We start from the raw sequence: 57,671 nt of genomic DNA on the forward strand, positions 1-57,671 counted from the left end.
AAAAACTCATTGGCCGGCACATTATCTGGCAAGATGTAATCGCCATGTGCTTTTAGAATAGCCGGGAATATAATACAGTGGAAAACAATGTTATCCTTACCAATAAAATGAACCAGCTTAGTGTCTTTATCTTTCCAATATGGCGTCCAATCAATGCCCTTTTCGACAGCCCATTCGCGGGTTGCAGAAATGTAACCAATTGGTGCATCGAACCAAACATAAAGCACCTTACCATCGGCACCTTTTACTGGCACTTTTATTCCCCAGTCAAGGTCTCTGGTCATGGCACGTGGCTGCAAGCCACCATCTATCCACGACTTGCACTGTCCCCAAACATTAGACTTCCAATCGTTTTTATGACCTTCAACAATCCATTGGTTCAACCACTTTTCATAATCCTGAAGTGGCAAATACCAATGCTTGGTTTCCTTCAACACTGGGGCATTTCCACTCAAAGTCGACTTAGGGTTAATGAGATCCGTGGCGTTTAATGAAGTACCACAGTTTTCGCACTGGTCGCCATACGCTGCAGGGTGGCTACATTTTGGGCAAGTTCCGGTAATGTACCTATCGGCCAAAAACTGCTTCGCTTCTTCGTCATAATACTGCTCGCTGGTGCGCTCTTCAAACTTACCATCGTTGTACAGCGTTTTGAAAAACTCTTGAGCGGTTTCATGATGAATTTCATTCGATGTTCTTGAGTAGATATCGAATGAAATGCCCAACTGACCAAAACTTTCTTTGATCATACCGTGATATTTATCGACAATATCTTGTGGTTGAATACCCTCTTTGCGAGCACGCATGGTAATGGCCATTCCGTGCTCATCGGAACCACAAATAAATGCTACATCCTCTCCTTTCGAGCGCAGGTAGCGCACATAAATATCGGCCGGCACATATACACCTGCCAAATGCCCGATGTGTACCGGACCGTTGGCATAAGGTAAAGCTGCCGTAACAGTATGTCTTTTAAAATCTGTCTTAGTCATGGCTGCAAATTTAGCCGTTAGATTGTAGACTTAAAGCATCAGGTAGAGAATTTGAGTCTCCGTTGGTCTATTTCAATTGTGAATCTTCGAACCAAATCATCATCTTGTCGTACTTTGCAGAGGGAGAGACAAATTATTCAAACAAAAAATCTTAACTATGACAGCTAAAGAAGCACTAGAGCTATTGAAAGAAGGTAACGCGCGCTACGTTGCCGGAACACCAGAACACCCAAATACTAGCGTTGCTAGAAGAAATGACTTAACCAATGGCCAAAGCCCATTTGCCATTGTTTTGAGCTGTGCAGACTCTCGCGTAGCACCTGAACTTTTGTTCGATCGCGGACTTGGTGAATTGTTCGTGATTCGCGTTGCCGGCAACGTAATTGACGACCACGCAATTGGAAGTATCGAATATGCCGTAGCACACCTTAATACTAAGCTTATTGTAGTACTTGGCCACGAAAGTTGTGGCGCTGTAGGTGCTAGCTTAAGTGGTGAAGATCCAGGAGCTCACATTGGTTCTATTACCTCTAAAATTCAGCCAGCCGTAGCTAAAGCCAAAACGCAGGAAGGCGACCTATTAACTAATGCAGTAAAGGAAAATGCCAAAATGGTAGGTGAAGCACTCGCAGCTTCAGAGCCAATACTTGCTACAGCCGAAGGGCTTGAGGTAGTTTCTGGCTACTACAAACTGAGTACTGGAGAAGTAGACTTCTTATAAAGGAAACCGAATAAACATATGACTGAAGCCCGAGCTAAAAACTTGGGCTTTTTTTATTACAATTTTGGGAACGCCCAATCCTGCCAAACACAAGCAATTAGCCCTTATATCAAATAAGCCACACTTTTTAACCAATCCCCTTTTATTTACATAAAATATTATGCAATTTAAAGTACATCAGTTTTTAAGGTAGAAAAACAAAAACACCTTAAAACATGATTAGCCCATTTTTACCAGATGGGCGAAACCAAAGCAGTTGGCACTATACTTTACTTCCGTTTGCGCTGGTACGGAAGTATTAGCATAATCCAATACTGATCCTTCGGGAGGGAGAAAAAGAAGAGGGGTAATTTTACGGTATTCGATTGCAGTATGAAAATTGGCAAGACCACAACAGTGAATGTTGCGCCTTATGAAAAGGTGGCCCTAGTGGCAGTAGTCGTTATCAGCGTGCTGGTAATGATTGGCTGGTTTCTAGACATTGAACCTATGCTGAGCCTTATTCCGAACGGCTCTACCATGAAGTTCAATACAGCCCTGCTATTCTTTCTAACAGCCACTTCCATATTCGCTAAAATCAAAGACAAGCCCCTCATTGCTAAACTCTTAGCCTCTGCAGTAGTCCTTTTTGCACTGCTTAGTGTAGTGCAAGACATCTTTCGACACTTAGACTTTTTCATAGATAACCTATTTGTTTACGATTCTTACAGTGATAAGAACCCTGGTAGAATGTCGCCAGCATCGGCACTTTCATTTATTGCCACCAATCTTTGTCTATTATTCAGAAACACCAAGTTATCCAAAGGGATTTACCTGCAAGACATACTGATCTCAACAGTATTGTTTATCACCATTTTAGACCTAACCACTCACCTTTTAGGTATACCATTAACTAACAAAGAGTTTTTCCTGAGCACTATGGCCGTGCACACAGCGCTGCTATTTCTTGTGCTCAACATAGTACTATTAACGAGCAGCCCAGACCTCAACATATCCAAACTTATATTTGGCGAAAACCTGGGTAGCTCTTTAATGCGCCAAATGATTCCGTTTATTTTCATTTCGCATTTCCTATTGAGCTTGCTTTGGTTTCAGCTTTCCAAAGCCTCCCTTATTACCGATGATTTTGCCATATCAGGACACACATCGAGTGTTATCCTAATCACACTTATTTATGTAACATTCATTGCTTCAAAGTATAACCGTGCCGATAGACAGCAAATATTGCTGAACGAAAAAATTGCCCTCACCAATAGCCAGTTAAAGCAGTTTCAATTTGCCTTAAATGAGAGCTCAATCGTGGCAATAACTGACCAACGCGGAATCATAAAGTATGTAAATCAAAAGTTCTGCGAAATTTCCGGATACAAAAAGCACGAACTGGTAGGCAAGACACACAAAATTGTGAACTCCGGATATCACGAAAAACACTTTTTTAAAACGCTTTGGAAAACAATAAATGAAGGAAAAGTTTGGCAAGGCGATATTAAGAACCGAAAAAAAGACGGTAATTATTATTGGGTTTTAACAGTAATAATCCCCTTTAAAGACGAAAACGGCAACATTTACCAGCACCTATCCATTAGGCAAGATATTACCAAAAGAAAAGCTGTAGAAGAACGACTAAAAAAACAGAACAAAGACCTTAAGAATAAGAATGAAGAGATCGAGCAGTTCGCATACATTGCTTCTCACGACCTACAAGAGCCGTTAAGAACACTTGTGAATTTCACCAACCTCTTTGAAAAGCGGCTTTCAGGAGAATTATCAGATGAAGGTACAAAATACCTTGGCTTTATAAACAATGCGGCCACTCGAATGAGCACACTTATAGCAGCACTGCTCGATTACTCACGCGCTGGCTCTGCCAAGGACTATACGCTTGTAGATAACAATGAAATTATAAATACGATAGTAGAAGATCTCAGCAAAAAAATTAGCGAGACCAAAGCGCAAATTAAAGTAGCTGAATTACCCACTATTATGGCGCCAGAGCTTAGCATGCGCGTGCTTTGGCAAAACCTTATTTCCAATGCGCTCAAGTTTTCGAGAGAAAACGTCCCTCCTATTATCAACATCGATTATAAGCAACTTGGCGATAAAATTGAATTTACAATTGAAGACAATGGAATAGGAATTCCGGAGCATTCAATCAATAAAGTATTTAAAATATTCCAAAGACTTCATCCGGATAAAAAGTACCAAGGCCATGGGCTTGGCTTGGCGCTTTGCAAAAAGGTTATAGACCAACTGGATGGAAACATTTGGATTACAAAACCAGAACACGAAGGTACCAAGCTTCACTTTTCCCTTAATCAAAAAACCAATGAAGAAACTAGATTGTATTTTACTGGTGGATGACAATGACGCTGACAATTATTATCATCAAATGATAATTGAAGAAGTAGGTTGTGCTGAAGCTATTCTTGCACTCGAAAATGCATTTGACGCACTCGATTACATAAAAAGTGTGGATGAAAGCGTGGAGCAAGCAACTCCTAACATCATATTTTTAGATATCAATATGCCAGGAATGAACGGCTGGGAGTTTCTTGATGAGTACGAGAAGCTTAGCAAAGAACAAAAGGCGAATGTAATGGTCATAATGCTTTCCACATCTCAAAACCCAGACGATAAAATTAAAGCCAAAGCAAAATACGGTATACTAGAGTTTGTGAATAAACCACTTACCGAAGAAACACTTAAGAAATTGATTAAAAAGCACTTTCCTGACGTGTTAGAATAATTGTAAACCTATAAGACCAAGAACTCATTTAATATGAGCAACGCTAAAATAAACACGCACACATTGGTCCATATAAAAGGCTTACCAAGTTTCAACTTCTTTATTGCCTAAAACTTGGCATTGGCTATATTAGCCCACACAAAAGCACGGGGTGCCTTTAAGGCTGAGACAATACCCGAAACCTGATTTGGATAATGCCAACGTAGGGATGCTTAACCAGAGTTCTACTGCTGTTTCGCTCGGAGCATTATCTCAGGTGTTTTTGTACAAACTGAGACATTATGGAAGTAGAAAAACAAGACAAGCTCAATACTGTACTTATACCAGAAAAACAGGCCAACTGGCAAGGGAGGCCGGAATGGTTTTTTAATCGCGCGCATACCGATACCTACGAGCTTTGGTACGAAGGCCGATACAAACGCGCAGAGGTTTGGCAAAAGAAAGTAATGGAGCAATTGGTGAGCAAAGACCCACGCATAAAAACCCTGCTCGAATTTGGCTGCGGCACTACGAGATTTACCCGCTGGTGGAAAGAAATTGGCATTGAAGCAACCGGTGGCGACATTTCCCCACTTATGCTCTCGCAAGCCATTCATCTATTCGATGGTGATTTGGTAAATGCCGACTCACACCATATGCCCTTTAAGGACAATACTTTCGATGCCTTAGCCTTCATTACCACATTTGAGTACTACAAGGATCCTGTGCAGGTAATTCGAGAAGCAGCTAGAGTTGCACGCTGTGGCATTGCCATGGGTATGATGAACCGAAATTCACCAAAAGTAGCCCGCAGAAGAGTGCAGCAAGTGTTTGGCAAAAATCCTTTTTATGTAACCGCCACATTCTACACGCCTGCCAAGCTTATGGCCATTATTGATAAAGCGTTAAAAGGAAGAGACTACACTGTAGAATGGACTTGCACGGGTCTACCAAAATGGTTCCCGGTGCAGCAATGGAATGTACCCGTGGGCGATTTCTTTGGGCTTTATGTTCAATTAAATGACTAATACCATGAGTGAAAAACTAGGTAAAATAGAACACGATCTATTCAAACAGTTTATCAGCCAAAACTGCGGGTTTTCGCGACAAGAAGTTAGTACCGGACCAGACTTTGGTGTAGATGTATCAGTAGTTGACCTACCCGGAAACTGGGGCATGGCCATGACTAGCGACCCACTTTCCTTAATTCCATCTTTGGGTTTGCAAGAGTCGGCATGGCTTTCTGTACAACTAATGGCCAACGACATGGCCACAACGGGTTTTGCGCCTACGTATGGCCAGTTTGTACTCAATCTTCCGGCTTCGTTTTCCAAGGCTGACTTTAAAATTTATTGGGAACATATTCACCAATACTGCGCTAACATCGGCATAGCCATTACTGGTGGGCATACTGGTTTTATTGAAGGCCAAAACTCTACCATTGCAGGTGGCGGCACATTCACCACAATAGCGCCCAAAGAGTTGATTTTGGTATCGAAAATGGCGAAACCGGGTGATGCAATTCTGGTGACCAAGCAGTGTGCTATGTCTTCAGCAGCCATTTTAGCCATGAGCTTTCCCGAAACGGTGAGCAACAAGGCTGGAAAAGAAGTACAACAAAAAGCGGCTGAAGCTTTCTTTCAAACCTCATCGTTAGAAGACGCCATACATGCAGTTGGTAGCCACAATTCCAAAGAGGTAACCGCCATGCACGATGTAACCGAAGGCGGTGTGCTGGGCGCCATTTACGAAATGGCCATTGCATCTGGCAACGGAGCAATTGTTTACAATGAAAAACTCCCGAAAAACGAGATTCAAAGTAAGGTTTGCAAAGTGTTTGACCTGGACCCAAGGTTTTGCATTGGGGCCGGGTCAATGATTATTACTTGTAAGCCAGAAGCTAGCCAAGCGGTGATCAATCGATTGGCGAAAGAGCAGATTGCCTGTGCCGAAGTAGGACGAATGACAAGTGCGGATGAAGGCATAAAACTACAAGAAGCAGACAAAACCGTAGACCTCCCCTACTTTGAAGAAGATCCTTATTGGGCGGCATTTTTCAATGCATTTAAACAAGGGCTGAAATGAAAAAGTCACCGATAAAAGCTGGAGTATATCTGGTGATTGACCCTTCAATGGAACTGAACGTACTTTTAGAAAAGCTAGAATCTGCATTAAAAGCTGGGCTTTCGGCCGTGCAGATTTGGGATAACTTTAAGCGTAGTGACATAGCAGAAATCATATCGGCTATAGTCAAGCTTTGCCAGCAACACCAAACACCAGTTCTTATTAACAATCAATGGGAGTTTCTGAATGACTATGGTTTAGACGGAGTTCATTTCGATGAAGTTCCGGACGAAAAAGTCATTCAACAAATAGGTGAAAAAGCCCTTTTGGGCCTTACAACAAACAACAACTTAGCTACCATTAAGTGGGCGGCAGAAAATGCCTTCGATTACATTTCATTCTGTTCGATGTTTCCATCACCTACCGCAAACAGCTGTGATTTAGTCGATTTTGAATCAGTGCAAAAGGCACGTTCAATATTCAACGGACCCATCTTCTTGGCCGGAGGTATTCGCCCCGAAAACTTAAACCAATTACAACAACTAGAATTTGATGGCGTAGCCGTGGTATCGGGCATTATGAGTGCCGAAAATCCCAATGCAGCTATTAAAAACTATCAACAAAAATTAAGAACATTATGAGACCAGCAACCATAAACAAACTCTGCTGCCCTTTTGATAAAGCCGACCTAAACTTAACCACTACCAGCACCGAAGTTGATGGCAATGTGCTAGAAGGTTTTTTCACTTGTAGCAGCTGCAACCGCGTTTACCCAATTGTTCGCGGTGTCCCCATTATGAACCCAGATGAGTACCGAGAGTTCAAGTTAGAGCAACCTATTTTGGAGAAGTACGCCAAGCAACTAAATGGCGCTGTATCTGAAGATTTCCGACTTATCCCTAACACAGAAAAGTCCTTAGAGTAGTTTTACTTAGCCAGTTTTTAAGTGATGCTGGCAATTAGCCGCATCATTTAAAAGCTGGTATTAGCTTATGCATCACCAAAAACGATCAGCAGGTTTGTCAGATTTACTATTCTTTTTATGTTCGCAGGCTAATGCAAACTACCTATGAAAAAATTAATATTACTTATTGTTATTACCATAACAACATCAGGCTGTTCAAACAGCGATGCCCCGTTTGAGCAATACCCTCAAACACACGACATCACATTTGATGTGTCATCATCCGAAAGCAGACAATCTTCCATCGATTTTCAAATTTTAGGAGGAGACATTGAAAAAGAATTCCATTCATTTAGTGATGACCATTTGCCCCTATCGAGAATCTACAGAAACCAAAAGGTAAATTATCAGACGGGCTTATTGATTACTTATAGAGATGTTTCTAATGTGCAAGTTGGCGTAGACTTTGAGCCATACACAGTAACATTAACCATTCGCGTAGACTCAGAAATTGTGGCTACAAATGAATTTATAGTGGATGAATCTGGTTTAGTTGATTACGTTGAATACAAGTTTTTGTAGCGCGTAATTAGAACCATGAAACAAATACCTGTAGTCTCACTTCCGCAAAGCACAAACGAGCCCATTTTATCCGGGAACTTTAACATTAGAAGGCTACAGGATTTTATTGGAGACCAAGGCATGTCATCTGAGCCTCACCGGCACAGCTTCTACTTTATTTTGGTAATAGAAAAAGGCGAAGGAGATCACGAAATCGACTTTACTCATTATCAATTGGCGCATCGCTGCGTATTTATTTTGCGTCCGGGGCAAGTGCACCAACTAAGCGTAAAGGCCGAAACCCGCGGTTTTTTAATGCAGTTCAATGCCGATTTCTATCAACCGAAAAATGGAAAAGTAGCTCAGTTTTTTCGCAGGGCTAGCCACAAAAGCTTTTGCCAATTGCCCGAAGAAACCTTTTCGAGAATTAACTCTACCCTCAACACGATCTTTAGAGAGGCAAAGGAGCAGCAGCAAGGTCATCTAGAAGCCATTAATGCCCTGCTCGACACTTTCTTTATAGAGTTGATTAGAAATGCTAGCGAAAACCGACCGAGTACTGATAAATACGAGCAAGAACGCTTAGAGGAACTTCAAGAACTTTTAGACAAGCATATAGCCACAGAAAAGCAAGTAAGTTATTACACCGGGGCGCTCAACCTTTCTGCCTTTCAACTGAATTCTATCACCAAAAAAGTATTAGGAAAAACCGCTTCGGAACTAATAAATGAGCAAGTAGTTTTAGAGGCGCGCAGGCAACTTTTAGGCACATCAAACCAAGTAAGTCAAATCGCCTTTTCACTAGGCTATGACGACCCATCCTACTTTATTCGTTTCTACAAAAAACATACAGGGCTAACGCCAGAAGCCTACAGAAAAAAGTTCAGCTAAGCACAGCTACACTTCATTTTTGTCCTATCCGCAACCAGGCAACCCACACTAATTTTGCTTCAACAAAGAGTTAATCTTTATGAAGTTAAAAACAAAAGCCAAGCTCTTGGCATCCCTTAAAATCTGGCTGGTTATTTATCCATCCATTACCGCATTTCTCTACTTTTTAGGCGGACCAATTGCTCATTTACCACTCTACCTAAGAACCCTACTGCTCACCGCAACGCTTGTACCCTGGGTAGTTTTTGTAGGTGTACCAACCGTTGAGGCAATTTTAGATCGAATTCCCATTAACAAGAACAAAAAACAACAGATATGAAAACTCAATACGAAGTAATAATAATCGGAGGCAGTTATGCTGGGCTATCCGCTGCCATGGCACTAGGCCGATCGCTCAGAAATGTGCTGGTTATCGATAGCGGAAAGCCGTGTAACCGCCAAACGCCCCATTCGCACAACTTTTTAACGCAAGACGGCAAAGCACCTGCTGAAATTGCTTCAATAGCCAAAGCGCAAGTGGCTAAGTACCAAACTGTAGATTTTTTTGATGACCTTGCTATATCAGGCACAAGAACAGCAGCCGGCTTCACCATAAAGGTTGACAGCGGTGATACTTTTTCAGCACCAAAATTAGTCTTCGCAACAGGCATCAAAGACATCATGCCAAACATTAAAGGTTTCGCTGAATGCTGGGGTATTTCGGTGGTTCATTGCCCCTACTGCCATGGGTATGAAGTTAAAGGCCAAACCACCGGTATTTTGGCAAATGGAGATACTGCCAAGCATCTAGCCCCTCTTGTTGGCAATCTTACAGATAAACTGACCATTTACACCAACGGAAAACCTGAATTTAGTATAGAAGACCTTGAGCAATTAGAAAAACACAACATTGATATAAATGCCAAAGTGGTCAGGGAGGTAGAACACCAAAATGGGCGCATGAATAAACTGATTTTTAAGGATGGTTCTTCGGCCAAATTAGATGCAATTTATGCACGTTTACCCTTTGCACAGCATTCCGACATTCCGGAAGAATTGGGATGTGAGATTAACGACCAAGGTTACATTGCGGTAAACGCCTTTCAACAAACCAACATTGACGGCATTTATGCCTGCGGAGATAGTGCTTCCCCGTTGAGGGCCGTAGCCAATGCTGTTTACTCTGGGAATTTAGTGGGCGCTATGGTCAACAGAGAACTGTGCGAGGCGGCCTTTTAAAGCTTGTTTAAGGCCTTCATTAGTTATCCAGTGCATCAGTACGGGGTTTCTGCTTATGGTTCATAAGTTGGCTACACGAGAGCCCCTTTACACCGTCTTTCTGAGGAAAATCATAAGCCGTCAAGGCGAATGAATGACCGAAAGAATCTACATCGGTATTGCACCTTCGCTAGTTAATCTGGAATCAGTGAGTGGATAAACTTTGACAAACTGGATCAAGAAGCTTATTGCTTATTCATAGTGATATCAGATTCACCATCCAAAAGTTTGTCAAAGTTATCGCGGTTAACAGCTTACATACTGATTCCAACAATAATGAGGTCAATATCTCCACACCAATCTTGTCCCGTAGGGACTTCATATAGGTTGCAAAAAGCATTCGGGAATTCTAATTTGTGCCTTTGGGTACAAAACCAATAAAACATACCGCTCCAATGGAGCTTACTGAGGCGGACGTTATCATTGGGTTATGACATTCGGCTCCGATGGAGCCATGTGGTCGCCCCCTTTTCTCCTCGACCGTAGCGGAGAGGCCTAACAAGCAGTGTAGTTATTAGTAAAACAATTAATGGCTCGTAGTGGGTTAGCGTAAGAAACAATCACTCCGCGTCATGCAGAACCTGTTTCAGCGTCCTCACCAAAGCAACATCTGGTTAATTATTCGTAGATCAAGGTCTTCAATTTTCAGCTCACTAGACTTTGCATAAATAGTTCGGAAAAAATTATGCACTTTTTAAATTAACCTGTTGTTTCAGTCTGGTAAACAACAAATCCCCATGTACCAAACCCTCAAAACCTTAGACTTTTTCACCGAAGCCGAATTACAAGAAGCCATGGAGGCAGCTACTTTCCATGTTATTCCTAAAGGCCAAATTCATATTAATCAAGGAGAAGTTTGCAAAGATGTACTCTTCATCAAAAAAGGCCTAATGCGCTCATTCTATTACAATTCTGAAAGCGAAGAAGTAACCTACTGCTTCAGTTTTGAAAACGCATTTTTCACCGCCTACTCCTCATGGATTCAACAAAAACCTTCACCTGAGAATATTCAGGCGATTACCGATACAGAGGTTTACATTATTAAACGCCATGATGTATTGAGACTTCAGGAAAACAGCATTAATTGGCAAAAGTTCTTTAGAACACAGGCCGAAGGTGCTTACATAAGCCTCGAAAATAGGATAATGATTTTGCAGCGCGAAAGTGCCGAAAAGCGATATGAGGATTTGCTTGAAAGACACCCAGAGTATCTTCAGCAAATTCCGCTCAACTACCTGGCTTCTTACCTTGGTATTACGCAACGCCATTTAAGTAGAATAAGACAAAACTTGGCCAACCTAAAACCTACTGTCATTTAATTTCGAGCGAATTACTTATTGGACAAATGTCCTTTCTGACCCAAGGCTCAGCGTCTTTCTTTGCAGCAAAACTCAAGAAAGATGAAAAACATATTAGTAATTAATGGTCACCCAAACCCCGAAAGTTTTAACTACGCGCTATCGAGGGCATATGCACAAGGGGCGCTAGAAAGTGGCGTAGAAGTCAGTTTTATCAACCTTGCCGAGCTCACATTCGATCCAAACCTTAAATACGGCTATTCGCAGCCGACCCCATTAGAGCCAGATTTGGTCGATGCCATTGAAAAAATTAAGGCGGCCGACCATTTGGTTTGGTTCTACCCTATGTGGTGGTATGGAACACCCGCAATACTTAAAGGCTTTATCGATCGTACTTTTCTTCCTGGCATCACATACAAAACAGTTCCTGGTAAACCATTGCCGCAAAAGTTGCTCAAGGGTAAAACCGCAAGGGTCGTTATTACCGCAGACACCCCTAGCTGGTACAATTGGCTTTTTATGGGCAGACCTGCTATTCATCAATTTAAAAGAGGAGTACTTCACTTTTGTGGTGTAAGGCCGGTAAAGGTTACATACCTAGCTACCATAAAAGGTGCTTCACCAGAAAAACTCAACGGTTATTTAAACAAAGTTAAAAGCCTTGGGAGAAAGCTAGCCTAGTGCGTTAGAGGAAGCTGTTATCAGTAAAGCATGTCGCTCCTCTGGAGCTTTCTGAGACGGATGTTATCATTAGGCTATGACATTCGGCTCCGATGGAGCCATATGCTCGACCTCCGCCCTTTTTCTCCTCAACCGTAGCGGAGAGGCCTACCAAGTGGTCTAGTTATATGTAGACCTGTTCATGGTTCATAGTGGGTTAGAGCAAAAACAACCACTCTGCGTCATGCTGAACTTGTTTCAGCATCTCTATATGCCTTGCACCTAGCCTAGTTAGCAGTGCATCAGGAAACAGTAAGTAAACTTTGACAAACTGGATCAAGAGGCTTATTGCCTATTCATAATGACATCAGTTTAACTATCTAAAAGTTTGTCAAAGTTATGCTCACCCAACCAATTTTGTCCCGTAGGGACTGCATATAGATAGCAAAAAGTACTCGGGAATTCTAACTTGTGCCTTTAGGTACAAAACCAATAACCAAACATGCCGCTCCTTTGGAGCTTAATGAAGCTAGTGCACTTTTATGCTATTACATTTCGTCCCTATGGGACTTGTGAATTACACCAATCGCTAACCTATATACCGATTGCAAATCGATCTTTCGTATATCCTCTTTACAAACGATTATGAAGAACTTCCTGCGCCAGCTTTGGTGTCCTCACCAAAGCGACTTCAGCAGTAATAAAACTTTGACAAACTGATTTAACAGACTAACTACTTATCCATCTGTATTGTCGCATTCTCTAGCCTAAAGTTTGTCAAAGCGGTGATTCCATTTCAATAAAAAACCCCGACACTTTCATGTCGGGGTTTGTAAGCTGTTAAGTACAAATAATTACTTCACCACGCTAATGGTGTAATTGCCTTCTATGCCGTTAGAGGTGTTGGTGCCATTGGCGCTGCTGCCTCCTGCATGGCTAAAGGTGAAGGTAAACCTGTTGGCGTTGAGCAACGAGATTGTCACCTCTTTGCCATCGTCAACCTTAATGGTTCTTGCTTCTTCATCACCCCACTGCCAAGTGCCACTTGCATTGAACAAGTCGGCTCCATTTGTGGTGGTGTAGCCGCCATCGGTAAAGGATAAAGTAAAGCCTGGGTAGTTGGCACTAACATCTGTGCCATCTACTTCTATTCGGCCTGCTCCGTTACCCAAGTCCCAGTTGCCACCTAGTATCTCAAAGGCTCTTTCTCTGGCGTTTGGTGCAGAGGGCACGTCATCATCTTTACACGATGACAGTACCACTACAAATGCTAATATGATCAGTATGCTTATGCGTTTCATCTTCGATTATCTTTTAATCATTACTTTTTTGTTCACTACCGAATTACCGTTACTAAAGCGGACAATGTACACACCACTCTCGTAGCTACTCACATCCACCTGCAGTTTACTTTCGGTCACAGCCGCTCTATTGAACATTGGCTGGCCAGTAGTGCTGTAAATGTTCACATCTACCGGAAGACCGTACAACTCTGTCAGGTCGAGTGTTACCACTGTGCTTGCCGGGTTCGGATAAATATTGATTGTTGCTTCATCCATCAGCTGGTCATCAATGTCGGTAACAATTACACCCGATCCAGATACGTTCATGGTTACTGGAGCGCCACCTTCATAATCGAAAGTGATTGTACCTGCATAAGCCCTGGCTTCTTCTGGAGTAAACACCAAGCTGATCTCTCTGCTTCCGCCTACACCTAGTACAAACGAACCTGGCTGTACACTAAAGCCTGCAGCTGCTTCTGATACCCTGATCTCTACAGGTACCTCTCCATTATTCTCTACAAACCATGTTTTGGTTGTTGAGAAGCCTAGAATGGTCTCTTCGAACATTTCTTCACCTGTAACGGTGATGGAAGCTTCAAGCACGTTGTCTACCGTAATGGTTAATACTTGTTCGAACGTTCCACCGAAACCATCATCTGTTTTTACTCTAATGCTATAGCTGTCCTTGGTTTCAAAGTCGAAGGCTTCGGCAGTTAATAACTGATCGCCATTGATGCTAAAGCTCGCATTGTCCGTATCGCCTGTACCTGCTACTAAAGTGTAAGTATGGCTATCGCCAGCATCTTGGTCGGTTGTAGTGAATGTACCTACTAGCGATCCAATGGTACTGTTTTCCTCAATACTCGAGCTGCTTAAGCCAATGGCTGTTGGCAGGTAATTGGTTGTATAAACATCACCGCTTGCTGCTGTGCTGAAGGCGTTTGTTGCTGCATCAATAATTGAAGCATCTGCTTTAGCCGACAAACCAACAGTTCCCTGACCTGAGATACCATTTACATTCACCGTATAGGTTTTAGCATCTACCGCGGTTACCGAGTTGATACTTGCCGTTGCCGTACCGGTAACCACTGTTTCAAAGTCAGCGACATCTACTCCAATCACATCTTCAGAGAAGGTTACTGTGAAGTTAGCATCGGTATCTGCTGTGTTCAGTTGATCGGCTTCTGCCCTTGCAATGCTACTTACAGCTGGCGCTGTGCCATCGAAAGTTGTGCTTATGGTATTTGCTGATGCTGCACTCGTATTGCCTGCTTGGTCATTCACTGTTCCTGCCGGTAGTGTTACGCTTACCGCTCCATCAGCCGATGGCGTTACAGTAGCTGTCCAAACCAAGCCAGCAGTAACTACTGAGAGGTCGGATGCCGTACCATTAGCAATGGTGAAATCGGTCAACTCAAGCCCTGTTACTTGCTCATCGTAAGCTACTGTTACGGTAAGTGCTTCATTTGTCAAGCTACCAGTGGCTGTACTCAATGTTGGAATAGCCCTGATTCCATCAACATTGATGGCTGCCGTGCTGGCGGTATTGTTAAGCGTTAAGATCGCATCGGTTCCAAACTCACCTACTATGGTAGCTCCGTTCAGGTCGATGGCTGAACCAACCGTGATACCGTCTGTATCTAGGTCACCTTCGGCAATGGTGTAAGTAAATGTAGCGATGTTGCTTTCGCTTACTGTTCCACTCAGTGTGGCTGCCTTCGTTTCTGTTCCAATTGTAATTGGTAGGCTTGGCGTACCTGTAATAGTTACAGGCAGCGTAAAGCTAGTCTCGAAAGTAAGCTTATCGCCTATCGCATACGTGTCTGCCGTAGGAACCGTTGTAGCGGTTACTACTGGAGCTGCAATTGTTGTAAACGTCCAAGCTGTTTTGTTTGTAGCACCTGAATAGCTATTACCAGCATCGTCTGTAATTGCTCCTATTTCAATAGAAACATAGAACTCTGTGCTTGGTGGCAACAATAGGTTTGTTGGAGCTATGGTTACTTCAGATCCATTCACCACAACATTAGTACTTGTCACGTCTATAGTTTCCAATACCTCGTCATTGCTGCTCTGTGCAATGGTGATGTTCCCCATTCCTTTGTAAACATTTTCTCCAAAGTCCATGCTTAGCTTGGCATCTGGTAGAACGTCAATAGCATCATCGGCAGGTGACAAGGTAGCTTCCATGGTCTGGTCGATTGTTGTTTGAGCAGTTACAGCTGTTCCTACATTGCTTGAGGCATCGGTCAATGTTAATGACAAGGTCAGTGTTCCATCGTTCAGTCCTGAAAGGTCTGCTAATGTCACCTGATCTGTGGCTGTAGCAATTGTTCCTGATCCTGTAACATTGGTTCCGCCATTATCTGAGCTCACCGTATAGTTATACGTTGTTCCAATCTCTGCGCCTGCAAAGGTGAAGGTGGTTGTAGCTGTTTCGGCTGACCCTATCAAGGCATCATTCAGTGTAATTGAATAACCAACAGGTGCGGTATTATCATCTTCATCGGTAATGGTTATTGTAGCTCCATCGGTAATATCGATGTTGTTTTCATCTACCGTTCCTGCAGAGATGTTGCTCATGCTCACAGTAAGTGTCTCCGTAGATTCTTCAATATTATCATCCGTAGGAGTAATAGTGAAGGTTTGCTGCTCTCCTGCCAATCCTGAGAAGGTCAGCTTTTGGCTAATAAGCGCAGTGTAATCTGACGTTGAAAGCGCTGTTACATCGGCAGTATTCAATTCTACAAAGAAGCCTCCGTCTACTGCATTGTCTAGAGTAGCGGTTAGGGTAATGGCTCCATTAGCCTCTGCTCCACTTGCATCGGCAATGGTTACAGTTGCTCGATCAGTATTATTGATAGTTACAGTTGCTTCATCCGTAATATCAATATCTGCAGAAGCCGCAGTTGCTGGCGTCAGTCCACTCATTGAAACAGTAATTGTTTCATCTGCTTCAACCATAGCATCATCTGTAATAGATACTGTTACCGTTTGAGTTTCTCCTTCCGTACCTGCAAAAGTCACTTGCTCATTCACCAAGGCGGTAAAGTCAGTTCCCGCTGTTGCTGTTTCATCTGCTGTACTAACATTTACAGAAACGCCACCATCTATTGCATTATCCAATGTTAATATAACTGTTGCTGTTCCATCTTCTTCATTCACCATCACATCTGCCATGGTGATAGACGCTTGGTCATCGTTGGTAATGGTTCCAACTCCTGTAGCATCAGAGATACTTACCTTTCTTCCTCCGGCTAGCAGGTTAGAAAGCGTAACATCGAATGTTTCGTCTGCTTCAACTAAATCGTCATCTGAAACTACAACTGAAAGCGTTTGCGTTTCGCCATCGGTACCTGCGAAGTTCAAGGTTCCAGACCCTGAAGTATAATCGCTAGTAGAAAGTGCTGTTCCATCACTTGTTGCGAAATCAACCGTAATACCTTGATTAACATCACCAGTGAGTGTAACGGTAAAGGTCAATGTAGTTGTTGTTCCATCAGCATTTTCTGCCTTAGCAACATCATCAATAGCAAGTGTAGCGGCATCATCGTTTGTGATGGTTACCGTTGCCTCATCGGTTAGGTTAAAATCATCATTATTTAGAGATGTATTGGTTACACTGCTCAACAATAACCTGAAGGTTTCATCAAGTTCAACCACATCATCATCTAGCACAGTGAAGTTGATGGTTTGCGTCTCACCTGCTGTTCCTGCAAATGAAGCAATCTCATTAAATACTTCAGTGAAGTCATCGTTGTGGCCAGCTGTTCCGGCTGCTGAGTTTACATAAACATCGAATGTTGCTGCTACCGCTTTGTCTAAAGTAAGCGTTGCTGTTCCAGTACCAGCATCTTCGCTTATTGTAACATCGGCAATGGTAATCACAGCTACATCATCGTTTGTAATAGTTACTGTTGCTTCATCAGTAATATCAATATCTGTTGAAGCCGCAGTCGCTGGTGTTAGTCCACTCATTGAAACGGTAATTGTTTCATCTGCCTCAACTATAGCATCAGCTGTAATAGAAATATCGAGCGTTTCTGTTTCGCCAGCTGTACCATCAAACGTAATGGTTTGAGTTGTTATTGGTGAGAAGTCTACTCCGCCCGTGGCGGTACCATTTGTAGTACTAACATCTACTGAAAGGCCTCCTTCAACTGCATCATCTAAAGTGAAGGTTACCGTTGCTGTTCCATCAGCTTCGGCTACCGACACATCGGCTACTGTTACACTAGCAGTTGTTGTGTTTTCATTGGTCACCGAAACGCTCTGATCAATTACGGCATCGTAATTATCATGACTTGCAGCATCATCAATACTCAAAGTGATCTTAACAGATTTATCAGTATCAACCTTTGAGTCATCAACACCCTGAACAGTTACCGTTTGCGGTACATTCCAGTTGCCTGAAGTGAAGGTCAAAGATGACTGATCTACTGTAACTTCTGATGTACTTCCACTTGAAACATTAATGACCACATCTGAAGCTGGCTCTGAATCAAGCACAACATTGAAAGTATCTGTAGCACCTGACTCGTCTACTTCGGTAGAAGAAGCGGTCTCTGTAATAGTGAATCCTGCATTGTTAACGAATTCAATTACCACATCGTCAGAGCTGATAGGGCAAACGCCATTACTAATCGTCCAACGCAAAGTATAAGTTACTCCTACAGTTCCTGTAAAGGTTGAAGTTGGGCTGTTGGCATCACTAAACACACCATTACCATCTCCTGCTACTTCTGACCAAGTTCCAGTTTCACTGAATCCTGAAGCAGTATTACCCGCTAAAGTAGCATTCATAGTGGCAAGTGCTCCATCTATTTCCTGATCTGCTCCTGCCGCTGCAACGGTTACGTTATCGAAGAAGGTGATTTTAACTGTATCGTTACCGGAACAGCTTCCATTGTTTTCTGTCCATTGAAGCGTATAAGTAGTTCCTGCAGTTCCGGTGAACGCTGAAGTGTTACTAGTCGGAGTGGTGACTGTTCCACCTGCGCCAGATAGAATAGACCAAGTTCCGGTACTACCTGTACTAAACGAAGCACCAAGGAAAGTATTCGTTCCACATACATTTTGGTCTGATCCAGCATTCGCTTCTACATCATCGCTCAAAGTAACGACAACATCATCTGAGCTAATTGGGCAAACACCATTACTGATTGTCCATCGTAGCGTATAGCTTACTCCTTTGGTTCCTGTAAAGCTAGAAGTTGGGCTATTTGCATCGGCAAAGCTTCCTCCTGCTCCAGAAACAACAGACCATGTACCGGTCTCTCTAAATCCTGAGGCCGCATTGGCTGCCATGGTAACTGAAGTGTTACATGTCTCTTGATCTGAACCTGCTGCTGCAACGGTCACGTTACCCAAGAAGGTAATTTCAACTATATCAGTATCGGAACAACTTCCGCTATTTTCAGTCCACTGAAGCGTGTAGGTAGTTCCTACTGTTCCAGTGAATTTTGAAGTATTACTGCTTGGTGTAGTTACACTTCCTCCTGCTCCCGATAGAATTGACCAGCTTCCTGTACTACCTGTGCTATAAACTGCACCAAGGAAGGTTTGTGTTCCACATACATTTTGATCTGATCCAGCATTAGCTTCAACATCGTTTACTTCTACTGTAATCACCACATCATCTGAGCTGATTGGACATACACCATTGCTGATAGTCCAACGTAAGGTATAATTCACACCTTCTGTTCCTGTAAATGTCGCTGTTGGGCTATTCACATCGCTAAAGCTTCCGCCTGCACCAGACACAACAGACCAAGTTCCTGTTTCTCCAAAGCCTGATGCCGCATTAGCTGATAATGCTGTAGGCCCACAGATATCCTTATCTAGGCCAGCATTCGCTGGTGTTGGGTTATCAAAGAATGTGATTTTTACCGTATCATTATCTGAACAGCTTCCGTTGTTTTCGGTCCACTGAAGGGTATATGTTGTACCTACTGTTCCAGTGAATTTTGAAGTATTACTGCTTGGTGTAGTTACACTTCCACCAGCTCCTGATAGAATTGACCAGCTTCCTGTGCTGCCAGTGCTATATGAGGCTCCAAGGAAGGTTTGCGTTCCACAAACACTTTGGTCTGCACCAGCATTAGCTATTACATCCTGATTGAATGTAATCACAACATCATCAGAACTGATTGGACATACACCATTGCTAATGGTCCAACGAAGGGTATATGATACACCTCTTGCTCCTGTGAAAGTTGAAGTTGGGTTATTTACATCTGCAAAACTTCCACCTGCTCCGGCAAGTACCGACCAGGTTCCGGATTCACTAAATCCTGAAGCCGCATTAGCTGCTAAAGTGGTTGAAGTACTACATACCTCTTGATCTGCACCTGCAGCGGCAGCTGTTACACTATCATAGAATGTGATTTCTACGGTATCTGTATCTGAACAACTTCCGTTTGTCTCTTCCCATTGAAGTGTGTAGGTTGTTCCTGCCACACCCGAGAAAGATGAATTTGTGCTAGATGGAGTTGTTATTGAACCACCTGCACCTGAAAGAATTGACCATGAACCTGTGCTGCTTGAAATAGCTGAAGCTGATAAGAAGGTATTTGTTCCACAAACACTTTGATCTGCTCCGGCATTGGCCGACAAGAATGCAATTTCAACGTCATCGGTACTTGTGTTAGAACAAAGACTATTACTAGACGTCCAACGAAGTACATAAACTCTTCCTGCAATTCCTGTAAAAGTGGCAGCCGGATCATTCACATCACTAAAGCTTCCGCCTGAACCAGAAACTACTGACCAAGTACCTATTTCACCGTCACCGTTAATTGTATTTCCAGATAACGTAGCAGAGTTACTCTCGCAAATCAATTGGTCAGGACCAGCGTTTGCTGGGGTTAAAGCTGCACATATACCCACCAAAACATCTGCCGTAGACGGCACATTTGCTGGTAAATCAACTACAAGTGAATTTCCTACGGCATCATCAATTATGCCATCAGATACAGTAAATGAATTTATGGCAATTCCATCAGTATCTAATTCATTGGCCTGAACAGTATATCTGAACACAAGTGAACTTGTACCAGTACCAGACACGTACTGTGCTGCTCTGGCTGTATTTCCGATAGTAATATTTAAGGAAGGAGGCGTTGCACAGCCCTCATCAATATTAACATTTTCGCTAAATGTTAAGGTGAAGTCTAGATTATCGCCTGACTCATAACTACCACCTGTAGGAACTGAAACGCTAGAAATAGTAGGTGCAGTATTATCAATTGAATAAGTCTGGTCGCTAGACGGCTCTGTAGTTGATAACTCATTCCCTGCTTCGTCTTCTATTGAAACATTGGAAGCTAAGTTTAAACCTACCGTTCCATTAAAGCTGGCAATGTCTCCACCAGATACCGTAACATCATATGTTGAAGCCGTTAATTGGCTTACGGCAATTGTTGCTCCCGTAAGGCCGCTAACTGTAAAGTCATTTAAGTCTACACCTGTTACATCTTTGCTAAAGGTGGCTAAGAACACTAGCTGATCCGCAGCTGTTAACTCGCTAGAAGGGTTTTTCCTCGTAAAGCTTGTTACGGCTGGAACTATGTTGTCTAGGCTGTAACTCTCACTAGTAGTTGGTGCGACATCTAGTAAATTTTCAGGTATTTCAGCAGAAACTATGGTTTCAAAAGAGAGGTCATTAGAGGCTACAGGGCTAGAATCCCTATACAATTGCCCCCCACTTAGTGGATCATTATACATGGCATTAAACACGACATCCGTATTAAAAGGTGCGGCTCCATGGAAAATAATAGTGTAAACTTCTCCAGATGTAATTGCAGGAGGAGTAGTAAAAGTGAAGGTTTGATAGTCCAAACCATTAGAAGCTTCAAAATCAACCGTTTCAGTAGCTAAAACAGAACCCGAAAGACCTTCACCTTCAAATAGACGCATAGTAGCATTTGAATAAGCTTTAGAAAACGCACTTGTACGAATCATTATGGAGGTTAGGTAACCTGAATTATTTGCAGTGAATGACTGACCAAAATTGTTACCTCCAGTTGAAGAAGCAACTAAGGTCTGACTTTGGTCTACCGCAGAACTTACTGCTGTTGTAATGTTGTTTGTTCCGCTTGTTCCATCTATACCATTTATATTTAGTTTAATGGTACCGTTAGAGTTGGTTACACCTGTAACTGTTACATCATATACACTGGCACTTACCGTAGAAACTGAAGACACGGTTCCGTCAGCAGCGGCAGTTCCACTTAATGAGAAGTCTGTTACATCAACATTTTGAACACCCTCATCAAATGTCACTCTGAATATTACCTGATTGGCATTAGTAGTTTCTGAAGTAGGAGTATTTCTTACAATGCTTATTATTGAAGGTCTAGAAAATACTTTAATTGTAGCAACATAATCTCCAGAGCTATTTACAAAGCCATCATTTACTTCAAATTGAAAGGATGAATTGATAGAACCATTCTGAATGTACTGTAAGTTGCCTGCATCCAAATCGGCCTTACTGATTTGTTGAGAAACCGAAACTGTTTCGCCAGCATCGAAGACATCATCGTTATCGGCATCTAAATATAAAGTACCATTTGTTGGTACAGATTCGATTAAGACATGATCTAAAGGATCTGAATCACTGTCGTTATAGCCAAAATCATTAGTCGAAAAGGTGTAAGTCAGATTCTCTGATGGATTTGCAGTGAAAGCAGAGGCGGTTGGGGCATTATTGGATACATCAGGAGTTATATTAATACCTGAATATTGATTAGCAGCTATATTAATAGGGCTCTGATTTGTAGTCCAATTAGCAGGATTGTGTATTGCTGCTCTTACAACAGAAACTGTTCCTGTAAGTGTTCCTGTGTATTTAGCATTATCCGCCTCTCCTGTATTAGGAAATAAAGCTATAGCATTTTCCCCATTTGTTAAACCTGCGGGCATACCCGAAGTATCTCCACTTGTTGTACTACAAGATCCACTAACATGAGTACAAGTAGAACAGCTAAGCCAACCGCCTGCATCATCACATCCTACAGTGTGTACATAATTATCATCTCCGTAGATCCCAGCAATAAAAGTTGGATTAGTCGGTTCTACACCAGATGATGATTGATAAGCCAATATACTGTCTCCCCCAAGTAAACTGAAGCCACTTCCAGACAGAAATGCTGTTCCGTGAGTAACGGTAAAGCTATCGCCTGAAGTTTCTATGATTGATATAACAGTACCCATAGAAACTCCTCCTGCTGGTGCAGTCCAAGTAATATGATCTTCTGCATTTGTATACCAAACAGCATTTGTTGCATTCCAGCCTTTATCTGTAAAATAAATAACTTCACCTGCGGGTATATCCGTTAAAGCTATAAAAGTAAAGCCATCGTCTGAATCGGTATGATACCCCACAAACGCAATATCTCCAGCATTAAGTGTATTTGATGGCTCATCCACATCCGTCACTGTTATAGCAAACTCCTCTGCATAATCAGCAGTAGTAGCACTGGAATATATCTGGTTTGTTCCAGCAATATTAGATGTATATCTGTCTGTATCAGTATTAAGATTATACGGAGTGATATTTGAGGTGTAATTCCCGGTATCAGAACCCGAAGATTCAACCCCTTGAAAAATTGATTGGGCATATGCTGCCTGATAGTACGTTAATAGAATTAAAAACAGAATGATTCTTTTCATAAAAAAGTCAATTAAACTATATGAAGATGCTTGGTGATTCGTTTATGGAAGGACAGTTAGTATTTAAGAGATTCGGCTTCTCAAATGAGCTTTAAATATTCTCTTTGGCAAGAATGAACTCAATACTATTTTTCCAGTAGGCATTTCTAGCTCACTGGTTTTAAAAGGTTGCCTAACTGTATATTTCATGATCTTGGTGAAAGATATTGGCAGCCTGAGACAATAAACCGTGACTTCTGAAGTCAAGAAGTCATTGTCGCTCTGACCGCACTATGTGTCATTATTGTTCTAGTTGAGTCTCCAACAGACAATTGTAAAATCCTGTTAGAGGAGCTTTCGCAAAAAAACAACCTTCGCTCAAAAAAAAATTGTACAAATCGGAAGTACCTATTTTCTAATCGACTCTTGCTTTGCGAAATAGGTAGGCAGCAGATTTTTTCTCTGCTCTAATTTCTCTAGGAGTTTTACCGCAGAACTGTTTAAAATCCCGAATAAAGTGTGCGTGATCATGGTAGCCCATTTCATAGGCTATGTCAGAAAGTTTAGGAAAACTCTCCAAGTCATCAATCAATTTTAGAGACTGATTAAATCTAGTAAGCTGAATAAATCGTTTTGGAGAAAGACCAACATGTTCCTGAAAAATGTTTGATATGTGTCTTTCTGAATAGCCCATCCAATAGGCAAGTTCACTAACTGACAGATTATATGCCTTGGCTTCTACAATCTTGTTGTATATCAGCTCTACGTCTTCTCGAATTGGGTTTTCATTAAGCTGTGAATGTATAAACCTCTGCATTCTGCCTACTAGCTGTGGAGTACTCAAGTTATCTACATCGGTAGGCAAATCAGCCTTTTCTAAATCAATCAGGTCATTTAGGCGGGTAAAGGTATTCAGAATATCCCTGGGCTTAATCTTAAAAACCAAGCCTAGATAAACTGGATATATTGAAGCGGCTATCACATTCATTTTTGAATGTGTATATTTTGCAGTTCCATCTATAAAGGCCAAATAGTACCCGCTATTTACTACTGAAACATTATCTGAGCCTTCAAACTCAACTTGAAACTCCTTTTCAGTTTTGATGTGAAAAAATGCTATCCTTCCAGAAGGCAAAAGGTAATCAGAGCGATCGGCATCGGTACTGTAGCTTAATTCAAAGAATGATCTTACTACATTAGAAAGCTCCTTTTGAGGTTGGGTATGCCTTAGTTTGAGTGTCATGACCGATCTGTTATAAGGAGAGTGGAACTAACCGAGCACTGAAAACGGTAACAACTAAAAGGCAAACACAAAGTATGCGTCTTGCACTTTGAGAATGAAGAAGAAATCATGTTAGGTGAAATGAAAAAGTTAAGTCAATGGCAATCTGTAAACAGATAACCTAGTAAAACCTGCTATTGATGATTAAGCACATTTGAATGCACCAACCATGAATTTAAAACTGAAATAATAGCCTTAACCTATTTCCGCTTTCCTCCATAATCATGATTGATGGAGAGTTGAATGGGTAACTGATATGACTTACTTTTTGCTTTGGTGAGCGTAATGTACATTGAATTAGTATTGATTTAGTTATAAATATGTTGACACTTCAGAAGCTAAACGCCTCAAGCAGCTTCCGATTAACGCTAGTTGAGTAGAAAGCGTTAACACATGTCAACCCGCCTCAAAAAGTCTAAAACAGAGTAATTCCTCTAGCCTTAGCCCCATCAGCGATATTAAAGTCTCTGAAAAGTCTAGTTAGATACTATCTATGTAGGATTGGTGTTACAAGTCGCAATATTCCGCTTGTGAACACAAGATAAATGAATTTTGTAAAACATGGTATACGTGGAAATATCAGTAAAAAATACCTTTTAACACTAACACAAATTGTATTGAAACAAAAGACTAAGCGGGCTAAATACATCCATAAATATTTAAAAATTCACTTCCATTAAGTCCAATCAACTTTTTGAAAAAATTTGACTTTAGCCCACAAAAAAACCCTCGATGCCGAAACATCGAGGGTTTGTATATCTAAAACAGTTACCTCTTATAAAGAGATACCCATAAAGCTCATAAATGCTAGGCCCATCAAACCAGTGATGAACATGGTAATACCTAGACCCTTCAATGGATCTGGAACGTGAGAGTACTTCAATTTCTCTCTAATAGCAGCCAAGGCCACAATAGCTAAGAAGAAACCGATACCTGAGCTGAAACCGAAAACGGTAGCCTCGCCCAAAGTGTAGTCTCTCTGCGCCATGAAAAGAGAAGAACCAAGAATCGCACAGTTTACAGCGATTAGTGGAAGGAAAATACCCAATGATCCGTAAAGTGAAGGAGAGAATTTTTCAATTGTCATCTCTACCAGCTGCACCATTGCTGCAATAATTGCAATGAACATGATAAATCGAAGGAAAGTAAGGTCGATACTCGCAAAATCGGCTCCTAACCAACTCAAAGCTCCTTCTTTCAACACATATTCGTTCAACAACCAGTTGATTGGCACCGTCATACCCAAAACGAATACTACTGCCAAACCAAGACCAAAGGCCGTTGATACTTTTTTAGAAACCGCCAAAAAAGAACACATACCTAAGAAATAGGCAAACACCATGTTCTCAATAAAGATCGATTTGATACCTAAGTTTAATAAATCCATGATTGTTCCTTTTTTAGTGTTCTATGTAACCTGACTTAGATCGCTGTACCCAAATGATAAAACCTATTACGATGAATGCCCCAACAGGAGAAACCATCAAACCGTTAGTTGCAAAGTTCTCAATTCCCATTGCCTCGAATACTGGGTAACCAAACACTTTACCAGAACCCCAGATCTCTCTGAAGAAGGCAACTGTAAGGATAATCCATGAGTAACCAAGACCAGAACCAAGTCCGTCTAATACTGAATCGTAAGGTTTGTTACCCAAGGCAAAAGCCTCCAAACGCCCCATTACAATACAGTTGGTAATAATCAAACCAATAAATACAGAAAGCTCTTTGTACATATCGTAGGCATAAGCTTTCAATACTTCGTTTACTAGGGTTACCAAAGTTGCCACAACTGCCAACTGCACGATAATACGTACACGAGCAGGAATAGCATTACGCATCAATGAAATGATAAGGTTTGAAAACACCAATACAAGTGTTACAGAAATTGCCATTACCAAAGTAGGCTTCATCTGTGTGGTTACCGCCAATGCAGAGCAGATACCCAATACCTGAATGGTAATCGGGTTATCGTCACTCAAAGGATCGGTAACGAATTTCTTCCTTCTCTTCGATAGTAAGGCTTCTTTGTCCTTTACTACCGGTGTTTCTAAAGTTTCAGTACTCATAAGTCTGTTCTTTAAAAATTATTGGTTCATTGAAAGCGCTTCAGCTCCCACGTTCTTTTCAAAATAATTCTTGTAGTAACCAAAGTAGTTAGCCAACATGCTGTTAACACCATTTGCTGTTAACGTAGCACCTGCCATACCATCTACTTTGTGCTCGCCAAGTTTCGACTCAGGGTTGTTTTCGCCCTTAACCATAGTTACAGAAACCAACTCGCCAGAACCGTCAACTAAGGTTTTGCCTATATAACGTGCCTGAATTTCGTCAGAAGTAATTCTAGCTCCCAAACCTGGGGTTTCACCTCTGTGCGCTAAGCTGATACCTTCCACTGTAGTGAAATCAGGAGAAACGGCTACGTAACCCCAAATAGCATCCCAAAGACCAGCACCAAAAGTTGGAAGAATGTAAGCTTCTTCGCCATTGCTGCTGTATTTGAATACTGGGTAAACACGCTCTTCAGCCGATTTCTTGTAATTCTTCTCGATGTTCACGTTTTCAGCTACCTGACCTTGAACCAAGTTACCCTGATAATCTGCTACTTCAGAAGTAATAACTTCTGCGTAGCGATCAAGCACTTGTTGTTTGGTCATTTCAGCCAAAGCTGCTTTTTCTGAAGGAATAGCCCCAAGAATTTGCTTCTTGGTATCTAAATCTACCGCTTCCTTTTGTGTTGGTCCCAAAACCTGAGACACACCTGAAAGCAAACCTCCCAAAATAACTGTTAATACAAGGGAGAAAACGATGATGTATGTATTAGACTGTTGCACGAGCTAACCTCCTTTTCTTGTTTGCTTGAACTACATTATAATCGATAAGTGGCGCAAAAACGTTCATAAATAGAACTGCCAACATAATTCCTTCTGGATATGCAGGGTTCACCACTCGAATAATCACTGTTAAAATACCAATCAAGGCACCGTAAATCCACTTACCCGTTTCTGTCTGCGATGCAGATACCGGATCAGTAGCCATAAACACTGTACCGAATGCCAAACCACCAATTACCAAGTGGTAATGAGCAGGCATTTCCATGTAAGCATTAGCACCCACCATGTTAAAGATGGTACCCATTGCAAATGCACCAGCAAAACAGCTCAAAATAATCTTCCAGCTACCTACGCCAGTTGCAATCAAAATTAAAGCACCAACTAGTGCCATCAAAGTTGAAGTCTCTCCTATTGAACCAGGAATTCCACCAATCAACATGTTTTGAAAGCTGAAGAATTCGCCACCAAATGGAGCGGCTAATGCGCTGTTTGCCTGATTCAAACCGTCTACAACAGTTTGAGCACCAGCGTTTGAAGTATCGTAAGCTACAGAAAGTGCTGTAGCACCAGAGTATCCGTCTACAGGAGTTTTACCTGCTAGTTGTGTCCAAACCTCGCCAGAGATTTGAGAAGGGTAAGCAAAGTAAAGGAACGCACGGGCTGTCATAGCTACGTTAAGCACGTTCATACCAGTACCACCAAATACCTCTTTACCAATTAACACACCAAATACAGTAGCCAAAGCTACTTGCCACAATGGAATGGTTGGAGGAACAATAAGCGGAATCAACATACCCGTTACAAGGAAGCCCTCGTTGATTGGGTGCTTTCTGATTACTGCGATAGTTGCTTCTACAATACCACCTGCTGCGTAAGAAACCAATAGAATTGGCAATACCCAGCGGGCACCAAACAACAAATTGCTTAATGAAAAGAATGAAGTCTCTTCTCCTACCGCTACATGGTGCTGGTAACCTACGTTAAAGGTACCCCAAAGCAGACATGGAATCATAGCGATTACCACTGTCATCATCATTCTCTTCAGGTCAATCGCATCGCGCACCTGAACACCTTTAGTACCAGCAGTAGCTGCAGGCTTAAATAAGAATGTTTCGTTTGCTTCCCACAAGAAGTAGAACTTCTCAAACTTGCCACCTTTTTCGAATTGTGGTCTTTGTTTTTCTAATAAGTCGTGTAAAAACTTCATTGCTTACCCGTTTTGCATCAGTTCTAGACCTTCCCTAACTATTTTCTGAACATCGTGTTTAGAAACATCGATGAATTCACAAAGGGCTAAATCCTCTTCTACCACCTCGTAAATACCAAGAGATTCCATGTCGTCAAAATCCTCTGCCAAAATTGCTTTTAGCAAATAAGTAGGATAAATATCCATAGGAACCACCTGCTCGAAAGTACCAGTTTGTACAAAAGCTCTTGGTTCTCCGTTTGTGTTAGAATCTAGCACATACTCTTTGTTCTTCCCGTTTAAGAAAGAGAACAAGCCCCAAGCTCTGTGGAAACTCAATCTTTCCTTCTGTGGTTTAATCCAACCCAAGAATTCAGGCTGATCACCTTCAGGAATAACCGTTAATAAGTTATCGTAGAAACCTAAGTAACCTTCTTTACCAATGCTTTCGCCAGTAAGTACGTTACCAGAAATAACTCTTACGTGATCTTGCTTTAGGTTACCTTCTACCAATTTATTTACAGCAGCACCTGTGTAAGTCTTAAAGTACTGAGGAGTTGAAACCTCCGAACCAGCTACTGCTACAAGTCTTGATGCATCGTATTTACCTTCAAGAAACAACGTACCGATTTGTGCAACTCCATAAGGAGAAACAGTCCATACAATGTCTCCTTTATTCACAGGGTCGATGTGGTGAATTTGAACACCAACATTACCTGCCGGGTGAGGTCCACCCACCTTATTGTTCTCAACTTCTCCTACATTGGCAAAAACAGAAGCAACCTCCCCGTTAAGGTCGGTATTCAAGTGAATTTTGCCTTGAGTGAATTTCTTTAGAATGCTAATTCCGGTAGCGAAAGCCTCTTCTTTACCTTTAAGCGTAAAGGCAACATCGGCTGCTAATGGGTGTGTATCGAAAGCAGAAATGAAGATTGCCTTTGGGGTATCTTCTTCTTTAGCTACAATACCATAAGGGCGTTGGATGATATTTCCCCACACACCGCCTTTTGTCATTTGGGCAGTAGCATCTTCTTTCGAAAGGTTTTGAATATCCGAAACATTGAACTTTGTGAATGTTTCGAATTCTACTTCTTTGTCGGCTAAAATCTTGATCTCCAAGATCTTTCTTTTAGCCCCTCTTTTTACTTCGACAATTTCACCACTAACTGGAGCGCAGTACATTACGTTTTCCTGCATTCTATCGTACAATACAGGAGACCCAGCCTTCACGTTGTCACCTTCTTTTACAAGAAGTTTAGGCCTTTTCATACCAACAAAGTCTGTTGGCTTAATAGCAAACGTTTCCGAAGGAGGAGTACTAGCGATTGTCTTTTCTGCCTTTCCAGCGAGGTTAATATCAAAGCCCTTTTTAAGCTTTATTGTTTTAGACATACTCTATTAATTGAGAATCACTAAGGTTGATCAAAATCGAGGGCAAATTTAATTGATTTGCACTCTTATAAAAGGCTTAATGCCCATTTTGGGGCGCAAGTTAACCCAAAAAAACGTACAATGAAATTGAAATGGAATTAATGTGCGAGCGGTGTTTCTTGGAAAGCTCCTTCAATAAAATTGGCCACTTGTTCCATTAGCCACATTGGGGTTGAAGTAGCTCCACAAATCCCTACCTTATCGGCTGGTTTAAACCAACTTAGGTCTACCTCCGATTCGTTTTCTACAAAGTAGCTTCGTTCGTTTTGTTGCTTACAAACACCATATAACGCCTTTCCGTTAGAGCTCTTTTTTCCACTCACAAAAACAATCACATCTCTTTCAGTGGCAAATTGCTGCAATTGTGGCTCTCTGTTGGACACCTGTCGGCAGATACTATCATTGGCATTAAAGTCCAACTCTTCTAGCGTTCCCTTGGTGTCTTTTATACGCTCTTCAATTAATGACTTGATATGATAAAAGCCCTTGGTGCTTTTTGTGGTTTGGGAGAATAGCGTAATTGGTCGGTTAAAGTCAATTTTATCCAAATCAGCTTCTTCCATTATAATAATGGCTTCGTTATTGGTTTGACCAGTAAGGCCAACCACCTCGGCATGGCCCATTTTACCATATATTACTATTTGACCTTCAACCTTCTCCATTTTGTCGTAAGCCAGTTTTACACGGTTCTGAAGTTTTAAAACCACAGGACAAGAGGCGTCTATCAACTCAATATTGTTCTGAAGCGCCAACTGATACGTTTCTGGTGGTTCGCCATGTGCGCGAATAAGCACCTTGGCGTCTGTCAGGTCTTTTAGCTGCTCACGATCGATAATGCGAAGCCCTTTGGCATGAAGCCGCTCCACCTCCATACTATTGTGTACAATATCGCCAAGGCAAAAAAGCTTGCCATCAGCCATTTCGTCTTCAGCCATTTGTATGGCGAATTCTACTCCAAAACAATAGCCCGAATTCTTATCGATTGTTACCTGCATATTCTTACGCTTCAGCTTTTAGGCCTCAATTTTCTGCTGTGCCAAATTTAACACTTTTTGCACTTGGTCTTCAAACTTCATTTCTGAAGTATCAACGGCTACTGCATCGGCCACTTTAAGCAGAGGGCCTTCTTCTCTGGTTGAGTCGATTCTATCGCGCTCTTCCAGGTTTTTAATGATTTCGTCAAGCGCTACCTCCTGCCCTTTTTCTCTAAGCTCTAGCTGCCTTCTTTTAGCCCTTACTTCAGTAGATGCTGTCATAAAGACTTTCAACTCAGCATCGGGGAATACAACCGAACCAATGTCTCGGCCATCCATCACCACGCCTTTTTCTTTACCCATGGCCTGTTGTTGTGCCACCATAGCCACACGCACCTGCTTGAGGGCAGCCACATTGCTCACCTTATGTGTAACGCGCATACCTCTTATCTCTTCTTCAACATTCTGTTCATTCAGAAAGGTTTCATTTTTCTGAGATTCAGGATTGTGCTGAAAATCAATGCTAATATTCTCTAATGCAGCTTTTACAGCTTGCTCATCAGTTATATCAATATCATGCTCCAAAAAGTAAAGGGTAATGGCCCGATACATAGCGCCAGTATCTATAAACTTATACCCTAGCGCCTTGGCTACCGCCTTGGCCGTACTACTTTTTCCGCAGCCAGAATGGCCATCTATTGCAATATTGATTTTACTCATGTCGAAAATTTGAGCAAAGGTAAATCTTATTTGAACATAAAAAATCCAGCTGCTTCACTAAGGCCAAAACATCACACATCAGGCAAACCCAAACATTCTATAAACCATGTAGTTATTGGTAGGTATCAACTAATGTAACTTACTGTAATGGAGAGATTAAAACTAAGCACCTTGGTAGTTCTTATAACACTACTAACTTTTACCTTATCTGCACATGCTCAAGACAAAGGCCATAATGAAATCACTTTGGGTATTGGAGGTTTTACTTCAAATGATTTTTTAAACGATGTAGCCAACCTCACCTCTTCTGGTGGAGATTTGACTTACGAAAACTCAAGTACCATTGGCTTTTTGTACATAACCTATGGTACGGCTATTGCCAAAAACCTGATGGTAAACGCCATAGTAGGTTATCAATCCATTTCTGAAGACGTACAAACAAACGGAAGCAACGATGGCGAGGTAAAAAGAAACTATATCACCACGGGATTAGAAGCCGACTATGCCTGGATAGCCAAAGAAAAGTTTAGACTCTACTCTGGGCTTGGGATTGCTTATACTACACAAAACGACAAGTACGATGGCAACAATAACAATATAGAAGATGGTGATGATTCCTTTTTCAACTTTCAGGTAAACGCATTAGGCGCCCGATTTGGTGACACGGTTGCTGCTTTTGCAGAAGTTGGTTTTGGCTATAAAGGTGTACTCTCATTAGGAGTCTCCTTCGGACTTTAGTCTTGAAAGTATAATATGTTAGGCCTTCATTATGGAGGCCTTTTTATTTTGCCTTAGATTTGAGCATTTCAATTACAGCATATCATATGAAAATTAGCGGCCACATAGTTGATGTTAGAAATAGAAGGGTTTTTGACGGAGAAATTACTGTTGAAGGCAAACGAATTGAATCGATAGTAGAAAAAAGCGATGTAGCAGATCAATATATTCTACCTGGCTTTATCGATGCACATGTACATGTGGAAAGCTCCATGCTCGTACCTTCAGAGTTTGCTCGCCTGGCCGTGGTGCATGGTACAGTCGCAACTATTTCCGACCCACACGAAATCGGTAATGTGCTTGGGGTTACCGGGGTCGACTATATGATTGACAATGGCAAGCAGGTAAACTTTAAGTTTAACTTCGGTGCACCCTCATGCGTACCAGCCACAACTTTTGAAACCGCTGGCGCAGAAATTACTGCTGAGCAAATTGAGGGCCTACTAAAACGAGACGACATAAAATATCTTGCCGAAATGATGAATTGGCCGGGTGTACTTTATGGCGACAAAGAAGTTTATGCCAAAATTGCTGCAGCCAAAGCAGCTGGCAAACCGGTTGACGGCCATGCTCCAGGCCTCAGAGGTGAGCAAGCAGCCAACTACATAAAAGCAGGCATATCAACCGACCATGAATGCTTTACTGCAGATGAAGCTAGAGACAAGCTAAAGCACGGCATGAAAATAGCCATTAGAGAAGGTTCTGCAGCCAAAAACTTCGAGGCCTTGGTTGAGCTATTTACAGAGGCGCCAGAAATGCTCATGTTCTGTTCTGACGACAAACACCCCGACAACCTTGTGGAAGGGCACATTGACCTACTGGTAAAAAGAGCGCTCGCCAGAGGCCACGAATTGTTCGATGTGTTACAGGCCGCATGCATCACTCCTATCGACCACTATTCGCTAGATGTTGGCAGTTTGCAACCAAATCACTTTGCCGACTTTATTACTGTAAAAGACCTCGATAACTTTGAAGTCACTGGCACCTATATTAATGGAGTAAAAGTAGCCACCGATGGCCAATCACTTATTCCACAAGTTGAGAACTTAGTGATCAATAACTTCGATTGCCAAGCGCTTTCGCCAAAGGACTTAAGCCTAAAAGCCGAAGGAAAAACTGTAAACGTAATTGAGGCATTAGACGGACAGCTAATCACTAATTGCTTACAATGCTCAACCAAAACCGATGCTGAGGGAAATGCCATTTCAGACCTAGAAAATGACGTTCTAAAAATGGTTTTGGTTAATCGCTACGAGCAGGCCAAACCAGCTTTCGCTTTCATTAAAAATATTGGTTTGAAAGAAGGCGCTATTGCCTCATCTGTTGGTCACGATTCGCACAATATTATTGCTGTTGGTGTGGATGATGAATCCATTACCAAAGCCATTAACCTAATTATAGAAGCTAAAGGTGGCGTAAGTGCTGTTTCGAGCAACTCAGAGCAACTGCTCCCCTTGCCAGTTGCTGGAATAATGTCGGCCGAAGATGGGTACAAAGTAGCTGAATCCTATACCAGCATCGACAAACTTTCGAAGCAGATGGGCAGCAAACTTAACTCACCATTCATGACTTTGTCTTTTATGGCTTTGCTGGTTATTCCGGCCCTTAAGCTTAGTGATAAAGGTTTATTCGATGGAGAGCAATTCAAATTCACTCCGCTCTTTTCTGATTAAAAAGCAACAATTTGATAATACGGTGAAATATCCTTAATTTTTTAGTTACAGTTAGCTTCGTGGCGGCAAACTTTTTGTCGTTCAAACGTATAAGTAAGCTTTACATTAGATAAAGGATATGAAAAAACTCTTATTAACAATCGTTGCATTAGGTGTTGGTCTCACCGCATTTGCACAAGGACCAGAATTAAAACTACCCGAAGACAAGGAATTGGCTGATATGGCCAAGAGAAAGTTCGCAATCTCGGTAGATGAAATGAGCATTAAACGATATGGCGAAGCTGCCAAAGCGCTCAACTGGCTTGTAAAAAACACTCCTGACCTTTACGATGGCCTGTATATAAATGGATACAAAGCTTATGAGGAACTAGCTGAAGCCACCAATGACGAAGCAAAAAAGGATCTCTATTTGGACTCAATGTTCTTCTTCTTCAACAAAAAAGCTGAAGTTTTTGAATTGAGCGATTTAGAAAAGAATAACAAAGCCTACCGCTATTATAAATACTGGAAAAGCAATCGCGATAAGATTGGCGAAGGTATGGAAGCATACAAAGTAGCCTACGAAAACCCATCTGAGGTAATTAACAACAACATTGTTTCTTACATGGACATGGCCCGAAGATATAAGGCCTATGGCAATCCGCTTTCAGATCAAGAAGCGCTCGATATTTACGGAAAAGTGCTTGAGGTAATTGACATGAAAATTGCCGCTGGAGAAGACGAAGAAAAACAAGAAAGATACCGTGGGGTTGTAAATGGAATTTTAACCCAAATTATTGGTGAAGGATTTGACTGTGAGTTCATTGAACAAAACCTTGCCCCTCCGTTAGATCGTGGAGAGGATGTAAAACTTGCCAAAAAAGTACTAAGTCTATTGCTAGATAAAGGTTGTACCGAAAGCCCATATTTTGAAAAGGCAGCAGAAATTATTCAAGCCAAAGAACCAAATGCCGGATTTGCCAAAATTTTGGGACAACGTGCCGCGAGTAGAAAAGACTACAGTAAAGCCTCTGCCTTCTATATGGAAGCTTTAAGCATGACAGAAGAAAACGACAAAAAAGCAGACTTGCACCTAGATATTGCAAAGCTAAACCAGCTTAAAGGCGATAAAGCAGCAGCCAGAGCAGAAGCACTTAAAGCGGTGGAGTTAAGCAAAGAGCTAAGCAAAGAGGCCTATGAACTTCTTGGCGACCTTTACTTCGGAAGCTTTGAACAGTGTGCCAAGCAAGTAAGCCAAATTGACGACCGCGCTGTATTTATGATTGCACACGACATGTACACCAAGGCTGGTGCAAGCAGTAAAATGGCCAACGCCAAAGCACAGTTCCCTACAATTTCTGATGTATTTACTGCCAATAAGAAAGAAGGAGACCCTATTAAAGTTGGCTGCTGGATTAACGCGAATACCACTATTAAAGTAAGACCTAGTAACTAATGGATACCGAAAAAATATTGAAAGAAGTTCGTGAAAAGATTGACGAGCTGATTGACAAAGCCAAGGATTTAGGTGCCGAAGCACGCGAAGAAATAGATGAAACCATTGAAGAGCTAAAAAAGCAACGCGATAAGCTTGAAGACAAGATGGAGGACTTTAAAACCAAAAACGAACCTAAGTTTGAGGAAGCAAAGCACCATTTAAGAAAAGCAGCCGAAGAACTAGAGTTGGCGGTAAAAAAGATCTTCAAAAAAGGCCCAGGCGCTGAAGAAGTTTAAGATAACACACACAGCTAAATTGACTCGTCCCCAAGTACTTTTTAAGGCTTGGGGATTATTTTTGCTCAATACTATACAGCTTAATAGCCTCTTGTTTACCACGAAGTATCTCCTCCCCTTTCAGCTCGGCCTTAAACTTGCCATTGAGGTGAATTGTGTCTAAAAACCTTTCCGAAACCAGCAGCTCACTATCATAAGCATTGCACTTTTCCTGAATGCGAGAAGTCACATTTATGGTATCTCCGTGGTAGGCAATTTCACGTTTTATCTGCCCAACTTCCGCAGTAGTAACTTCGCCCAAATGCAAACCAGCCTTAAATATTGGCTGAATACCATATTGCCTTTCGTAATAGGCTTTCTTCTCTTTTAACTTTTGCTGAAAAGCCCAAAAAGCCAACATGCAATTCATGTAATTCATGCCTGGCTTTATATTCCAAGAAAGCACCACTTCATCTCCCACATACTGATAGACCTCTGCCCCAAATTGCTCTACAACCGAGAGGTCGCGGTAACAATCTTGTAGAAACTTACTATACGCCAAATGGCCAATCTGTTCTGCTATTTGGGTCGACCCTTTTAAGTCTACGAACAAAAACACCCTTCTTTCTACCCTAGGTTGATAGAATTGCCCTTTGATTAATCGTAATAAATTACCTTTTCCCAAAAGCAAATTTACCTGCCGCAACGCGGCCATCACCGAACTCACCAACACCATATATGCAAAAGCTAGTATGGAATTGGGGTTAGTCAAAAACTGCGAAAAAGTGTAAGTCTCGAAACCAACAACCCACTTAAAAAAGAAAAAAGCTAGCCAATAAATTAGTAGCATTATACTTCCGTTTATGGCCAAACCATAGCACGCGAGCCCCCAAAGTGGTACTTTGCCGTAGTGGTATCGTTCTATCTTATACTGCGCAATACCGAAGAGTACACCAGCCATAATGCCGAAAAGCAAAATAAGTTGAATGCTGTCCATGGAGCTGGGCGATGCCGGAGCATTGACCGTTACCCCCACGTTTCGAACTATTACCCATAGCGTTAAAGCAATCAGCCAACCAGTAACATAGTCTCTGATTATCAGTAATAGTTCGCGATATTTAGTGTAGAATTGTTTCATTTGAATTTTGACCTCTCCATGCAAAGACGAATTGCCCTATGAATGGTTCGATTAAAACTAAAGAAAAGCATTACAAGTTCTCTGACGAGGCGTTTGAAGCAAAATTTGCTCAAAAAACGCTTTCTGCCGTTCACTTTACGCACGAAGCACACCTCAGATTAGCATGGATACACCTACAGAAATACGGCCTCCAGAAGGCGCAAGAGCACCTTACTGAACAAATAAAAGCCTATGCTGAAAACCTGGGGATATATGACAAGTACAACGAAACCGTAACCATCGCAGCCATTCGAATGGTTGAACATTTTCGGTTAAGAAAACCAACTGGTAGTTTTCTGGAATTGCTTGCTGAATTCCCCCAGATGAAAACGGATTTCAAAACACTTTTGGAAAGCCATTATAGTTTCGATGTTTTCAAGAACAAAGAAGCAAGAGCCAGGTTCATTGAGCCAGACCTACTCCCATTCGATTAGTATGATCTATAAACGCACACCACCAACTCCAGAACTCAATCACCTAATTGACTGCTATTGGTTAATTGATAGCGAAGATGATTCAACTATAGATCAGCAGAAAATTGTACCTGACGGATACCCAGAGATTATTCTTCATTACAAAGACGAGTATCGCATCAATATTTCGGGGGAATGGAAAACGCAAGAAAAACAGCTACTTGCAGGCCAACTAAAAAATCATTTTCATTTACAGAATACAGGGCATTCTGGTATGCTTGGCATCAAATTTAAGCCAGCTGCCATTCACTACTTTTGGGGCATTAATATGCAACAACTCACTGGTACTGTCATCCCTCTTCCGCCCGAAATATCGCAGGAGTTAGCAGTACACATTGATGGAGCCAACCACTTTGAAGAAACCGTAACCCTACTGAATGGGCTTTTTCTAGAGAAGAAAGAACACATTCAACCCAATAAAAAGGTTGACTTGGCCATAGACCTTCTTTTCAAGCAAAAAGGACTTATACAGACCAATGAATTGGCTACCCAAGCCCAACTTAGCGAAAGACAAATGGAAAGGCTCTTCAACAAATACATTGGCTTAGCACCTAAATTTTATGCTCGAATAATTCGATTCTCAGCAATTTTCGAGCTTATGCAACAAGGCGATAAAAACTGGGCCGACCTGGTGTTTGAGTCGGGTTTTTATGACCAATCTCATTTCATTAAAAACTTTAAAGAGTTTACGGGTGAAGATCCTTCTGCCTATGGTTTTGATGAGCTTAATATGGCCAACTTCCATATGAAAAAATAGCGTGTCGGTTTTTTACAATACCAAGCGAACACATCTCTATAAATTCAACCCAAAAAGACATGAAATACGCAACTATTATAACCTTTCTGCTCGCGCTAACTCTACATCAAAAACATAACGAAAATCAACCAAAGTCCGATGTAACACAGCTTAAGTGGCTAATTGGCACTTGGGAACGTACCAACGTAAAGTCTGGCACTACAGCCTTTGAGGTTTGGAAAACAGACACTGAAAATAGCCTTATTGGGCGGGGAGTTTCGCTTAAAGGTGCAGACACTACTTTTGTAGAAAACTTGAAAATCGAGTTTAAAGATGAAAAACTCTATTATGTAGCCGAGGTAAGCCACAACGCTGCACCAACCTATTTTGAGATCACCGAGATTTCAGCAAACGCATTCACCGCCCAAAACCCAACTCACGATTTTCCTAAAGTGATTGCCTATGAATTAAAAGATAATGAATTAACCGCGACTATTTCTGATGGAAAAACAAAAGGCATGCAATTCATCTTCAACAAGATAGATCCATGAAGCAATAATTTGCTAAACCTTTAAGCCTGCGTTCAGTTTGTGTAAATTAAATATCTTTGTTGCATGCGAACTGAACGAATTGTCGCTATCAGCTTTTTAACGCTGGTATTTATTTTAGGAATAGTCAATTACACCACCAACCTAACCCCTGAACACAGGGAAATCCATACGGTTGATGGTCTAGTTCAAAGTAAGGTTGTTAACCCGTCCTCTCCTGACGACATTCTTCCTATAACCGACAAGGTGAAGCCTATCTTGTATACAGAAGTTGGCTTTATGGAAGAGCTTCCGCACGATGAGATCAAAGAAAAGTTTATTGATATAATGCTACCAGCCATTTTGGTTGCTAAATATGAACTCTCTTACCAGCAAGAGCAAGTGCGTTATTTAAGCGAAAATCACCAGTGGTCTAACAACGATAGTCTCTTTATTCAAACACTTTTCGATACTTACGACACTTCTGATTTGGACGATTTACATATGCGTTTGGAAACACACCCTAGCAGTATAGTTTTGGCGCAAGCCGCCATTGAAACGGGTTGGGGTAAATCAAGGTTTTTTCGCGAAGCCAACAATGTCTTTGGAATATGGTCTTACGACCCCAACGAGCCGAGAATCCCCGCAGCTGTGAGTCGCGAAGACTACAGGGCTTATCTAAAGAAGTTCGAAACCATTTCAGCATCCATAAAGGGTTATTTTATGACCATCGCCAAAGCAAATGCCTACAGCGATTTTAGGGCTGCACGAATGGAAACAAAAAATGTAGACGAACTCACCGCACATTTGGTGAATTATTCCGAAATGCGAGAAGAATACGTGGAGCAACTCAACGCTATGATTCGCATTAACAAGTTTAAAAAGTACGACAAATACACAATCGACCCGCTATTTATCAATCGCTAGTCTTTATGCGCATAACCCTTTGCATTGTTTTTATCATATCAAGTCTTTCCTCATTTGCCTTTCAAAACGGCATCAACACCTTTGTTTATCATCGGTTTGGTGACGACAGATTTCCGAGCACCAACATTGCCACTGCTGCCTTCGAAGCACACTTGAAACACTTGAAGGCCGAAGGATACAAGCTTGTTACGGCAGGTGAAGCCAAAGCCTTGTTAGCACAAGAAATTGATTCCAAAATAGCAGCCATTACCATTGATGATGGTTACAAAAGCTTCTTTAAAAATGGACTCCCCCTTTTGCAGAAATATGGATTCTCTGCCACCCTCTATATAAACACAGAGACTGTCGGCAGTGCTGATTATATGAGTTGGGAGGAAATTAAAGCAGCTGAAAAGGCCGGAATTGAAATTGGAAATCACTCTCATAGCCATGCTTATTTTCTGAATGAAAGCAATCCAACAGAGGCATTTGAGACCGACCTTGAGCACAGCATTGATTTGTTTAAAAAATACCTAGGTCACAGCCCAAAAACTTTTGCCTTTCCTTATGGTGAATGGCAATCAGAGTTCACAGCAATTCTTAAGTCTCATGGTATTGAAATGGCTTTTGCTCAAAACTCGGGCGTAGCCAACAAGCAATCGAATATACTGGCGCTTCCGCGCTTTCCCATGAACGAGCATTATGGCGATTTGAAAGACTTTAAAAGCAAGCTCGCTATGAAGCCTTTAGTAGCAAGCAATCTTAAAACAAATACTAATTCTTCTTTTCCGGAAATTTCTTTTCAATTGGAGGCGAATTCCATTCAAAAGAGTCAATTACAATGCTTTATTCAGGGCAATGAATGTGAACTGGCTCAATCAGGCGACAATGTTACCGCTAAAGGGAAAAAGGCACTTTCTGCTCGCAGAACGCTGTTTACCTTTACTGCACCAGACACAAATGGCAACTGGCACTGGTTTAGCTATTTGTGGATTATGCCTGAGGTGCAATGAGTTTTTATGGAAGATCACTCCTTGCATCTGAAAAAGAAAACATCCGCCAAACTCGATAGTCATTTAGGAAAATAGGTTATGTTTATGTGCTTATTATTCAACACATGAAACACATTCCTTTCTCCAACCGATTTTTCTCAATCCTCCTATTCCTTTCATTGTTCTCTACTACAGCTTTTGCACAAAATGTAGAGATAAACTTGGACGACCTGATTTCTGAAACTCAGTTTATGTCGGACGATCCAGACCTGATGCGAATGGTTTGGTACATTCCTGTAGAATATTGGGAAGCAACATTTAGCAACGACCCTAGTATTAGCGATGATGAGGTGAAGGAAATTATAGATATTCTAGACGACTATGAGTTGTTTTTTGTCATTGATGGCGTAATTGGCACCTTTGGTAACGTACGGTATCAGCCACGGTCAGAAATAAAGAGAAACCTTCGCCTGCATGCCCCAAGTGGTGAATACTACCCGCTAGATGACAATGAAATTAATGGCGATGCCAAGTCTATGATGACCATTATGTCTCCAATCCTCGCTTCTATGATGGGCACTATGGGAGAAAATATGCAGTTCTTCTTTTTCAAGGGAAAGAACAAAAACAAACGCCTGATTAATCCAACTGGTAATGAGTCTTTCAAAGTGCAAGTTGCCTCGGAAATGTTCGAGTTTAATTTACCACTTGCATCATTGCTCCCTCCAAAGTTCTGCCCTGAGGATAACGCAAAAATGAAAGGAACGTGGGTATACTGTCCGTTTCATGGCACTACACTTGTTGACAAGGCAAATTAATAGCCCCGAAACACCTCTTAATAAACTAATTGCGTTTGAACGCTAGCTTGTGTAAGTTTCATTATGGTGGAGCAAAACACACATTTAATTAAGGGCAGAAGACACCTCAAATTCTTCTTGCTCTTTATAGCTGTAGGCCTACTAGTTTGTTCCGCATTGTTCTACAATACGCTTCAAATAGGTATAATTCTTCCTGTTTTTATAGCAGTACTTATTCTACTTTCTATCAGCTTCCCTAGCATGACTTTGCAAGAGGAAGGAATATTAATTGAAAGACAGAGCCTTTTCCGTTTTCTCTGCTCAAGCGAAATCATCGCTTATAAAACGATAAAAAGCATTGAACTCGAAAAGGGAGAAGACACTATTGCGTCAGCAAAAACTCATTTGTTTTATAGAGAAAACGGGTTCGGGCCAAGAAGCCGGGGTGATAGGGTGATCCTTTTTCTCAATGATGGAAACATTCGAATAATTCAACGAATGGGCCATAAGGAACACTATTACACTTTTATTGAAACCCTGAAAAAGAAAATATCAAGCTAGTATACCAATTAGTATACTAGCTTGATAAACACCCTATTCTACCCTAAGGGCCTTTACTGGGTTAATTTTTGATGCCCGAACGGCATGAAAACCAATCACAATTAACACTAAGGCCATTGTAAGCCCTGCACTCAATAAGAAGGGATCTACACCAATGGCTGTACGATAAGCAAAATCGCTTAACCATTGGCTCATTAAGTACCATGTAACTGGAATTGAAAGCAACATGGCGATAACTAACTGCCAAGTAAACTGACTAAGCAAAATACCCAAAATGGTTTTTGGTGTGGCACCAAGCACCTTCCTAATACCTATTTCCTTCACCTTAGTATTCACCATTAAAATGGTTAAACCTAGTAGCCCAAACGAAGCTATGAGAATACTGAGCACCGTAGCGATAGTTACTATTTTATTCACCCTAGCTTCATTTTCATATTGATTCTGAAGGTTTTGCTCAACAAAATGAAAGTTCAATTCTTCACCAGGAAATAAACCTCCCCAAGCTTTCTCTAGCACCATACCTACCTCGGCCAACGAATTGCCTGAATATCTAAACACCAGCTTAGGTATTACAGAATCACCGCTATTGGTGTCCATTATTCCATCAAGAATTGGTATTGGGTTTTGAACGATGACCAGAGGCTGTACGCTCTCTCTCAGCGATTCGTAATTAAAGTCTTTGGCCACGCCAATAATCTGATGATCTCCAAAATCATTACCTGGCAGCTTCTTCCCAATAGGGTTGTCAAAGCCAAAGTATTCCACCGCTGCTTGGTTCAAAATAACACCTTGTGTTTTATGAATATCGAGCGCAGGATCAAAGCCAACTCCTTCCAGCATTTCTATCTTAAAGGCATCTAAATAGTAAGGGTCAACCATCAGTAAGTCGAACTGCAAGTAGTTGCCAGTGCTCGCTTCAAAGCCCAATTGCCACCAGCCCGGAGTGCCGAAAACGTGGCTTCCCATACCAAAATCGCTGATATTCGGATGTTTGGAAAGCTCGCTTTTGAGCATCTTTCCATTCTCCATGGCAGAGCTTACCATTTGGCCTATACCCCTTGAGTTTGGCTGCGAGTAAAGCGGCACCGAAACCATTGCATCGTAATTATAACCCAACTCAGAAGACTGTAGGTAATTGAGCTGCTTTTTCATAATCAGCGTAGTGGATATTAGGAATATGGTGAGCAAAAATTGAAAAGTCACCATTCCCTTTCGGGCCAATTGCTTACCTGCTGATAGATTGCTACCCTTAAGTATTTTTATCAGCTTGAATCGGGCAAGAATTAATGAAGGATAAATTCCTGAGAGCAAGCCAATGGCTAAGGTGAGCCCTGCTAACTGGGTAAACGTTTCTAAATTAAGCTCAAAGGCCAAGTTAGTTTGTGCCAATTGGTTGAACACAGGCAATGCCCAAAGCGTGAACAACACCCCTATAAACGTGGCCAAAATAGCTATGAGTAAGCTCTCGCTCAAATATTGCCAAATAAGGTTGCTGCTTTGCGCTCCAACTACTTTTCTTACACCTACTTCTTTTGCCCTTTTAATGCTTTGGCCAATGGACAATGTAGCATAGTTAATACAAGCAATAACCAATACTAAAAAACCAATAGCCCCGAGTATGTACACGTACTGTGGGTTTCCTACCGGGTAGTTCGCTACAGGCACTTCCGGGTCTAAATGAATTGACTGCAAAGGCTGAAAACCAACTAAGTAATGATCCTCCACTGGTGCTCCATCAAAAGGATCCATTCCACCCAGTTGCGCTTTGATCATACTTTTTGTTTTAGGCGACAAGTGCTCAGGTGAAACGCCTTCTTTCAACACCGCATAAGTTTCAACAATAATGCTAAACCATGCATTAAACATTCTAGGGCTGTATAGTAGGTCATTGTTTTCATCGCTGATCAAGATGTTGTACTGTATACCGCTGTTTAAAGGAGTATCCTCCAATACCGCACTCACAATATAGTCGCGTGTTTCATTATCTATTTGTAGTGGCAGTGCCTCGTTGATTGGTGACTTGTCTCCAAAATACTTTTTAGCATAAGATTCACTTATGACCACAGAACTTCGGTTGGGAAGCGGTTTGTCTTTATTACCTTCCAGCACCTCAAAATCAAAGTAATCGAAGAAATTGGGTGTTACTATCTGAAAATTATCTGCAATTCGACCATCGCCCCTACCGACCAAAGTTGGGTTATCGCCTATGGTTACAATTGCTTCTACCTCGGGTATATTTTCTGCCAAAGTTGGCCCAAGAGGCAATGGTGTATGCGTATTGAAGAATACGCGACCATCGGCATAAACCTCTTTTACCCATGCACGGTAAATCCTATCCTTCTCCATATGAAAGTTATCAAAACTTGTTTCCTGCTTTACATACAAACCAATTAGTATAAAGCAGGCAATGCCAATTGATATACTGAAAACATTGAGGGCTGTGTTGACCTTTTGCCGCCATAAGACCCTTGCGGCTACTTTAAAGTTGTTTCTTGTCATGTTAATGAAATTTGAGTTTAACTTTTTAGATGTTTTGATATTCTGCGGACGAAAGAACCGTAGTACGTCCCAGACATACCTTGCTTTGGCCTTGAATGCACTGTGCTCGCTTCGCCTTTCAAAAAGCTCATGGGCATCGCCCTGAATCTCTTCGATAAACTCTTCTTTGCAGTACAATTCAAGCAACCAGTCGGCCCACCGTGGCGGGGTTATTTGTTGTTTGTGCTTCAAGATTGACCTATTGAAATATCTGGTATTCTGTTGTAAAGTTTCATGCGCACCGACTGTGCCTCATCGAGTGCTTTTTTTCCAAATGCTGTGAGTTCAAAAAAGCGCTTACGCCTACCGCCTCGTTCATTAGTAGCTCCCCCCATTTCGCTACGCACAAAGCCCTTTTCATCGAGCCTGCGCAGTGCTGAATGGATGGCGCTAATGTTTACCGACCTGCCGGTCTCCTCTTTAATCTCATCCATTATGGCTACACCATAGGCCTGCGGGTGCAAAGCCCCTACCGTAAGCAAAACCAATTCTTCAAACTCACCAAGGTATGTTCCTTTCATGCTGTGTATAATTAGTTACACAAATATAAAAGAAATATTAGTTTCATATATGTACAAGTAATTGTTAGTGGTTAATGGTAAAAGTGTAGTGAGTTGTTGTATTAGAAGGTTGAAGTGAATGTTCCGTTTATCAAACAAAAAGCATCCACCGCAATTGAATACTTAATTTTGCAGTTTACCATATTGTACATGCAGCACGGTTACACCCAAAAGAATAAAGCCATACTAATTATACTTTGCATGCTCAGCTTAATGGGCTGTGTTGAAGAATTTGAGGCTGACTCCATAAAGTTCGAAAAGCTATTGGTTGTAGATGGAAACATCTCTGATCAGCAAAAAGAGCATGCTATTAAACTTACCTACACATCACCTATTGACGACCAGACTGATGTATCTAATGCCGCAAGTGGAGCTGCAGTTTGGGTTGAGGACAACATTGGCAACAGAACCGACTTTATAGAGCAGAGTACTCCCGGACTATACCTATCTCCTGCGGATTTTGCCGGAATTCCTGGTAGAAGTTATGCGCTATATATAACCACATCTGAAGGAGACTCCTACAAGTCTACCTTTCAAACACTTACGCCTGCACCCGAAATAAGTAGAATATACAACAGATACTCGGTTGACACAGGAGATGGAAAATCTACATCAACACCTGGCTTTCAGTTTTTTATAGATGTTGACAATACGCTTTCAAGTTCTCAATTCTTTCGTTATGAATGGTCTGATGCGCATCAGGTAATTGTTCCTTATATAAAAAAGTACAAAGCGGAAATTCAACCCAATGGTTCTTACACAATAACAGATTTTGATGAAGATGTAAAAGAATGCTATCGTGAAGACCACTTTCAAGAAATCATTTTACAAACATCCAGCAATAATGAAGGCGGCAGCCTGCAAGAGGTACCGATAAGGTTTACTGCATCTTCTGAGTTCGATGTGACAACCAAATACTCAATTGAAGTAACCCAGCGTGCAATAAGCCCAGAAGCTTATAGTTACTACCGCAAACTCGAACTATTCAATGAATCTAACGGCTCTTTATTCGATAGACAACAAGGTGTTGTAGTTGGAAACCTACAATCGGTAAACAACCCTGATGAAAAGGTTTTAGGGTACTTTGAAGTTTCGGGAACCACGAGCAAACGCGTATTCCTAGCGTTAACCGACCTTGACCCTAAAGGCTTTGAACATGTATATAGAACATGCAATGAACATGGAATCATTGAGTTCGAGGGGTCTCTTGATGAATTTTATAACGCCACAGATGTACCAGAAGAGGAAAGGTCCACAGCCATATTAGTCCGTTCTGTATATGATATTTTTGACCAGCTAGGAGGACTTGGCGAAATTGTACAACAGATGGCCCATAGGCACTGTGTAGATTGCCGGTATAATGGGCAACTTGGTAAGCCCAGCTACTGGCAATAACTTCTCTTTACAAAGCATTAATAACCAGTAAAATAAAAACAAATGAACCTGATAAAAAACTGACTATCTTTAATGCTAACACATGCAAATGAAAACCACTCCACAACGGTCAGTTTTTGAGACTGCTGCAGTTTTATTACTGTTTGCGAGTGCTATCGGCTGTGTTGAAGAATTTGAAACTGACTCCATAAAATTTGAGCAACTATTAGTAGTTGATGGAAATATTTCCGATCACATTGGTTCTCACCAAATCAGCCTCTCCTACACCACTCCAATTAACTCTAATAACAACGGCCAATACGAACCTGCTTCAGGAGCACTGATTTGGTTAGAAGACGATTTAAATAACAAAATAGAGTTTTCCGAAGCGTCACCTGGCCATTATATCTCCCCAGAAAATTTTGCTGGAACCATAGGTAGAAGTTATGCACTCCATATTCAGACCTCAGAAGGCGATAAGTATCAGTCACAACTTCAGTTATTAAGTGCAGCCCCAGAAATCAGCAGAATTTATCACAGATTTTCTATAGACTATGGAGATGGAGAGGCCACCGCACACCCTGGAGCTCAGTTTTTTTTAGATGTTGACAGAACCGAAGCGAGTAGCCAACTTTTCCGTTTTGAGTGGAATGATGCTCATGAAGTTACTGCCAGATACACCAAAAGCTTAGATTCAGAAGTAAACCCTGACGGCAGCTATACCATTTTTCCATTTAATGAAAATGTCAAAGTTTGCTATCGCGAAGATAGTTTCAGCAATATCATCTTGGCTTCTGCGCTAGAAAGCACCACCGGAGAGCTTCCTGAGGTGCCAATTAGGTTTACCCCCTCCTATGGACTGGACGTTACAAGCGCCTATTCAATTGAGGCTACCATCAGGGCCATTACCCCTGAAGCTTATAGCTATTATAGAAAAATCAAAGTATTCAATGAGTCAAATGGCTCGCTTTTCGACCAGCAGCAGGGAGCTGTTGTTGGCAATGTCTTTTCTACGAGCAACCCAAAAGAAAAAGTCCTTGGCTACTTCGAAGTTTCTGGTGCCGCTAGCAAACGTATTTTTATGGATGTTTACGACTTCTCCCCTGAAGTCCTAGAGCACACTTTCAGAACGTGTTCCGAATTTCGTTTATTCGAAAACGTAGGATCTCTTTATGCATTTTACAATGCACTCGACATTCAAGATGAAGATGAACGACAAGCAGCAATAATTTATCGTGCCCACTATGAAATATTTGACTATATAACTGCCAACATGATGGGACACAGGTACTGTGTAGATTGTAGGTACCGCGGCAGCCTTGGAAAACCTGATTATTGGCCTTAAAATATTAACTATTACAGTGAATCTCTGGAAACTACATACTTCTACAAAACTTGTTCTTTGGTGCCTCTTGCTCATGGCCTTAACTAGCTGTGTTGAAGAATTTGAAACTGATTCTATAAAATTCGAGCAACTTTTGGTGGTTGACGGTAATATTTCCGACCAAGTGAAGCAGCATGCAATACACCTTAACTACACCATTCCAATGGACGGAAATCTGGCTCAGCAAAACGCTCCTGCAACTGGTGCCTCTGTTTGGGTTGAAGACAACCTGGGTAATAAAACGTATTTCACAGAGTTAGAACCTGGCAGCTATTATTCACCAAATGATTTCGGAGGAGTTATAGGTAGAAGTTATCAATTATTCATCTCTACGGCTGAAGGAAAAAATTACCAAACACCGCCTCAGGAAATGATGTCGGCACCCGAAATCAGCAACATATACAACAGGTTTTCTATTGAACTTGGCGATGGAGAATCGACCTACTACCCAGGCGTTCAGTTTTTTGTAGACGTTGCAGACGCGGCCTCAAGCACCCAATTCTATCGATACGAATGGAATGACGCACATCAGGTTACTGCTAGGTACACCAAAAACCTTGATGCGGTACTACAAACCAATGGAAGTTATAAGGTTGTTCCGTTTACGCTTAATGTAAAAGAGTGCTATCGAGAAAGCCGATTCAACAAGATAATTCTTGCCACTTCAACAAATAGCAGCAATGGAGAACTATTGGAAGTACCCATTAAGTTTTCTCAAGCTGAAGATTTTGATGTAACTACTATGTACTCCATTGAAGTTACCCAACGTGCCATTAGTGCAGAAGCATACAGCTACTTTAGAAAGATCAAAGAATTTAATGAATCGAACGGTAGCCTTTTCGATAAACAGCAAGGAACAGTATTGGGGAATGTTGTTTCGGTCGAAAATCCAGACGAAAAAGTGCTCGGCTACTTTGAAGTATCAGGAACTAGTAGCAAGCGTGTTTTCTTACAACTATCCGATTTAGATCCCCAAGTGTTAGATCACATTATTTACCCCTGTACTGTTTTCCATATAAAAGAATTTGAAGGAGACCTACGCGACTTTTATAATGCTACAGATGTTGACGAGAGTATAAGACACCAAGAAACAGTTCTGAGGTCTTTCTATGAAATTTTTGACCAGTTTGGCCGCTGGCACCTTGCACATCGCCACTGTGTTGACTGCCGATACCGTGGCAGTCTGGGCAAGCCAGACTATTGGCCTTAACTAGTTACCTTTTGATAGCTCAATTGCTCTTTTAATTTCAAACTCTTGGGTAAGGCCTTCGGTAGAGCTACCCCCTACTTGAACACGGAAAACACCAGCTTCTACCACTTGCTCCATTGCTCTATTCCAAAGGGCTAAATCCTTTGGTTTAATGGAAAAGTAGACGGTTTTGGTTTCTCCAGCAGGAATTTCCACGCGCTCAAAAGCTTTTAATGCCTTAATTGGCGTGGTTACAGAACTTACCAAGTCGCGCACATAAAGCTGCACCACCTCTTCTCCATCAACCGTGCTGGTGTTGGTTACTTTTACCTGTACAGCCACCTGGCCATAACCAATATGCGACACCTCTAAGTCTGAGTACTCGAACGAAGCGTAGCTTAAGCCATAACCAAATGGATAAAGTGGTGTAATTTTTTCATCCACATAGCGATGATTGCGCGTTGGCTTACCACTATAGTACATTGGCACTTGACCTACACTTCTTGGAAATGTAACTGGCAATCTACCAGCGGGGTTGTATGCACCAAAGAGTGTTTGTGCCACTGCCAAACCACCTTTTTCGCCCGGAAACCATGCTTCTAAAACAGCAGGTACTTTTTGTGCCAAGCCGTTAATGGAAAGTGGGCGGCCGTTCATTAATACAGCAACAACAGGAGTGCCCGTTTTTAAAATCTCATCTATAAATTCTTGTTGAAGACCATATAAGTCCAGAGAAGCCACATCCTTGTTCTCCTCTACCAGCTCATTCGATTCGCCCACAACCACAATAGCCACATCGGCATTTTTGGCTAGGGAAACAGCCTCTGAGAAGTCTGGCGCCTCTTTGTTCCAAAGTAAATATGCCTTGGCACCATAGCCACCCTCCCACATATCGAGCGTGACTTTATATTCCCTTCCGGCCTCAAATAACATTGACGAAGTTTCAATATTGGTTGCTCCTTTCTGCCAATTATCAATCACCATTACGTCATCAACTGCCAAACGAACTCCATCGTCAGAGCTTACACCAACCCAACCCTCAAAGGTTTCGTCTGGCACCAAATACCCTTCCCATCTAATGGAGAAATGATCTGTATTAACGCCTTCTCCTGGTGAAGCCTCCCATTCAAACCCTACTTGCTCATCTATTCGCTGCAACACAGGCTCTCCCGACAGGTTTCTATTATTATAGAAGCTGGCTTGCAGGCCATTACCACTCTTATCGGGCAATAACAGATTTACGCTTGGAATAGCCTGCCCTTTGTAAATAAGTGGTACTCCTTCGGCATAAGTAACTTCAGCACTTCCGCCCAAATATTGCTTTAGTCCTTCATAAACCGTTATTGCCTTCTTTTCTTTTACTGAATAACCACCCAGCAAAGACTCGTTGGCCAAAGGACCAAGTACAGCCACTTTCTTGGTAGACTTATCGAGCGGCAGCAAGCCGCCTTCATTTTTAAGTAAAACCATCGATTTAAGTGCAGCCTCTAACGCTACCTGCTGATGCGCAGCCGCATGCTTTTTGCTATCGATTAATTGCTGCGTAGTAAATGGATCTTCGAAAAGTCCCAGCATGAATTTGAGACGTAACACCCCTCCTGCAGCTCTATCGATTACCGCTTCATCCATTTCGCCATGCTTTACCATTTGCACCAACTCATGCTGATATTCCTCATTGGGGAAATCGTAAAACTGCATATCTATGCCTGCTTCAACAGCTGCTTTTATCGACTCCTTGTGAGAGCCTGTTGAATGGTGACTCGTTTCTAAAAAACGAATGGCTCCCAAGTCGGAAACCACAATACCTTTAAAGCCCCACTCTTCGCGCAGTACCTCGGTAAGTAAATGATAATTAGAGGCCATTGGAACACCATCAATTTCTGAGTAAGCAGCCATTGTACCCAATGCACCACCTTGTTTAAAGGCTTGTTCAAACACCGGCAGATATTCGGACCTAACAGATCGTTCGCCCAACAACACTGGCCCTGCATTGCCTCCCGCCTGTGGAGAACCATGGGCAGCAAAGTGTTTTGGTTCGGCAACCATTGTGTTATTGGCTTTTAGATCACTACCCTGAATACCTTGAATTAAATGCGTTCCCAGTACCGCAGAAAGGTGTGTATCTTCTCCCAAAGTTTCGGCAATTCTACCCCAGCGTGGTTCACGCCCCAAGTCTAAGTTTGGCCCCAAGCCAAAGTGAATACCATGAGCCCTGCCTTCTGCACCAATCACCTGCCCTATTTGCTTCATCAAATCTTTGTCCCATGTAGCACCTAGGCCAATACTCATCGGGAATGCCGTATTGCCCTCTCCAGTATAGCCGTGCAAAAACTCGCACATCATAAGTGCCGGTATGCCCCAACGGTTGTGCTCAATAATGTAGCGTTGCAAATCGTTTACCGCTTTGGCCGTTTTAGGGTAATAGTCATGAACGGCTCCAGCTCCCAAACTATCTCCAATAAGCTCAATAGCCTGATCGAGTGAAAATTGCTCATTCACTTTCAGGTTAGCGCCATTGTACATGTCCATTTGGCGCACCTTTTCTTCCAAAGTCATTCGCGAAAGCAAATCCTTTACGCGCTCTTCTACCGATTTTTCAGGGTTTTGATAAGGGTATTCTTGACCAAAAAGTGAGGCCGATAAACAAAAAATGCTGCAAACGAGCAGGGTAATTTTTTTCATAGCTGAGATTTGAGAAGCCTAATCTAAAGGTTTTTTGACGACCTCATGAAATTCGCAGCTGAAAACATTTAACACACATCGTGAGCGCTAAACACGGCAATTGATTTCCATTAAAAATGTCTAACTTAATTCGGACTTACATAGAATTATGCAAACCAATAACGCTACCAATTTTGACGAGTATATTGTCGCCTTTCCTGCTGAAGTACAAAAAAAGCTCATTGAATTAAGAACGGCCATTAGAGAAGAAGCTCCAAAGGCTGAAGAGACAATCAGTTACATGATTCCTACTTTTAAGTACAATGGCGCATTGGTACACTTTGCAGCTTATAAAAAACACATTGGCTTTTACCCCGCTCCTTCCGGCATTGCGGTATATGAAGAAGAGCTAAAGCCATATAAATACGCCAAAGGTTCCGTTCAATTCCCACTTAACAAACCACTCCCAATAGAGCTTATTAAGCGAATTGTACGTTTCAGGGTTAAGGAGAATGAAGCAAAATCCAACTAACTAAGTCTACCCGCCAAGGCTCGGAATAAGCCTTGAATCAGCCAAAGCCCTATCCCTAAGTTCAGATGGAAAATCCTTTGCTTGAGCCATTTTCAAAAAGGTCTGCTTGTCGGGGTATCGAACAATGAATATTGCATCCCAAACAATCTCCTCATCAGGCCCAATCAAAACACCTAATGGTTTTCCGAACCAGACAATTTCGGCTCCAGCTTGTGATAAAAATGGCTGTATGGCATTTAAGTATTCACCGTAAAGCTCTTCCCCACTCACACCCTCTGGCGATACGACTGGTTTGTACTTTAACATATTCACCATATAAAACGCCCCGTCAATAGCTCGTTGTAAAAAGTTAGTAACCTGAGCTTCTGTTGCTTTTAATGATCCCATTTTCCATAAACATTTCTGACTCAACCCCTTCCCCCATTCATTAAGTTCCACTCGTAACCAAAACAGTTTCTTACTAAAAAGTAGAACATATGAAATTTTCTTCTATATATTTGTTCTACATTTTAGTAAGTAAGCTATGAAAGAAACTAAACTGGGTGATTTTGAAGAAACCATTCTGCTCTTAGTAGGCATTCTGGATACCGAAGCCTACGCATTTAAAATTGCGGAGGAATTCGAATCACAAACCAAAAGAGCCGTATCGATTGGTGCCGTACATTCTACCCTAAACAGGTTGGGAGAAAAAGGCTTTCTAACCTCCGAAATGAGTGGTGCTACTGCCGAACGAGGCGGAAGAAGAAAAAGGATATATACCATCACAGCGTCTGGTCAACGTGCTTTGGAAGAGTCCAAAGACTTCAAACTATCACTTTGGCGACAGTACCCTGCCTTTGCTGGCAATCTGAAGTTTGGCATCTAGTTATCTCCAGGGACAGAAAATGCCCCCCTACGCTCTTCGAGCACCTTCCCAAAGAGAGGACAGTACTATGAAAAACTTTAAAAACCATATCGCCCCTTCAGGGGAAACTAAAAGGGGTACCCCTCCTCGCTTGGCAGAAAAGCTTTTGCTCTGGTTCCTAAAAGATGAACTGGCAGAAGAAGTTTTGGGCGATTTGGATGAGAAGTTCTATTCAACAGCAGAAAAACATTCAACCCGAAAGGCAAGGCGGAACTATTGGTATCAGGTCATTAATTACCTCAGGCCTTTTGCTTTTCGATTTTTCAAATTCAAAAACTCAAATACTATGTTCAATCACAACTTTAAAGTGAGCTATCGACAGATGCTCAAAAACAAAGGCTACTCCTTCATTAATATTGGTGGATTAGCCATGGGAATGGTAGTCGCCATGCTTATCGGTTTGTGGGTGAAAGATGAACTCACCTTCAACCAAAACCATAAAAACTACAACAGCATAGCACAAATGCTGCGGGTAGAATCCAATGGTCAAGGTGGAATAGCAGTAAACAATGCCCTCGCAACAGGCATGGGCACTTTAGTACGAGAATCTTTCCCAGACCAAATAGAGGATCTCTTTATGGTAAGGGCAAGAAAGCAAGCGCCCATCATTGGTAATGGCGACAAAAAGTTTCGCGAAACGGGTGTTTTCCTAGAAGAAAACGGACCTAGTGTACTCACTTTGGATATGGTTTATGGCAGTATTGACGGATTAAAAGAAACCCGCTCAATCATGCTTTCTGAGACACTTTCCACAAAGTTATTTGGAGCGGAAAACCCTGTCGGGGAAACAGTCAAACTCAATGCAGATATAGACCTATTGGTTGGTGGGGTTTATAAAGATTTACCCAAAAACTCTAAGTTTTCAGATGCCGCTTTCTTCTCCCGATTACTATTGCTTTTCAGAGAGAATGAAGAGTCGATGAATGTTTGGAATAATTACAACATCGATATCTATGTAAAACTGGCCAACAATGTTAATCAAGAACAACTTGCGGAGCTTATTACAGAGAAGATCAAAGGACATTATGATGATTGGGCAAGGGAATCAGGTCAAACTTTCATCCTTCACCCTATGCAAGACTGGCATTTACGTTCCGAATGGAAGGATGGCAAACCAGTTTTGAGCAAAGAAATGAAGTTTGTTCGCCTTTATGGCGTTATAGGCGTATTTGTACTATTGCTGGCCTGCATCAACTTTATGAACCTCAGCACAGCCAGATCTGAAAAACGAGCTAAAGAAGTAGGTATCCGTAAAACACTTGGTTCTCTAAGAAAACAGCTCATCACGCAGTTTTACATGGAATCATTCCTTTACACTATTTCTGCTTTCGGACTTTCTCTCGTGTTGCTTTGGGCATTACTCCCGTGGTTCAATGAAACTGCTGGTAAAGGGATTGCCACACCATGGAATTTGCTGGAATTCTGGTTAGCATGTACGGCTTTTGTCCTTTTCACCGCTGTGGTTTCCGGCTCATACCCAGCAACCTACCTTTCCAGTTTCAAGCCTATTAAAGCGCTTAAAGGTGGACTGAGACCTGGAAAAGGAGCTTCTCATTCTAGAAAAGTATTGGTTGTTTTTCAGTTTACCATTTCCATTGCTTTGATTATTGGCACCATTACGGTGAACAACCAAATTCAGGCCGCCAAAGACCGTCCGATAGGCTATTCTCCTAAAGGAATGATTGCTCTCGCACCAGGCTCTCCACGCTTTGGGCAACAAAAGGAACTGATGAAACAAGAGATTCTGAATACAGGAATGGCCGAAGCAGTTGGTTTCTCTAATTACCCTGTAACTAGCACGTTAGGTTGGAATCACGGTTTTTCATGGGAAGGTATGGATCCTGGCTTCGATCAGTCTTTCAATACCATCACCATCTCTAATGGCTATGCTGATGCTGTTGATATGGAATTCATTGCTGGCAGAGATTTCGACCCGAATAGAGAAACAGATAAAAATGCTATCCTGATTAATGAATCGGCTATGAAGGCCATGCAACTGGAAAACCCTATTGGCACCGTGGTAAAATACGATCCGAGCTGGCGCGATGCAGTAAACTACACCATCATTGGAGTGGTAAAAGATATGATCAAGGGCTCTCCTTTTCAGCAAACAGATCAGTCCATTATGTTTTTGGATCAGGAGTATACAAGCTATATGTACATCCGCCTCAATCCGAATGTAAGTCCGAGTGAGTCGCTCGCAGCTATAGGTGAGGTTTACAGCCAAGTGTTACCAGAGGCCCCTTTCGACTTCCATTTTGCTGACGACCAATACAACCAAAAGTTTGAGGCAGAACTTCGAATAGGCAGTTTGGCGAAATTCTTTACGCTTCTCGCTATTCTAATTAGCTGTTTAGGGCTATTCGGACTATCATCTTTTGTGGCTGAACAGCGCACCAAAGAAATCGGTATTCGCAAAGTTTTAGGAGCCAGCGTGCTCAACCTATGGCAATTACTGTCGAAAGATTTCGCCTTGCTAATCGTAATTGCATGCCTCATTGCCATTCCAATATCCTATCAGGTGCTGCAAGGTTGGCTAAACAGTTACGAGGTTAAAACCCAACTTTATTGGTGGGTATTTGCCGTAGCCGGGCTTGGCGGACTTGTGGTTACAATTGCTACAGTCAGCTTTCAAGCACTAAAAGCAGCGGTTTCTAATCCGGTAAGGAGTTTGAGATCGGAGTAAAAAAGCTGACCGGCTTAGTCGTTCTACTAAGCCGGTTTAATTTCTTCCAAACATCTATCTAAACCTTCGGCATTGAACCACTCCTGCTCCCAGGCAGTCTCGAGAATTGCCTCCATCCTACTCTGGTAAACTGCTTTTAGTCCATTGACTTGAATAAACTCTGTAGCCTGCTGAAAAGAATTGTACATACTCTTATAGAAAGCCTCCTGATTTATTCTTTTGATTCCATTAAAACGCTGAACAGTTTCAATATTGAAAAGCATCACATCGGAAATAAGTGCCGGATCCATTTCCAGCAATATAAATTGCTTAATATACTTCTGCGCTACAGATCGCCTTGCTCTGGCTCTTTTACGTTTTAGCGGAAAGTATTCATTCGCAATTTTAGCTTTAGCCTCCTCTACCAGCTTGCCTTCTTTGGGGTTGAATACGAAGTTGTAATAGTCCTTAACTGGTTTAAACCGGATGTACAAATCAAGTACTTGATTTTCCAATTCTTCTTTAGGCAAAGACTGCAAGTACTTAGTGAGGGCTCTTTTACTCATCTGGTAAAATTAGTTAATCTGTAAGTTTTTACTGGCTGGCTATTTCGTAGTGGCTGACCAGTGCTTAATATTTCAGTAAAAACTATCTTTCCAGCCTTCTTCTATACTTTGTATAGACTCCTTTAATAGGATCTCAGAACTAGGAGGAACATCAAGTATATCTAATGCCAACACCTTATTAGGAAGGCTGCCATTTCTCAAGCCTAAATAGTCTGGAAAAGAACTGAACTCCCAATCTTGAAGATTTGAACAAAGCCTTGCTTTCAATGGATTCTGATGAATATAGTGGAAGCAGATATGTCCATACTTGAGGATATGCTTTGCTTTTACTTTTTGTTGAAATAGCGAACCATGCCTTTTGAATGACTTATTGATGGCCCTGGTATAGCTACTTTGAAGGGTCCCTAATTTTCTAGAAATAACTACTGAAAGCTCCGAACCCGTTAATTCGTTCAAGTTTTTAACCCTAACAAGCAAGTGATAATGGTTGGGCATAAGGCAATAAGCCAAAACATCACAGAATGGAGTTAGCTCCTGTTTAATCTTCCTCAGAAAGAATAGATAGTTCTCTCTTTCAAAAAATATAGGTTGACTATTATTCCCTCTATTATAAATGTGATAGAGCTCGTGTGGAAGAAATTTCATTGACTATAAGTGTGTTTACTTCTCTAAAGTAAAAAATTAATAGAGATTGGTGGAATACTGGTCTGACCACTTCGAGTGGTCTGACCAGTGATAACGATTCCTTATTACCTGTAGAATCACTAGTTTGCATAATGAATAAACTTACACCCAACATCATCACCCTAAATCAATTCAAAGACAAGCACTTTGGAAAAGTGGGCACAGTTTCTCGTGATGAACTAGACAACGACTATCAATTCTTTAAAAAGATATTTTTGAAGAAGGTCTCAAACAAGTAACCTAAAAGTACCATCCCCCCTGTCACCATGGTCTTTATAAGCTACTGTTGCAAACCAACTCGGTGGCTTTCAATATAGACTGGTCAGACCAGTGGTAGTCAAAGAGATACCAGTATCTACCCAACAATCCCCATTCCACCCAAGTCCAAGTCTATTGTCTTTCCTCCTTCTGCAATAGATTGATAAATGGCTTCGCAAATAATCATATCTCGCTTACCCATTTCACCAGGTGCTTTATTAGGTTTTCCTTCCAAAACATGCAGCGCAAAATCATCCATTTGTAGCTTCTGCTGGCTTTCATGGGGAAAATTAATTTCCTCTCCTGTAGATAACCTACCAGCTAACGGCCCATAGTTATTAGCAGGATTGAGTTCCAGCCAACCATTATCGAATGCAGAATAATGTCTGTTCACATTAGCACTGTGCGAGGTAAAGATGTTTCCGGTAGCTCCATTGGGGAATTTGAACTGTGCTGTAATCGATTCATCTGTGTCCTTGAAGTAATCAGGATCAGTACTGAACTCTTGTGCCGATACCGAGATGGGATTCTGCCCAGTTCCATAAATAGCTCCCTGAATAGCATAAACACCCATATTCAAAAGAGCCCCTCCACCGGCTAAGGCTTTATTCAAC

50 protein-coding genes and 1 riboswitch (2 of these 51 cut by a window edge) are annotated in these 57,671 nt (G+C 41.7%); of the genes, 31 read left to right on the top strand and 19 right to left on the bottom strand.

All coding sequences use genetic code 11. The features are described 5' to 3' along the window. Positions 1–992 carry the 5' end (the start) of a methionine--tRNA ligase gene (gene metG, locus BMW98_RS12770; RefSeq protein WP_090258967.1) on the bottom strand. The gene continues 1,069 nt to the left of window position 1, outside the view, so only the first 992 of its 2,061 coding nucleotides appear in the window; its start codon is at positions 990–992; the stop codon falls past the left edge of the window. Between the two features lie 157 nt (positions 993–1,149). On the opposite strand from metG, the gene BMW98_RS12775 reads away from it, so the two are divergent. The 13 genes from BMW98_RS12775 to BMW98_RS12835 all read left to right on the top strand — a co-directional run bounded on the left by BMW98_RS12775 (position 1,150) and on the right by BMW98_RS12835 (position 12,094). Further along, positions 1,150–1,713 carry a carbonic anhydrase gene (locus tag BMW98_RS12775; protein ID WP_090258968.1) on the top strand — a complete coding sequence of 188 codons (564 nt, stop codon included), beginning with the start codon at positions 1,150–1,152 and terminating at the stop codon, positions 1,711–1,713. A 372-nt stretch (positions 1,714–2,085) separates the two neighbouring features. Next, positions 2,086–4,074, top strand: coding sequence for a sensor histidine kinase (locus tag BMW98_RS12780; RefSeq protein ID WP_090258969.1), 1,989 nt, complete (start codon positions 2,086–2,088; stop codon positions 4,072–4,074). Next, positions 4,040–4,459, top strand: a complete 420-nt coding sequence (locus tag BMW98_RS12785) for a response regulator (RefSeq protein WP_090258970.1) — start codon at positions 4,040–4,042, stop codon at positions 4,457–4,459. Before BMW98_RS12780 ends, BMW98_RS12785 begins: the two co-directional genes overlap by 35 nt. Before the next feature lie 137 nt (positions 4,460–4,596). Beyond that, a riboswitch (TPP riboswitch) is annotated at positions 4,597–4,685 on the top strand. A gap of 55 nt (positions 4,686–4,740) precedes the next feature. Next, positions 4,741–5,466: a class I SAM-dependent methyltransferase gene (locus BMW98_RS12790; RefSeq protein ID WP_090258971.1), complete on the top strand. Its 726-nt coding sequence runs from the start codon at positions 4,741–4,743 to the stop codon at positions 5,464–5,466. A 4-nt stretch (positions 5,467–5,470) separates the two neighbouring features. After that, on the top strand, positions 5,471–6,523 hold the full coding sequence (locus tag BMW98_RS12795; protein ID WP_090259462.1) for an AIR synthase family protein: 1,053 nt from the start codon (positions 5,471–5,473) through the stop codon (positions 6,521–6,523). After that, positions 6,520–7,143: a thiamine phosphate synthase gene (locus BMW98_RS12800; RefSeq protein ID WP_090258972.1), complete on the top strand. Its 624-nt coding sequence runs from the start codon at positions 6,520–6,522 to the stop codon at positions 7,141–7,143. The genes BMW98_RS12795 and BMW98_RS12800 overlap by 4 nt, the downstream gene beginning before the upstream one ends. Continuing rightward, a complete protein-coding gene (locus BMW98_RS12805) occupies positions 7,140–7,427 on the top strand; it encodes a Trm112 family protein (protein WP_090258973.1) in 288 nt (95 codons plus the stop codon). The genes BMW98_RS12800 and BMW98_RS12805 overlap by 4 nt, the downstream gene beginning before the upstream one ends. Before the next feature lie 144 nt (positions 7,428–7,571). After that, on the top strand, positions 7,572–7,988 hold the full coding sequence (locus BMW98_RS12810) for a hypothetical protein (RefSeq protein WP_090258974.1): 417 nt from the start codon (positions 7,572–7,574) through the stop codon (positions 7,986–7,988). A 15-nt stretch (positions 7,989–8,003) separates the two neighbouring features. After that, a complete protein-coding gene (locus tag BMW98_RS12815; protein WP_090258975.1) occupies positions 8,004–8,858 on the top strand; it encodes an AraC family transcriptional regulator in 855 nt (284 codons plus the stop codon). A 79-nt stretch (positions 8,859–8,937) separates the two neighbouring features. Next, entirely contained in the window at positions 8,938–9,177 is a 240-nt protein-coding gene (locus BMW98_RS12820; protein WP_090258976.1) for a hypothetical protein, read from the top strand. After that, the gene (locus tag BMW98_RS12825) at positions 9,174–10,076 is read left to right on the top strand and encodes an NAD(P)/FAD-dependent oxidoreductase (RefSeq protein WP_090258977.1); all 903 of its coding nucleotides are present in this window, start codon (positions 9,174–9,176) and stop codon (positions 10,074–10,076) included. The genes BMW98_RS12820 and BMW98_RS12825 overlap by 4 nt, the downstream gene beginning before the upstream one ends. Before the next feature lie 776 nt (positions 10,077–10,852). After that, positions 10,853–11,434 carry a Crp/Fnr family transcriptional regulator gene (locus BMW98_RS12830; protein WP_090258978.1) on the top strand — a complete coding sequence of 194 codons (582 nt, stop codon included), beginning with the start codon at positions 10,853–10,855 and terminating at the stop codon, positions 11,432–11,434. Between the two features lie 81 nt (positions 11,435–11,515). Beyond that, a complete protein-coding gene (locus BMW98_RS12835; RefSeq protein WP_090258979.1) occupies positions 11,516–12,094 on the top strand; it encodes an NAD(P)H-dependent oxidoreductase in 579 nt (192 codons plus the stop codon). Between the two features lie 833 nt (positions 12,095–12,927). Here the strand turns inward: BMW98_RS12835 and BMW98_RS12840 are convergent. The 10 genes from BMW98_RS12840 to cmk form a co-directional block, all read right to left on the bottom strand. Next, positions 12,928–13,374, bottom strand: coding sequence for a hypothetical protein (locus BMW98_RS12840; protein WP_121505260.1), 447 nt, complete (start codon positions 13,372–13,374; stop codon positions 12,928–12,930). 6 nt (positions 13,375–13,380) lie between these two features. Continuing rightward, a complete protein-coding gene (locus BMW98_RS12845) occupies positions 13,381–23,028 on the bottom strand; it encodes a Calx-beta domain-containing protein (RefSeq protein ID WP_090258981.1) in 9,648 nt (3,215 codons plus the stop codon). Between the two features lie 394 nt (positions 23,029–23,422). After that, entirely contained in the window at positions 23,423–24,250 is an 828-nt protein-coding gene (locus BMW98_RS12850) for a helix-turn-helix domain-containing protein (protein WP_090258982.1), read from the bottom strand. Between the two features lie 814 nt (positions 24,251–25,064). Next, on the bottom strand, positions 25,065–25,676 hold the full coding sequence (gene nqrE, locus BMW98_RS12855; protein WP_090258983.1) for an NADH:ubiquinone reductase (Na(+)-transporting) subunit E: 612 nt from the start codon (positions 25,674–25,676) through the stop codon (positions 25,065–25,067). Between the two features lie 13 nt (positions 25,677–25,689). Beyond that, positions 25,690–26,355, bottom strand: a complete 666-nt coding sequence (locus BMW98_RS12860; protein WP_090258984.1) for an NADH:ubiquinone reductase (Na(+)-transporting) subunit D — start codon at positions 26,353–26,355, stop codon at positions 25,690–25,692. A gap of 18 nt (positions 26,356–26,373) precedes the next feature. Next, a complete protein-coding gene (gene nqrC, locus BMW98_RS12865) occupies positions 26,374–27,120 on the bottom strand; it encodes an NADH:ubiquinone reductase (Na(+)-transporting) subunit C (RefSeq protein WP_090258985.1) in 747 nt (248 codons plus the stop codon). After that, a complete protein-coding gene (locus BMW98_RS12870; RefSeq protein WP_090258986.1) occupies positions 27,107–28,327 on the bottom strand; it encodes an NADH:ubiquinone reductase (Na(+)-transporting) subunit B in 1,221 nt (406 codons plus the stop codon). The genes nqrC and BMW98_RS12870 overlap by 14 nt, the downstream gene beginning before the upstream one ends. A gap of 3 nt (positions 28,328–28,330) precedes the next feature. Then, positions 28,331–29,698, bottom strand: a complete 1,368-nt coding sequence (locus BMW98_RS12875; RefSeq protein ID WP_090258987.1) for a Na(+)-translocating NADH-quinone reductase subunit A — start codon at positions 29,696–29,698, stop codon at positions 28,331–28,333. Between the two features lie 137 nt (positions 29,699–29,835). Next, positions 29,836–30,732 carry a 4-hydroxy-3-methylbut-2-enyl diphosphate reductase gene (locus tag BMW98_RS12880; RefSeq protein ID WP_090258988.1) on the bottom strand — a complete coding sequence of 299 codons (897 nt, stop codon included), beginning with the start codon at positions 30,730–30,732 and terminating at the stop codon, positions 29,836–29,838. Between the two features lie 18 nt (positions 30,733–30,750). Beyond that, a complete protein-coding gene (cmk, locus tag BMW98_RS12885; protein WP_090258989.1) occupies positions 30,751–31,431 on the bottom strand; it encodes a (d)CMP kinase in 681 nt (226 codons plus the stop codon). Between the two features lie 147 nt (positions 31,432–31,578). Between cmk and BMW98_RS12890 the strand changes: the two genes are divergently transcribed. From BMW98_RS12890 to BMW98_RS12905, 4 genes are all read left to right on the top strand, one after another. After that, positions 31,579–32,169 (top strand): outer membrane beta-barrel protein, encoded by a 591-nt coding sequence (locus tag BMW98_RS12890; protein ID WP_090258990.1) that lies wholly within the window; start codon positions 31,579–31,581, stop codon positions 32,167–32,169. Between the two features lie 86 nt (positions 32,170–32,255). Next, entirely contained in the window at positions 32,256–33,881 is a 1,626-nt protein-coding gene (gene ade, locus BMW98_RS12895; RefSeq protein ID WP_090258991.1) for an adenine deaminase, read from the top strand. Positions 33,882–33,999: 118 nt separating this feature from the next. After that, a complete protein-coding gene (locus tag BMW98_RS12900; RefSeq protein WP_090258992.1) occupies positions 34,000–35,316 on the top strand; it encodes a hypothetical protein in 1,317 nt (438 codons plus the stop codon). After that, a complete protein-coding gene (locus BMW98_RS12905) occupies positions 35,316–35,594 on the top strand; it encodes a sll1863 family stress response protein (RefSeq protein WP_090258993.1) in 279 nt (92 codons plus the stop codon). Before BMW98_RS12900 ends, BMW98_RS12905 begins: the two co-directional genes overlap by 1 nt. A gap of 55 nt (positions 35,595–35,649) precedes the next feature. Here the strand turns inward: BMW98_RS12905 and BMW98_RS12910 are convergent, their stop codons facing one another. Further along, positions 35,650–36,711 carry an adenylate/guanylate cyclase domain-containing protein gene (locus tag BMW98_RS12910; protein ID WP_090258994.1) on the bottom strand — a complete coding sequence of 354 codons (1,062 nt, stop codon included), beginning with the start codon at positions 36,709–36,711 and terminating at the stop codon, positions 35,650–35,652. Between the two features lie 38 nt (positions 36,712–36,749). On the opposite strand from BMW98_RS12910, the gene BMW98_RS12915 reads away from it, so the two are divergent. The 7 genes from BMW98_RS12915 (at position 36,750) to BMW98_RS12945 (ending at position 41,742) form a co-directional block, all read left to right on the top strand. After that, positions 36,750–37,184, top strand: coding sequence for a hypothetical protein (locus tag BMW98_RS12915; RefSeq protein ID WP_090258995.1), 435 nt, complete (start codon positions 36,750–36,752; stop codon positions 37,182–37,184). 1 nt (position 37,185) lies between these two features. Then, positions 37,186–37,980 carry a helix-turn-helix domain-containing protein gene (locus tag BMW98_RS12920; RefSeq protein WP_162844728.1) on the top strand — a complete coding sequence of 265 codons (795 nt, stop codon included), beginning with the start codon at positions 37,186–37,188 and terminating at the stop codon, positions 37,978–37,980. A gap of 59 nt (positions 37,981–38,039) precedes the next feature. Next, the gene (locus BMW98_RS12925; protein ID WP_090258997.1) at positions 38,040–38,510 is read left to right on the top strand and encodes a DUF6265 family protein; all 471 of its coding nucleotides are present in this window, start codon (positions 38,040–38,042) and stop codon (positions 38,508–38,510) included. Positions 38,511–38,573: 63 nt separating this feature from the next. Further along, positions 38,574–39,413, top strand: a complete 840-nt coding sequence (locus BMW98_RS12930; protein ID WP_090258998.1) for a glucosaminidase domain-containing protein — start codon at positions 38,574–38,576, stop codon at positions 39,411–39,413. Positions 39,414–39,418: 5 nt separating this feature from the next. Next, positions 39,419–40,405, top strand: coding sequence for a polysaccharide deacetylase family protein (locus BMW98_RS12935; protein WP_090258999.1), 987 nt, complete (start codon positions 39,419–39,421; stop codon positions 40,403–40,405). A gap of 104 nt (positions 40,406–40,509) precedes the next feature. Continuing rightward, entirely contained in the window at positions 40,510–41,202 is a 693-nt protein-coding gene (locus BMW98_RS12940) for a hypothetical protein (RefSeq protein WP_139177541.1), read from the top strand. A 63-nt stretch (positions 41,203–41,265) separates the two neighbouring features. Beyond that, the gene (locus BMW98_RS12945; protein WP_090259001.1) at positions 41,266–41,742 is read left to right on the top strand and encodes a hypothetical protein; all 477 of its coding nucleotides are present in this window, start codon (positions 41,266–41,268) and stop codon (positions 41,740–41,742) included. A 33-nt stretch (positions 41,743–41,775) separates the two neighbouring features. Here BMW98_RS12945 and BMW98_RS12950 read toward each other — a convergent pair whose 3' ends face one another. Beyond that, the gene (locus BMW98_RS12950) at positions 41,776–44,472 is read right to left on the bottom strand and encodes an ABC transporter permease (protein ID WP_090259002.1); all 2,697 of its coding nucleotides are present in this window, start codon (positions 44,470–44,472) and stop codon (positions 41,776–41,778) included. Further along, positions 44,469–44,801, bottom strand: coding sequence for a PadR family transcriptional regulator (locus BMW98_RS12955; RefSeq protein WP_090259003.1), 333 nt, complete (start codon positions 44,799–44,801; stop codon positions 44,469–44,471). Before BMW98_RS12955 ends, BMW98_RS12950 begins: the two co-directional genes overlap by 4 nt. A gap of 189 nt (positions 44,802–44,990) precedes the next feature. Here BMW98_RS12955 and BMW98_RS12960 point away from each other — a divergent pair, with 189 nt between their 5' ends. From BMW98_RS12960 to BMW98_RS12970, 3 genes are all read left to right on the top strand, one after another. After that, positions 44,991–46,235 (top strand): DUF4249 domain-containing protein, encoded by a 1,245-nt coding sequence (locus tag BMW98_RS12960; protein WP_090259004.1) that lies wholly within the window; start codon positions 44,991–44,993, stop codon positions 46,233–46,235. A gap of 88 nt (positions 46,236–46,323) precedes the next feature. Continuing rightward, positions 46,324–47,559 carry a DUF4249 domain-containing protein gene (locus BMW98_RS12965; RefSeq protein ID WP_162844727.1) on the top strand — a complete coding sequence of 412 codons (1,236 nt, stop codon included), beginning with the start codon at positions 46,324–46,326 and terminating at the stop codon, positions 47,557–47,559. Positions 47,560–47,632: 73 nt separating this feature from the next. Continuing rightward, positions 47,633–48,808 carry a DUF4249 domain-containing protein gene (locus BMW98_RS12970; protein ID WP_090259006.1) on the top strand — a complete coding sequence of 392 codons (1,176 nt, stop codon included), beginning with the start codon at positions 47,633–47,635 and terminating at the stop codon, positions 48,806–48,808. Here the strand turns inward: BMW98_RS12970 and BMW98_RS12975 are convergent, their stop codons facing one another. Next, on the bottom strand, positions 48,809–51,469 hold the full coding sequence (locus BMW98_RS12975; RefSeq protein ID WP_090259007.1) for a glycoside hydrolase family 3 N-terminal domain-containing protein: 2,661 nt from the start codon (positions 51,467–51,469) through the stop codon (positions 48,809–48,811). Between the two features lie 148 nt (positions 51,470–51,617). On the opposite strand from BMW98_RS12975, the gene BMW98_RS12980 reads away from it, so the two are divergent. Further along, positions 51,618–51,980 carry an iron chaperone gene (locus BMW98_RS12980; RefSeq protein WP_090259008.1) on the top strand — a complete coding sequence of 121 codons (363 nt, stop codon included), beginning with the start codon at positions 51,618–51,620 and terminating at the stop codon, positions 51,978–51,980. 6 nt (positions 51,981–51,986) lie between these two features. On the opposite strand, the gene BMW98_RS12985 is transcribed toward BMW98_RS12980, so the two are convergent. Continuing rightward, complete coding sequence (locus BMW98_RS12985) at positions 51,987–52,367, bottom strand: hypothetical protein (protein WP_139177544.1); 381 nt, start codon at positions 52,365–52,367, stop codon at positions 51,987–51,989. Between the two features lie 136 nt (positions 52,368–52,503). On the opposite strand from BMW98_RS12985, the gene BMW98_RS12990 reads away from it, so the two are divergent. Further along, entirely contained in the window at positions 52,504–52,845 is a 342-nt protein-coding gene (locus BMW98_RS12990) for a PadR family transcriptional regulator (protein WP_090259010.1), read from the top strand. Between the two features lie 67 nt (positions 52,846–52,912). Beyond that, positions 52,913–55,570 (top strand): ABC transporter permease, encoded by a 2,658-nt coding sequence (locus BMW98_RS12995; RefSeq protein WP_162844726.1) that lies wholly within the window; start codon positions 52,913–52,915, stop codon positions 55,568–55,570. Positions 55,571–55,596: 26 nt separating this feature from the next. Here BMW98_RS12995 and BMW98_RS13000 read toward each other — a convergent pair whose 3' ends face one another. Further along, the gene (locus BMW98_RS13000) at positions 55,597–56,115 is read right to left on the bottom strand and encodes a DUF6155 family protein (protein WP_090259012.1); all 519 of its coding nucleotides are present in this window, start codon (positions 56,113–56,115) and stop codon (positions 55,597–55,599) included. 72 nt (positions 56,116–56,187) lie between these two features. Next, on the bottom strand, positions 56,188–56,760 hold the full coding sequence (locus BMW98_RS13005) for a transposase (RefSeq protein ID WP_090259013.1): 573 nt from the start codon (positions 56,758–56,760) through the stop codon (positions 56,188–56,190). Between the two features lie 131 nt (positions 56,761–56,891). On the opposite strand from BMW98_RS13005, the gene BMW98_RS20490 reads away from it, so the two are divergent. Further along, positions 56,892–57,038 carry a hypothetical protein gene (locus BMW98_RS20490; RefSeq protein WP_162844725.1) on the top strand — a complete coding sequence of 49 codons (147 nt, stop codon included), beginning with the start codon at positions 56,892–56,894 and terminating at the stop codon, positions 57,036–57,038. A gap of 116 nt (positions 57,039–57,154) precedes the next feature. On the opposite strand, the gene BMW98_RS13010 is transcribed toward BMW98_RS20490, so the two are convergent. Next, positions 57,155–57,671, bottom strand: the 3' portion of a protein-coding gene (locus BMW98_RS13010) for a Gfo/Idh/MocA family protein (protein ID WP_222843644.1). Its footprint extends 608 nt past the window's final position; the window shows 517 of its 1,125 coding nt (coding positions 609–1,125); its start codon lies beyond the right edge, outside the window — the gene reads right to left on this strand; it ends in the stop codon at positions 57,155–57,157.

The sequence above is a fragment of the Roseivirga pacifica genome (assembly GCF_900111145.1).
GTDB lineage: Bacteria > Bacteroidota > Bacteroidia > Cytophagales > Cyclobacteriaceae > Roseivirga > Roseivirga pacifica.

What these genes read in the sequence shown, in the direction of transcription:
- cmk (WP_090258989.1), bottom strand. Translation starts at nt 31,431, where the DNA reads ATGAGTAAAATCAATATTGCAATAGATGGCCATTCTGGCTGCGGAAAA.
- BMW98_RS12935 (WP_090258999.1), top strand. Translation starts at nt 39,419, where the DNA reads ATGCGCATAACCCTTTGCATTGTTTTTATCATATCAAGTCTTTCCTCA.
- BMW98_RS12820 (WP_090258976.1), top strand. Translation starts at nt 8,938, where the DNA reads ATGAAGTTAAAAACAAAAGCCAAGCTCTTGGCATCCCTTAAAATCTGG.
- BMW98_RS12870 (WP_090258986.1), bottom strand. Translation starts at nt 28,327, where the DNA reads ATGAAGTTTTTACACGACTTATTAGAAAAACAAAGACCACAATTCGAA.
- nqrE (WP_090258983.1), bottom strand. Translation starts at nt 25,676, where the DNA reads ATGGATTTATTAAACTTAGGTATCAAATCGATCTTTATTGAGAACATG.
- BMW98_RS12890 (WP_090258990.1), top strand. Translation starts at nt 31,579, where the DNA reads ATGGAGAGATTAAAACTAAGCACCTTGGTAGTTCTTATAACACTACTA.
- BMW98_RS12790 (WP_090258971.1), top strand. Translation starts at nt 4,741, where the DNA reads ATGGAAGTAGAAAAACAAGACAAGCTCAATACTGTACTTATACCAGAA.
- BMW98_RS12775 (WP_090258968.1), top strand. Translation starts at nt 1,150, where the DNA reads ATGACAGCTAAAGAAGCACTAGAGCTATTGAAAGAAGGTAACGCGCGC.
- BMW98_RS12805 (WP_090258973.1), top strand. Translation starts at nt 7,140, where the DNA reads ATGAGACCAGCAACCATAAACAAACTCTGCTGCCCTTTTGATAAAGCC.
- BMW98_RS12980 (WP_090259008.1), top strand. Translation starts at nt 51,618, where the DNA reads ATGCAAACCAATAACGCTACCAATTTTGACGAGTATATTGTCGCCTTT.
- BMW98_RS12970 (WP_090259006.1), top strand. Translation starts at nt 47,633, where the DNA reads ATGGCCTTAACTAGCTGTGTTGAAGAATTTGAAACTGATTCTATAAAA.
- BMW98_RS12975 (WP_090259007.1), bottom strand. Translation starts at nt 51,469, where the DNA reads ATGAAAAAAATTACCCTGCTCGTTTGCAGCATTTTTTGTTTATCGGCC.
- BMW98_RS12880 (WP_090258988.1), bottom strand. Translation starts at nt 30,732, where the DNA reads ATGCAGGTAACAATCGATAAGAATTCGGGCTATTGTTTTGGAGTAGAA.
- BMW98_RS12850 (WP_090258982.1), bottom strand. Translation starts at nt 24,250, where the DNA reads ATGACACTCAAACTAAGGCATACCCAACCTCAAAAGGAGCTTTCTAAT.
- BMW98_RS12990 (WP_090259010.1), top strand. Translation starts at nt 52,504, where the DNA reads ATGAAAGAAACTAAACTGGGTGATTTTGAAGAAACCATTCTGCTCTTA.
- BMW98_RS12835 (WP_090258979.1), top strand. Translation starts at nt 11,516, where the DNA reads ATGAAAAACATATTAGTAATTAATGGTCACCCAAACCCCGAAAGTTTT.
- BMW98_RS12915 (WP_090258995.1), top strand. Translation starts at nt 36,750, where the DNA reads ATGAATGGTTCGATTAAAACTAAAGAAAAGCATTACAAGTTCTCTGAC.
- BMW98_RS12875 (WP_090258987.1), bottom strand. Translation starts at nt 29,698, where the DNA reads ATGTCTAAAACAATAAAGCTTAAAAAGGGCTTTGATATTAACCTCGCT.
- BMW98_RS12860 (WP_090258984.1), bottom strand. Translation starts at nt 26,355, where the DNA reads ATGAGTACTGAAACTTTAGAAACACCGGTAGTAAAGGACAAAGAAGCC.
- BMW98_RS12960 (WP_090259004.1), top strand. Translation starts at nt 44,991, where the DNA reads ATGCAGCACGGTTACACCCAAAAGAATAAAGCCATACTAATTATACTT.
- ade (WP_090258991.1), top strand. Translation starts at nt 32,256, where the DNA reads ATGAAAATTAGCGGCCACATAGTTGATGTTAGAAATAGAAGGGTTTTT.
- BMW98_RS12905 (WP_090258993.1), top strand. Translation starts at nt 35,316, where the DNA reads ATGGATACCGAAAAAATATTGAAAGAAGTTCGTGAAAAGATTGACGAG.
- BMW98_RS12825 (WP_090258977.1), top strand. Translation starts at nt 9,174, where the DNA reads ATGAAAACTCAATACGAAGTAATAATAATCGGAGGCAGTTATGCTGGG.
- BMW98_RS12910 (WP_090258994.1), bottom strand. Translation starts at nt 36,711, where the DNA reads ATGAAACAATTCTACACTAAATATCGCGAACTATTACTGATAATCAGA.
- BMW98_RS12930 (WP_090258998.1), top strand. Translation starts at nt 38,574, where the DNA reads ATGCGAACTGAACGAATTGTCGCTATCAGCTTTTTAACGCTGGTATTT.
- BMW98_RS12780 (WP_090258969.1), top strand. Translation starts at nt 2,086, where the DNA reads ATGAAAATTGGCAAGACCACAACAGTGAATGTTGCGCCTTATGAAAAG.
- BMW98_RS12845 (WP_090258981.1), bottom strand. Translation starts at nt 23,028, where the DNA reads ATGAAAAGAATCATTCTGTTTTTAATTCTATTAACGTACTATCAGGCA.
- BMW98_RS13000 (WP_090259012.1), bottom strand. Translation starts at nt 56,115, where the DNA reads ATGAGTAAAAGAGCCCTCACTAAGTACTTGCAGTCTTTGCCTAAAGAA.
- BMW98_RS12900 (WP_090258992.1), top strand. Translation starts at nt 34,000, where the DNA reads ATGAAAAAACTCTTATTAACAATCGTTGCATTAGGTGTTGGTCTCACC.
- BMW98_RS12985 (WP_139177544.1), bottom strand. Translation starts at nt 52,367, where the DNA reads ATGGGATCATTAAAAGCAACAGAAGCTCAGGTTACTAACTTTTTACAA.
- BMW98_RS12995 (WP_162844726.1), top strand. Translation starts at nt 52,913, where the DNA reads ATGAAAAACTTTAAAAACCATATCGCCCCTTCAGGGGAAACTAAAAGG.
- BMW98_RS12810 (WP_090258974.1), top strand. Translation starts at nt 7,572, where the DNA reads ATGAAAAAATTAATATTACTTATTGTTATTACCATAACAACATCAGGC.
- BMW98_RS12925 (WP_090258997.1), top strand. Translation starts at nt 38,040, where the DNA reads ATGAAATACGCAACTATTATAACCTTTCTGCTCGCGCTAACTCTACAT.
- BMW98_RS12795 (WP_090259462.1), top strand. Translation starts at nt 5,471, where the DNA reads ATGAGTGAAAAACTAGGTAAAATAGAACACGATCTATTCAAACAGTTT.
- BMW98_RS12965 (WP_162844727.1), top strand. Translation starts at nt 46,324, where the DNA reads ATGAAAACCACTCCACAACGGTCAGTTTTTGAGACTGCTGCAGTTTTA.
- BMW98_RS12955 (WP_090259003.1), bottom strand. Translation starts at nt 44,801, where the DNA reads ATGAAAGGAACATACCTTGGTGAGTTTGAAGAATTGGTTTTGCTTACG.
- BMW98_RS13005 (WP_090259013.1), bottom strand. Translation starts at nt 56,760, where the DNA reads ATGAAATTTCTTCCACACGAGCTCTATCACATTTATAATAGAGGGAAT.
- BMW98_RS12940 (WP_139177541.1), top strand. Translation starts at nt 40,510, where the DNA reads ATGAAACACATTCCTTTCTCCAACCGATTTTTCTCAATCCTCCTATTC.
- BMW98_RS20490 (WP_162844725.1), top strand. Translation starts at nt 56,892, where the DNA reads ATGAATAAACTTACACCCAACATCATCACCCTAAATCAATTCAAAGAC.
- BMW98_RS12800 (WP_090258972.1), top strand. Translation starts at nt 6,520, where the DNA reads ATGAAAAAGTCACCGATAAAAGCTGGAGTATATCTGGTGATTGACCCT.
- BMW98_RS12840 (WP_121505260.1), bottom strand. Translation starts at nt 13,374, where the DNA reads ATGAAACGCATAAGCATACTGATCATATTAGCATTTGTAGTGGTACTG.
- BMW98_RS12815 (WP_090258975.1), top strand. Translation starts at nt 8,004, where the DNA reads ATGAAACAAATACCTGTAGTCTCACTTCCGCAAAGCACAAACGAGCCC.
- BMW98_RS12920 (WP_162844728.1), top strand. Translation starts at nt 37,186, where the DNA reads ATGATCTATAAACGCACACCACCAACTCCAGAACTCAATCACCTAATT.
- BMW98_RS12945 (WP_090259001.1), top strand. Translation starts at nt 41,266, where the DNA reads ATGGTGGAGCAAAACACACATTTAATTAAGGGCAGAAGACACCTCAAA.
- BMW98_RS12830 (WP_090258978.1), top strand. Translation starts at nt 10,853, where the DNA reads ATGTACCAAACCCTCAAAACCTTAGACTTTTTCACCGAAGCCGAATTA.
- BMW98_RS12785 (WP_090258970.1), top strand. Translation starts at nt 4,040, where the DNA reads ATGAAGAAACTAGATTGTATTTTACTGGTGGATGACAATGACGCTGAC.